The following is a 52,845-nucleotide window of genomic DNA, read 5'->3' as shown; positions in this document are numbered from 1 at the left end:
TAATGAACGAAACGGGTAAAGAGTGGGCAGATTGCCTGCGTAAGGCTTGGCAGCTGTACCGTATCAATAAAGAAATGCATCAGGGTGAAGTGACTTTTTATTTCGAGAAAAAAGACGGTGAAATAAGAAAGGCTACCGGCACGCTTAAGATCGATTATGAATTTAAGACCCAGAACCAGCCTAACCCGAAAGTATTCACTTACTTTGATATTGAAGCCGGCGCCTTCAGGTGTTTTAAGATCGAAAACTTTATAATGATCGAACCGGCCCGAACCCCAGAGAACAGAGCCGCTGCAGTTTTGAAGAAAACACCGGCCAAACTTATTAGAAAAAGATTTAAATTCGTAAAAACAAAATAATTATGATTACCATCGAAAAGAGAAAAATTGAAGTCTCTATACCCGAATTCAAAGAAGAGGTAAGAGAACTATGCAGGCTCATTAAAAGAAATAGTAAAAATACGATAGGTATTAATGAAAAGACGCTAAATAGTCATTTCAAAACAAAACTTACTACAACCGATTTTTATATTTTAACAGAGCAATTAGAATATAGATTATATTCAACAAGCAAAGGTAAATATTGGTCACTAGAATATATTCTTAAAGAAGATAAAGCATGAAAAACACCGCCCTACGCCGCCGTATGATCACTAAAGTAGTAAAACCCGCACAAATATACTCGATAGACGAAATAGAGCAAAAAAAGCCGCTTTACTTAGTCATGCAGTCGATCTGGTTTAATGCTATCGAAAACGGCTCGAAAACCGACGAATATCGCGACGGCACCGATTTCTATAAATCGAGGCTTTGCAACATCGACAAAAAGACCGGCCAGATCATCAGCTTTAAAAATTACCGCACCGTAATACTTCAAGAGGGTTATCACCCCGGCGCCCGGCGTATGGTGGTCGAAATAAAGGGCGTTACGCTGAAGCGTGACTTTACAATACATTTAGGCGAAATAATCGAAAGAATAAACTTTTAAAAACAAAAAAAAATTATGACCATTAAAATTAATGAATACGGCAAAAAGTATATTGATTATAAAAATGATTTATACTTTATCAGAATTGACCGAAATGATATTAAAATATTCGGTAATGAAGAAAATGACAAGCTTTTGATTTTAGACGATAAAAATATCTTAATATCAAAAGTAAAGGCCAAAAAAGGCTCATTAGACGAATATTTAAACAAGTCAAGAATTTAAAATACCGCTAAATATTATTGCGCATATAGCAAAATTTAACCACCCTATTTTATAGGGTGGTTTTTTCATGTAATAAAAACGGTTTTTAAAGCGTGAAATATTGAAATAGGCCAATGTGAGCAGGGTTTTATATTGCAATAAATCAGGTCGTTAAATATATTTGCCTTTGATGATTACCGATGAAATAAAGAACCGATATAAGGGCCGATCTATTTCGTGGCTAGAAGATCGGTTGCAAGACCTGATAAACGCCAAAATAAGACGGCGTGATAGCGTAAACGGGTATTTCATCTGTATTTCATGCCAAGAGCTGAAACCGGCAAAGCAGATGAATGCGGGGCATTACTACCCGAAAGAACCGCTTGCGTATCGGGCGGTGAAATTCGACCTCGATAACATTCACGGGCAATGTATCAGGTGCAACCGGCATTTAAGCGCGAATTTGATACCGTACCGGGCTAATTTACTGCAAAAGATTGGCGAGCGTCGGTTACTTCAGCTCGAGCAAAAAGCGGCATTATCTGGCTTTAAATACAGCCGTGATTTTTTAATTGAACAAATAGAAAAACTGAAATATGAACGAACGTAAAGAGCTGTATTTAATTCTTACTAAAGAGTGGTTTTTAAAAATTCTAAGCGGTGAAAAGAAAGAAGAATATCGTGATTTTACTGATCGTTACATTAAACGTCTTGCAGTCACAGACTCTAAAGGTGATTTAATTGATGTTCAAAAATATGATGTAATCAGATTTCAGTTAGGTTACTCAAAAAAGCAAATGATTGTAGAATGTAGAGGTATTCTAGTAGAAGCAGATAATAAAGACGATGAAGAGTTTACTACTGACAATTGCAATTTTGTAATAGAGCTGGGCGAAATCATCGAAAAAATAAATTGTGAAAGTCTCAATATATAAGTTTAACCAAAAAAAATGAAGCAATGAGAGAGCCTAAAAGTGGATCTAATCAGTCAAGAGCTGTAAGAGCTATCAATAATTCTGGTGGTTTTCCAATGAGAAGCCGCGTGAGAGTTGGAACCGTTAGAAGATAATGGATTTAGCAGCAACCCTAAACTGTATTAAAACTCTATCCGCAAAAGTGGATAGAGTTATTCTGTTTCATTCTGGTGCAGGAAAAGATAGCATTTGTCTTCTAAATATGTTGGCTCCACATTTCAAAGAAATTGTCTGTGTGTACATGTATATGGTTAAAGACCTGGAACATATCAACCGACATATCAATTGGGCTGAAAAGAAATATTCTAACTGTAGATTTATCCAGACACCACATTATGCATATTACAACAATAAGAAATTAGGAATGTACGGAACAGATTCTGTAAAGTATGCCGAATGGAACGTTGCTAAAATCAATGATAAAATAAAAGCAGAAACAGGAATTGAATGGGCGGTAATGGGATTTAAGAAAAACGATTCTTTAAACCGTAGATTGATGCTTAATACTTATCCTGATGAAATGACAAGTGATGCCGGGAAAAAGCTATACCCGCTTTCAAACTGGAACAATAAGCAGGTTTTAGCATACATTAGAAAGGAAAGGCTTATTGAACCAATCAATTACGGGCAGGCAAATAGAAGATCATCAGGAACAGACATTGAAGATATTGCTTTTCTGCTCTGGTGTAGGAAAAATTACCCAAATGATCTAAAAAAAGTAATTGCAGAATTTCCAGATTGCCAACGAATACTTTTCGAATACGATTATCAAACAAAACAATAAGCATGGATAATAAATTGAAGCAATCAGAAACGATCGTTCTGAAGCGTTCACAGATCAAACCTGCCGACTACAATCCCCGGAGCATCACCAACGAAGCAAGAAAAGCCCTGAAGAAAAACATAAAGGAAAATGGCATCATTGGGGGTATGGTTTGGAACAAGCAGACCGGCAACCTGGTATCAGGTCATCAGAAACTGAACATTGCCGATGAGGTGAACAAGTATGAAGCCGGGAATGACTACGAAATCAAAGTAGAGGTGATCGATGTGGGCCTGAAGAAAGAGAAGGAATTAAATGTTTTCTTCAACTCTAAAGCAGTTCAGGGCGAAATGGACTACAAGAAGCTCGCTCAGATTTTTCCGGATATTGATGCAGTACTTGCCGGGCTTGATGATGTGGATGTATCCATGATTGAAGTCGAGCTACCGCAGACAGATCATATCGAAATACCTTCATTCGAGCCTCAGGAAGAAAAGAAGATCAATGCAGAATACGAGAAGTCAATCTCACAAGAATTGAGCAACGCTAAGCATACCTCTGAAGCCAGCATACATCAAATGGAGCGTAAAGATGCCGAAGAATTGACGCCGGAGGAAAAAAAAGCAAAGATCAAAGAGATCAAGGAAAAGGTCAAGGAAAACGCCGTATTGCAAGGTGACCCATATTTTACCGTCAGCTTCTCAGATTATGATGCTAAAGCAATGTTTCTCGAATACCTGGGATTTGATCCGGAAGATAAATTCATCAAAGGCGAAGAACTTCAGGAAAAAATGGAAGAAGTGTATGCGGGTTGATAAGCAAGCAAGTACATGCAGCAAATTCATGTACACCACAGAGAGAGAAGCAAGCGACGTCATTCATAAATGCAAGCACGCAAGCAGCCGAAGCAAGATACCGAAACGGAAATATTACTGCAAAGAATGCGGTGGATGGCATGTAACAAGTCAAAAGAATAAATCAAAATTTCAATAGTTATGAACAATTTAAGCAAAGAACAGTTAAAAGAACTTTTAGAAACACAGGCACAAAAACACTGTAAAGAAGTGCTAGGAGAAGAGCAGTATAATGACGAGGAATTCGTATCAGCTAAAGATGCTATTGCCGACGACTTTAAAGCAGGAGCAATGTGGCTTTTCGATTACCTTAAGGAAAATTCACCAGAAGTATAAAATATGGCAACAAGAGGTAGAAAGACAAAATACGATCCGGATTTACATCCTAAACAAGCATTGAAGTATTCTTTGCTTGGATTGACAGATGTACAGATGGCAGGTGCCTTAGAAATAAATCCGGATACTCTCTACCAATGGCAGAAGAAATACCCAGATTTTTCCGAGTCCATAAAAAAGGGAAAAATCGAAGCTGACGCAAATGTGGTATCCACGCTCTACAAACGAGCACTAGGACATACCCAAAAACATAAGCAGGCATTTAAGCTAAAAAAGGTAGATGAGGAAAGCGGAAAGCTATACGATACAGTAGAAGTGCATGACGTTGAAGAATATTTCCCACCTGACATGATTGCAACAATATTCTGGCTTAAAAACCGTCAGCCGGAACATTGGAGAGACAAGAAGGAAGTGGAGATTGATGATAAGCGAAGTGTTAATCTGGATAGTCTTTCGGATTCCGCTCTTGATGAATTAGAAAATGCCTTAAAATCAAATGAGGAATGATAAAATTAAAGTTGCACAGATCACAACACAACTCTATGAAATTTACGTAGCTAAATTTAAAAGAGGAAATTTTGATTTTATAACTATTCATGAGGGCAAAAAGCACTTAAAGCAAGAGGAAGCGTTAAAAATTCTAACAGATAAGAATACCAGAGAATTTTTGTATGGTGGTGCAGCAGGCGGTGCTAAATCTTGGACAGGTGTTGCTTGGGTTTTGTTTTCATCTTTGGCTTATCCTGATACTAGGTGGTTTGTCGGACGGGAAAGCTTAAAAAGTCTTAGAGAATCGACATTAAAAACGTTTAGTAAAGTTTGTAAAGCGTACAATATTCCTAGAAGCGAACATAAGTACAACGGACAAGATAATTTTATTGAATTTAAGAACGGTTCTCGTATTGACTTATTGAAGTTACAATATTTACCAAGCGACGAACACTATGAGAGGTTCGGATCCCTTGAATACACAGGAGGATGGATTGAGGAAGGTGGAGAGGTAAATTTTGGGGCATTTGATACTTTAAAAACCAGGGTTGGGAGACAATTAAATGATGAGTTTAATCTGGTTCCAAAAATCTTTGTCACTTGTAACCCAAAGAAAAATTGGATGTACTCACATTTTTATAAGGCCTCAAATGAAAATCGGTTACTTCCTACACAGATATATTTACCAGCATTCGTGCAAGATAACCCGTTCATTGAAAGTTTTTACATAGAACAATTAAGAAGTACAACAGACAAGGCAAAAAAGGAAAGGCTTCTAAATGGAAATTGGGAATATGATGATAATCCGTATAAACTCTGCATCTATGATAAAATACTCGACCTGTTCCGGAATGACCACCTAGTAAATGAGAAGAAAAAGTATATCACAGCCGACGTTGCCCGGTTCGGATCCGATTTAGCGGTCATTGGTGTATGGGAAGATTGGGAATTGATCGAAGTACATGAGTTTGAAATCAGTAAGACAACGGAAATCCAGGCATGTATTAAAGCCCTGCAGCAAAAGCACGGGATTCCGAAAGATCAGTGTATCGCTGATGCCGATGGTGTAGGAGGTGGAGTAGTAGACAATCTGGATATCATAGGCTTTACAAACAATGGTAGGCCGTTCGATGAAGACCTGGGAGATGAGAAGGATACGCCGAAATATAAAAACGCGCAAACGCAGCTACTGGTTTATCTGGCAGAAAAGATAATCAATAAAAACAAAATGTACATATCTGCTGAACTTAGTACAAAACAGGAAGAAAGAATAAAAGAAGAACTCGACAGCATAGAGCAAGACCCTGAATATGACACAGTGACTTTGGTTACAAAAGCAGTAATAAAAGAAAATACAGGAAATTCGCCAGATTATCGAGATATGATCTTGTTACGAGGATATTTCGATTTTAATAAGCCAATAAGAAACAATTTGAACAGATTAGCATCAATGATATAATGGACGAAAAATTTAACAACCTCAACACCATCGGTGAAAAAATAGCATACCTTAAGGATAACGGTCTACAGCTTCCTAATATTGAGCAATTCAATAATGAATGGGATGAACACAAGCACCGTATAATGACCGATCTATATAATTATCCGGATAGGATTGTTGATTATGACTACATCGATGAATCAGGACAGAAAAAAGAGGGAAAGCGCATAGAGAAATTAAACCGTATCCCGCTTGCTTACCAAAAAGAGATCGTCACAATAGCAGTTACTTTTCTTTTCGGTAATCCGGTGAAGTATACTAACAATATTGAGGACTCAACCTTATATGACGCTTATCTGAAAATACTGGATAAGGAGAAAATTATATTTGTCGATAGAGAAATAGCAAAAAGCAACGGGAGATTCACTCAATGTGCAGAATTATGGTGGACAGATGAAGAGCCGAACAATTATTATGGTTTCCAATCACAATACCGTTTGAAAGTAACATTGCTTACACCAGATAAAAACAAGCTATACCCCTATTTTAATGATCAGGGTGACTTGATCGCGGTACTAAGGGAGTACGAAAAACGAATCAATGGCCAGAAAGTAAAATATTACGAAATCTACACCGCTGAACGTATTGCAATCCTTCGTGAGGCCAACGACGGGATCGAGCTTCTATCAGAGACAGCAAATCCAATCGGCAAAATTCCTATAGTTTGGTATTCATTTGATAATGTTGAGTGGTCAAGGGCGCAGAAAGCGATTGAAAGGCTTGAGGAAATCACAAGTGACACAGGAGAAGTTAATAAAAAATTCTCAGCACCTATTTTAGCTATTAGCGGTAAGGTTAATGGCAATTCATCAAAAAACACAGGAAAAGTTTTTGAGATGGAAAAAGATTCAAGCTTGGAATTTGTTCAGCCTCCAAATGCAAGTGAGAATTTAGCTGCAGAGAAAGAGAACCTAGAAACAATTCTCTACAAAATGACGAATTCCGTCAATATTTCACCTGAAGCACTCGAAGGCCTCGGAAATATGCTGGCCACTGAAAACGCTGCTTTTCTCTTCATGCTGCCACACCTGAAGGTGATGGATAAGATGAGCGTATATGTGCCGGCCCTGAAGCGCAGAATGTCGATAGTGAAATCATTTCTTCAATTAATGAATACGGGTTTCCGCAATAGTGATTTGGATGCTGAGCCGGTAATTACCCCATACATCATCAACAATGAAGCGAAATTCTATGAAATGCTGATGACCGTGAACGGAAATCAACCACTTTTCAGTCAGAAAACAACAATGGAACGGGCCGGGGTGAAGGACGTGGAACAGGAACTTGAAGAGATTAGCGCTGAAATGGAAAAGAAAGCAAGTAACGATTTAATATAAGCAAAATGAAAACAGATACAGTTATTGGTAAAGAGTACGACGGAGTATGACCCCAGACGAAAAGCACCTTCTACGGATAAACAAATACCTCAGCTCAGTAAATGGGCTGTATGACAATTTAGTGCGGGAAATAGCCTTACTGGTTGTAAACCTGAAGGTATCAGACAAGATGTTCCGGTGGAAGGATTATGGACGGATCACCAAGCAGGTGAATGAAGCTTTGATGACATATAATAATGGTCTGCTTTCCAGGATCAAAGTCTACACAGAATATGAATGGGATTTCGGAAATGCTAAAGTCAATGATCTGCTTGCCCAGAACCTCAACCAGGTAAAAAACAAGGTGCCGGCCGCTGCCTATGATGCACGTATGCGGAAAATCTCCACGCAGTCGGCTAATAAAAAAGCACTCGAAGCATTTCAAGAGCGAAAGAAGGGGAAATTCACCGTTTCCGAAAGAGTTTGGAATATCACAAAGCAGACTAAGGAAAACCTGGAAATTGCCGTGGGTGATGCGCTCAGTGAAGGTATGTCAGCGAAAGACCTTGCCCGAAAGATCAAACACAACCTCAACGAGCCCGATAAGCTGTTTCGCCGTGTGAGAGATAAGCACGGAAACCTGCAGCTCAGCAAAAACGCCCAGGCATACCATCCGGGCCAAGGCGTTTACCGGTCCGCTCATAAGAATGCCCTGCGATTAGCGGCCAATGAGATCAATACCGCATACAGAGAAGCCGAACAGATCCGCATCATGGGAAACAATGACATAGTAGGGCAGAAGATCAACCTAAGCCCTCAGCATACGGTTCCGGATATGTGCGACGAGCTGGCCGGATCCTACCCGAAGGATTTCAACTGGTCCAAATGGCATGTGTCATGTAAGTGTTTCCGGACTATGATCCTCAAATCACCGACTGAGCTAATCACCGAAATAAACAATGGGCAAAACCTATCCCCGGAAGCATCGGCAAACCATGTCGCTGAGGTGCCCCGGAATTTCTCTGCCTGGATTGCGGAAAACCGTGAAATGCTTGAAAGAAGGAAAAGTAAACCATATTTTATTCAAGAAAATACTAAATTTGTTAAATAAATAATCACAATAAAATATGGACAATTTAAATACAGAAAAGCGTGTAGAAAATTATGTTTATCTTATAAAGAAAAACTCAGAATTATTTGAAGGCAAAGATCATGTCAATACTTCTGAATTTAATGAAAAAGATGAACTGATTGCATTTATAATAATGTTTAAAATTCAAGGAGAAGAAGATAATTTTTATAATATTTACACAACTGAAAAAATCGCGCGATTACGCGATTTTTGTGGTAAGATTGTATTGATGTCTGAAATAGAAAACAATTCTGGTAAAATACCTATAATCTCTATTTAAAAGCATGATTTTTTAACTAAAGGAAATATGTAAAATAGTCTATATTTGCGCTGATCATTATGACGTCAGCAGAACACGCCGAATACGACCGCCTCACCGAAGGTATGGAAATGGACTTTATCGTCCTTACTGAATCTTTCATGGGGTACTGTGAAGAAATCATCTTCGGCCAAGACTATCCGGAAATAAAGTACTTCTGCTATCACCTGTACAATGATAATTATACATGCCGGATATTTCTCAGGCTTTCATGCCGAATTGAAAAGCTCTATAATAAAATAAATCCCGACCGATATCCGGAATTATCAAATGGTTTCGCAAACCTGCTTATTTATCTTAAAGAACCGATAGCCCGGGAAGCTGATCAGGACTACATAGCCGAAAATCACTCATACTGGCGCGGTGAAATCGTGAAGGATCCAGAGCTTGCTTATTCTGGAAGTTTTAGGAAGTATTTGTCTGCGTTATAAAAAAATCTTATTATTGTGAACTAACAAATAAAACTTTTAATTATGTTCATGACAGTTTTAACCGTTTTAGGAACTGCATATGTTAATATTAACAATATATGCACTATCGAAAAAGCAGGTAATGGTACTAGAATCAAAACAAATGATGGAAAAGAACTTCTTACTAAAGAAGAATTTGATGTAACAATTAGTAGATTAAAGAGAATTATTGACTAGTAAAAAAGCCTCAATTAAGAGGCTTTAACTTTTATAATTTCTGAGATTGTAATTGTTTTTCAATTTCCGTAGGTTCAAAAATTATGACGCTGTTTCGTAATAGTTTAGCTGGGAAAAACTTTAGAGATCCATCGTCACTCGTGGCGGTAAGAATGTCCCTTTCTTTTTTTAAACATTGTATTATTAAGTTTTTACAATTCTCAAAATCTGTCTCTGATACGCTTAGTATCTGCTCGCCAGTTACGTGTTTAATTTTAATAATTCTATCCATATATTAATTTTCCTTCAAAGTTAATTCTTTTCCGGTAAGCGCAAAATATAAATTTTGGAATTGGTGAACGTATTGTAATACTAATATTTCAGATCTCCCTGAAGATATAAGATACTCGTAATAGAAATGCTTATTATCATTATCGTATCTTATTTCTAAGATGCCATTCGACCAATAATTTTCAATCGTATTTATATAATCAAAATCCAGTAGCCATTCTTCTGTAAGGAGAATTCCGGCGATTTCGTCTAAATTGGGATTTTGACTTTCTGTATATGCAGAATGTTCTTTAATTACTGTTCCTAATTCAATAATCACGGATTTCTTTCCGATGGTTGTTATTATGCTGTGGCAGCCATTGTAATAAACATAGTTCCCTATTCTCAATTCTTTAGCGTCCATAATTCAAATTTAAGATTAAAAATCCCGACTTACTATTCTTCAGTCGGGAAAACACAATATATGAAAAAAAAGGTAAATCAGTTTTTTATGAAGTTTTCGATTTGCTCATAAAACCATTCTGTTAGGTACGCCTGGTGTTCATCATTGTAGAAGTCTGGTCGAAAACCTTTGTCAATGGATAGCAGGTTTACCAGATGAACCGATTCATGGGCTATTACTGAGCCATCAGGCGGACGATTGAAAGCTACAATATACTCTGTGCCCAAAGAGTCCGTTTCAGGCTTAAAAACGACGCCATCCATGTTCGGCAAGACTTCAATGCTGTACTTATCATTTACCGCTTTCCAGTCAGAGCAAAGGATCATCGTCAGCTCACCATGGTAGATCGGTATTTTAATCGTCTTCTCTTTCATCAGGTACCTCTTCAATAAGTTTCAATAAATTTGCTGCGTCTTCTGCAGATGCCGGCTGAGGTCGCTGCTTAAATACCAATCCGGATTTCGGAGACGCTCCGGTGATTGTCTTATCTGCGTGAACCGTAAGAGAATTCCAGATGTTTTCGTCCAGCTCTTTCTGATAGTTCGTGCAGAATGTCGTTCCATCGGCTTTACGAATGGTTTCTTTTTCGTAGCCTTGCTGTTCTAGGAAGTTGTAGAAATTAAAGTTGCTCATATTATAATTTAAAAAATTCTTTTTCAACACAAAATAGAACATGTTCTAAAGAATGTTCCATTTTGGTATTCATGCCTAAGATGGATTCTTTCTGTTTAATATAAAGCTCAGCATGATATTGTTTCAGTTCATCCAAAGAAGAAGTGTGCCAGCATTCATCACAAGTGGCAAAGCTCCCGCCGTTGCCACTTGTTTGAACAATTTTAGACTTAACCAAATTCCAAGGCTTACCACAGCATAGGCAATAAGAGTATTCGGGGTTTGCATCTCGTAGATGTTGGTTAGAATTGAATAGGACGCTTTTCATTTTAGTTAATTTTCGCTATTACTTTTGTTTTCGCAGCTTCCAGGGACTTAAATTTTATTTCCGGCGTACGGTAAATCAGTTCGTCGGTTCTGGTCCAGTTGGACTTTATTTCGTCTAAACTCATGACTATTATTGGGAATTAAGAATTAATTCTGTGTTGGTTAGGACATAAATGAAATTTTGTAATGAGTGAAGATCATAAATATCCGCAATTCCGTCAAACCTCAAAAAAGGCTTAGATATTATTTCGTCACCTACAAAAGATTTATAGACGATCCATCTACCTAACAATTTCAAATCTTTATATCTATATCCGTATGTTTTCTGAAAACCTAACCTTAAAAGTAAATCTTCGGTCAATTCGACGGGTTTGTATCTGTCAAAGAATTTTTTTTCAGCAATAAACAATTCTTTAAAATGCTTCGGTTCGATTTTAATGTTTTTATCTCTTACTGAATCATAAAGGGTAATTCCAACTCTTAAATCTTGAATATTCATCGTATTTTATTTTTAGGTTTAATAAATTTAGGTTTAAGGTTTTTCTTTCCGCTTGGGAGGATGCCGTATTTCTTCATGAATATGTATATTTCGTACATGCGTATTTATTTTGATGAATTAATAGTTTATTAATTTTTAACCTCTTCGAATTCGCCAGATGGCGCAAAATATTCTCTGCCGTCTGGAACTCTTATTACTGTCACTTCTCGAAAATAACCCATTCGCCTTTCAATAAATATTGCAGTAATTCCAGTTAAGATGTGTCTTAGCTTCATATCCTTTATTGTTTAAGCCCAAAGAGTCCGCCTTCGCAAGTAAGATGGATAATACTTTGATCCAAGTTTGAAATGTTAATTTCTCCATTTGAAACCATTTTCATTATGTCATAGTGAGATTTATTTAAAACCTTACCTAGGGTCATAACGATTGGAACTCCTATGTCGTGCCAATATTGTATATCGTAGGAATCCATAGTTTGACTTTTTACTATCCGATTATAAGCATCACTTAATTTCTCGATTGGAAAATTTGTTTCCTTTGAAAGGATTTGTAATCCATCTTCTACTTTTTTATTCATAAACTATAATTTTTATTAATCTTCTGAAACAAGCCATTTATAAGTCAATTCCCTTTTGAAAAGCGCAAGCTTAAAACCTTTCTTACGATATTCATAGCCTCCCCGGATCAGTTCTTCGGGGAACAGCTTGTTTGTGATCATTTTATTGATCTTACGTACATCTACCCGCATGAGTGAGGCAAGTTCATTTTTATCTATCAGCGGACGGCGCATTATGTCGTACAATTCCGCATATCTAAGGCTGTCTTTTCCAAGAAAATCAGCATGACGTTTATTAAAGATTTCATCCATATATCAAAAAACAGTTTATTAAACAGATACTTTAAGTAACAGTGCTAAATTACTTAAAACAATATTGTTATCCAATAGTAATTAAAATATTTTTGAGGTCAGTAAAATAATAATTAACAATCTAAGTAATGTTTGAAAAAATCCTAGCAGAGCTTAAAACCAAATACAAGAATTTGGGGTTAAGCGAAACAATTTTAAAAGCCAAAGCAAAACAGATTGAAAAGGCGGTTAAAACAGAAGGAGAAATTGCAGACGCAGTAGCAGGGGTAGAAGATGACCTGGCAATATTCCAGTCATTCGCTGACCAAAACAGAACGTTGGCAAAAAAGATTGAAGATTTGGAAAAGGCGAAAGGCACAGACCCGAAGTCGGCTGATCCAACGGACCCAAAACCAACAGATCCGCCAGCAAATCCGAATCCGGCACCAACGGGCGACGTTCCTGAATGGGCAAAGGCTATCATTGAAAGCAATAAAACGCTAGCGGAAAGCCTTACAGCCATGAAGACAAAGGAAGCACAGCAAACCAATGCTCAAAAACTGCAAGCAAAATTAACAGAACTGAAAGTGTCTCAAGCATATTTAGACCTTTTGCCGCAATCACCGACTGAAAGAACATTTCAAAATGATGAGGAAATTGAAGCTTTCGCAACAAGCCTAAAAGCCAAATCAGAAGCCTATGATCAATCGGTTGCAAACGGGGCACTGAAAAGCAATGCAACGCCATTATTCGGAGAGGCTAAAAAAGAGGGAGATGTTTCGCCTGATGTTCAATCTTACCTGGATTCTAAAAAACCAGCAAAAACCAATGAATAACATTAATACTGACTTCCAAGCGGGCCGGCAGATTGTTGTTTTCGATCAAATTGACGCTACCTACCCAGGCGGCGTGCATGTATCGAAGATAGATGCTGCAGCAAGGTTCACAAATGGAGTCATTCCAGCAGGAACCGTAGTAGTTCCTGATGCAGATGGAAGATACAAAGTGCTTAATGCAGCTTTGACAGCATCAAACCTTTCCGGGGCAATCGGGCTTGTAAGCCACGATATTAAAATTGATGATTACCCTTTAGCGGCGATTATCATGTCCGGAACCGCAAGAATTGACGCTTTGCCTGACCTTGAAAAGACGGGAATTGCCCTTTTGGCAAAAGCATTACCAAGAATCTCCTTCATCTAAAAAATAATAAGCAATGATTATTAACGCAAATAACATCGTACCGGAATTTTCGCAGCCAAATGCGCAAGCGATTATTAACGGTTATACATTGGGAGATTTAAAGTACAGAAACTATTTCCCTCTTCAATATAATACGGATCTATCATGGTCCAACCTGGAAGCCAATACCACCGCCAAAATTATGGCCGCGATGGTTTCTATCGGTTCAAAGGCACCAAGAGCGGGCCGTGAATTCGTAGAAGCTATCAAGGGAGAGTTGCCAAAGATTGAAAGAGCCAGAGACTTGGACGAGCATGACCTCATCAAGATTCAGCAATTGAGAAATGCAGTTCAATTAAATCCGAACAATCAGGCAATTAAAAACCAAATGATTGAAAAGATTTACGGCGACTCATCATATGTTCTGGATGCGGTAAACGCCCGTCTAGAATGGACAGCTAAGCAACTTTCTTCAACTGGAAAATTCAAAACCACTGTTGATAACAATGCCGGAGGTGTAGCGGATTTAACCATTGATTTTAAGGTTAAAATGCAAAATGCCATTAAAGACTGGTTTACAGCAGCAGACGCAAATCCTATTGCGGATATCAAAGCCATTCAAAAACTTGCCACTGATAAGAGCTACAGGTTTGTAACCATGACTATGGACCAAATGACAGCAAATCAGTTGGTGGAACTTAAAGCAGTGCAAGAGTTTGTATATGGTGTAGCTAACAACGGAGGTACTACGCAGTTCTTCACGCCAACGCTAGAGCAGGTAAATACTAGACTAACATTATACGGTTTGCCAACAATCAGAGTGTGGGACAGTGCTATTGCCCACGAAAACAAAGCCGGCCTGGTAACGTCAATCAATGGATGGGAGCCTGGAAATGTGCTGTTTTCCGTATCTACTCAGTTGGGTAACACTCAGTATACTACAACGCCGGAATTCAGTATGAGTTTCGGAGATACAACGGCACAGACAGTAGCTGAAGGTTTTACCTTGGTAAAAACATTCGGCGTTCAGGATCCTATCCTGGTTTCAACGAAAGCTACTGCTTTTGCACTTCCGGTGCTGAATGACACGAAGAAAAACGTAATTCTTAAAACGAAATTAGCATAAAATGAATATCGGGGAGTACATACAGGAAAAAATGTCTCTATGGTCGGTCGAATATTCCGATAGTATGATAGCCATCGAACTTTCTCGTATAGGTCTGTCTGCATCCGAAAGCATGTCCGGTGAAATAAACCTTGATCTTTTCTGGTACAATGTAATCCCCGAAATCATTTTAATGCCAAATTCTGTTTCTGAAGGTGGTTATTCCGTGAGCTACGATAAAGAAGCTTTACTGAAATACTATTCACTGATAGCCGGAAATCTCGGGAAGCCTGACAGATTTGCATCTAATACCATTACAGATATCACAGCAAAATGGGGGTAAAGCAATTTCCTTACATGATGAAAGTCTTCAAAAAGACTGAATCTACATATAATCCGGAAGACGGCAGCTGGTCCAATGGATCCGAAGGCTGGGAAACGGTGAGTAAGTGCCGGGACGAAGGAAATGGAGGCGGAAGCAAGATCGTAACAGAAGACAGTGAGGTCTATGTATACGGTGCTGTAGTTTACCTACCAAAAAGCTGTCCAAAAGTAGCAACAGGCGAAAAGATCCAGGTGATTGACAAAGATGGCAGTGTCCGACTAGAGGGAAACACCAAGCTCTTCAAAAAAGAACAGATGCACGCAAGATTATGGCTCTAAAGTTTAAAGGTGATCCAAGCGCAATCAATAAAAAGTTTCTCGATGCACAAAAGGAAATCAATGAGAAATTTATCCGGGTTCTACGGTATTGTGCAGAAGCAGCAATCAATGAAGCAAGAACGAATGGGTCCTACCGTGATGTTACCGGAAATCTCCGAGCCTCGAAAGGGTACGCAATTATTCTGGACGGGAAAATAGTAGAGGAAAACTTTACAGGTGCATCAGAAGGTGTTTCAAAGGGAAAATCTTTAGCACGTGAACTGGTAAGCCAGCAGCCTGAAATAGCCCTTGTAATTGTTGCCGGAATGAAATACGCCGCTGAGGTAGAAAGCCGCGGGAAAAATGTGCTCACCAGCGCAGAACAATTAGCAAAGACCATGGTGCCTAATCTACTAAAGCAGCTAAAATGAAAAAGACAGTATTCGATGGGAAGCAATGGATTTTTGAACTAATCTCACAGAGCCAGGTAAAAGCAATGGTTTCCGGATCCATCTATAAGGACAAGCGGCCGACCGGTAGTACCAAAGAAGATGTCGTTATCAATTCGATTTCAATGGACAATTCGTTTCTTCAGGATGGAGTTTTCAATGTTAATTTTTACGTGCCGATGCTTTCGGTATCAATTGCAGGAAGCACTCAGTACATGCCGAATAATAATCGGATGGCAGAGATTAGCAAAGCCGCAAGCCAGGCACTGGACAATGTTTTCAAGCCAGAATACAATCTTACAATTGTGAATCATAACACCTTCGAGGTGGAAGCAGAGAATGCAATATATATCAATTTCAGAATCAATTTAAAAGCATATAACTAAAAAATACATACAATGGCAGGACTTATTAACATTGGGGTAGCGTCCATCGCAATTGGAGCAATTGCTACTGATGGCGGTATGGGAACCACATTAGCCCCATTAGGTTTCACCGAAGAAGGATCCGCACAGATCAATATGGATGATCCTACGGAAACCGAATTCAATGTAGAAGAATTGGATACGCCAATCTGGATCGAATCAAAAGCCGGGAAAATTGCGGTTGCCTTCAAAGTAGCCAATCCTGACGAAGACACTTTAGTAAAGGTTTTCGGAGGAACTAAAACCGGTACCGGCGCGACAGCTGTCTACACATGGCCGCTGATTTCACAGGTTATCGAAAGATCAATCAAAATCACACCTAAACAGGGAATGGGTATTAACATTCCGAGAGCAAAGATCACCGCAAAATTCTCTTCTGAGATCGGAAGGGGTGCATTGTTAGGTGTTGAGGTTACCGGAACGGTACTACAGCCGACCAAAGCCGACGAACCGGCCCTTTCTACATTCAGAGTTTAATCAAAACCTAAAGCCTACCTCATGTAGGTAGGCTTTTCTCTTTAAAAAGCATGGAAAACTTAGAAAAGCAGGAATTAAACCTGCTGACCGGCGAAGGATACTATTTTGAAACCAAATTATTTGGCAAAAAAAAGAAATGGACGATCGGGAAAATTTCAATCGGGAAAATGCTGAGGTTATCAAAGATTTTCATCCGGATTAAAGTCGATGAAGAGGCTATTTCAAACGAAGATCTTTCTATACAAATACCCGCACAGTATGAAGCCGTAAGAAATAACGCTGAATTATGTGCCCAGGTAATTGCAACAGCGGTCGAAAGTAGGTATCCGAAATGGTTTTTGAAATGGCATTTCATGAACCATCTAAACAGTCAGGAAGTAAAAGACCTGGCATTTGAATTACTGAAATTTTCAGATTATCAAAATTTTATGATCTCTATGGCATTGATGAACGGAAACCGACCGACCAAAGCGAAGCCGATAGAGAAAACGGTCTAAAAACCATCTACGGGGTAATGGGGCAAATCTGTCACCACTTCGGATGGACCTTAGACTATTTGCTTTGGGAAGTGGACTGGCGGATAGTGCAGCGTATGCTGATCGATTCACCAACCTACGAAAGTGAAGAGGACAAAAAGAAGAAAAAAGACAAAAAACAAGTCATAAACCTTTCTGAACAAACATCAGAAGATTTCCTAGAAAACCTATTTAAGAAGAAATGAATACCAGTCAAGGAGCTTTATATTTCGGCGCAGGAATAGACCTAAATCAATTTAACCGAGATCTCGCGTCAATGCGAGCCGGAATTGCAGGTCTAACCCAAACCGCTGCAATAGAAACGCGTAGCATTGATGGGTATTTTAAAAATCTATCGGTGGGAATTGCCGGGTATTTCTCTGTTGGCGCGCTGAAAAGTTTCGCCATGGAACTTATAAATGTTCGTGGTGAATTCCAGAAGACAGAGATTGCCTTCTCTACTATGCTCGGAAGCGCGGACAAGGCAAAAGCCCTGATGGGGCAGATGGTCGATTTGGCCGCTAAAACCCCGTTTGGTCTTGATGAAGTATCTGCAGGGGCTAAACAGTTGCTCGCATTTCAGGTTCCTGCCAATGAAGTGGTAGACGTTCTCACCCGTATGGGTAACATTGCGGCTGGATTAGGCGTGCCGCTATCCAGAATTAACCTTGTTTACGGGCAGGTTAAGGCGAAAGGCAAACTGATGGGCGATGACCTTCGTCAATTTACGGAAGCCGGTATCCCGATGGTTGCCGAACTTGCCAAAAAATTCAATAAGACCACCGGTGAAATCACAAACATGGTTTCAGCTGGGAAAATTGGATTTAAAGACGTTCAGGATGTTCTCTTTTCAATGACGAATGAGGGAGGAATGTTCTTTAATCTAATGGAAAAACAATCAGCATCCCTTTCCGGTAAAATTGCCAACCTTGGCGATTCATGGGATCAGATGCTCAATAAAATAGGAGAAAGCAACGAAGGGGTAATATACGGCGGAATTGAAGCCCTGAATTACTTGGTTGAAAATTATAAAGACGTTTTGGATATCATCGAAACGTTGATCGTGCTTTACGGAAGTTATAAGGCAGCCGTTATCGTCACTTCTGCAGCTCAGACTTTTGCGAACAAAACAATTCAATCGGAGATTGCCCTTTTGAGCATTTCGGAAAAAATGAAGCTGGGCCGGGCAATGGTCACTCAAAGGCAAGCAGAGGCAACAGCCCGGGAAGCCGCCGCTGAGGTAGTAAGCACGCAGGAAAAGTATCGTGCCCTTCAAATAGAAGTTTCAAGTTTAGCGGCAAAAAAACAGACTTTAAGGCAATCCGGATTAAATGCGCTTGCAAAATTACAGGAAGCTAAAGTACAATTGTCTTTGGCGCAGCTTGAGCTTTCATCTATGCAGGCAGTTGGATCAGCCCGGGAAATTGAGATTGCACAGAAAAGAGTTTTAACGGCTCAAAATGCAGTTATTGCAGCACAGGAGACGGCTACCATTGCTAAAAATGCATCGGTCGCAAATTCTATTGCCTTCAGAACTCAAAAACAACTATTGGAAAACACTGCCAGAGCTATTGGCACAGCACAAGGGACCGCAGCGGTAGCAGCAGAGGCAGCCCAAACAGCTGCAAAGAACGCTAACGCAATTGCAACCACAAGGCTAACATTGGTTACTACTTTCCGAACTGCAGCTACTCAATTGGCCACACAGGCGCAAGCGTTGTTAAATGCTACGATGCTTAATAACCCAATCGTTATCGTTATTGCAGCGGTTGCCGCTTTGACTTATGCGTATTTCAAATTAAGAGATACGTCGACAGCTCTTACTATTGCGGAAAAAATCCTTAACGATGAGAGGGAAAGATCGACCAAAAGTATTGAGGAATTAAGATCGAAAACACAGGAACTGACATCTGTTATCAGTTCTGATACTTCAACCAAACTTCAGCAAATTGAAGCGTATAAAAGCCTTACTGATATTTATCCAGCGATCTTAAAAAACATGGACCTTGAGACGTTTAAAAAACTGAGTTCTACAGAAGCTCAGAAAAAATTAAACGCGGAAATCGATAAATACAGCACTCAAAATCTCCGTGATCAGGTTGCAAGGGCTAAAAGCAACATCGAAGATATTACAAAACGAATTGATGCCCTAAATGAAAGGCTGAAAAAAAGAGACGGTGATGCCGGAATATATCTTAGCCAACTTGAAAATGCTAAGAAGAATCTGGAAGCTCAGCAGATCGTATTAAGCAAATATAACGGCGAACTTGACGAAAGGTTGCATAATGAGAAGTTAGCATCAATGAGCCTGATTGAGCAGAAGAAATACTGGGAACAGCAGATTGACGCTATAAGCAGACAAATTTCAGCTCAGGAAAAAAGCAATAAAAAGAAATCTGAAGCTTTAGATAAATTGAGCAATATAAATTCTATGGTTAAAACAACCTCTTTAGAATTTATCAATTGGAATATTACTCCGCTTTTATCTCAGCTTAATAAAGCTCAGCAGGAAATCAACAAAATTAACAATGCTCAAAGCGGAAACGATGTCACCAAGAATAAAGCTTTCTGGGAAGAACAAAAGAAACAGGCATCAGAAGCTAATGATGCAATGTCCGGCAAGCAGATAGGCAGTGCTGCATGGAATGAAAATATCAAGAAGATCCGCGAAGCTACTGAGCAGCTGAAAAAATATGACTATTCGGATCGTGATTTATTAAAAGCACAGAAGGAAAGGGACCGGGAAAGAAAAAGACTTGAAAAAGGTGCAGAAAAATCATTTATCGAGGGATCAATAAAAAGATATGACCAGCAAATAAACTTGCTTGAAGAAGCAAAAGCAAGATCAGATGGCAAATCTGTTCGTCTTCGTTATGTTGACAAATACGGTAAAGAAAGGTATAGTGCAGAAGTCATTTCCGTTGAAGAAGCAAATAAAAGAATTGTAAAGCTGAACGAAGAGCGTGCTGCACGCGAAAAAGCGATCCGTGCTTATTCTTTTGAAGAGCAGATTACCGAATCTGAGCGTCAATGGAATAACTATTACAAAATGGCCGAATTCTATGGCAAGCAGTCGGCCGATGCACAGTATAAAGACCTTTTTAAAGGTTCTCAAAGTTATTTAGATTACTTGGAGAAACAAGCGCAGGCTTTAAAAGATTTGTCTGATCAAGGAATTCTTTCTGACAAACAAAAACAGGACTTAGTACTCCTTCAAGCAAAAATTCGTGAGCTTGATGGAACAGAAACCCCGCTAGAAAACTTCAAACGAGGTCTTGATAACGCTTTGAAGTCAATGCCTTCTTTAGTGGATCAGCTTGATTATCTGAATACAAAAGAATTTGAATTAGATAAGAAGGGCCCTAACACGAGTTTATCACTGGAAAGCAGAAAGGCTATTGAAGAAAACAGAAAAGCTATTATTCAGCAGCAAAAAGACACCTATCAGGAATTCATAACCGAACAAAGATCTTTTGAGGAAAAGAAATTAAGTATTGAGCAGAAGTATAATGATATCCGGAAAAAGATCGGCGAGGACCAAACATTAACGGATGAGCAAAGATTTAAGAAACTTGCTCAGACTACCAAAAAAGAAAATGAGGAAATAGGTTCTGCATCTTTAGAATCGATCAAGAAAACCGATCTATGGGTTAAAGCTTTTGGAGATCTGGAAAGAACCGGACCTAAAACCCTTGTTAAGCTGAAAAAAGGGCTTGAAGATTATTTGAAAACTACGGAAGGCAAAGGATTGCTACCTACCGAAATGAAGGAAGTTCAGGATCAAATAAAAAAACTGAACGATCTTATAAATTCTAACAATCCATATAAAGCTATAGGTGTCGCTGTAGATGTTTACAGAAAAAAGCGTGAGGAATTAAATGCAGTTGAAGCTAAATCCGGTAAAAGTAGCGATGCTTATGGGATTAAGCTAGAAGAAACAAAGCAGGCTTTTGTAGGTATTGTCGACGCTTCGGGTAATGCTGCAAAAGCAACCCTAGAAACCATTGGATCTATGAGTGATGCATTTGGTGGTATGACTGACGAATTAAAGCAAACGCTAAATGACGTTGAGCAGCTTACCGCAGGTGTAATTAATGCTGTAGCTGGATATTATTCCGGTAATACAGGTCAGATGATTTCAGGTATCATATCTGCAATTGGAGCCGTTGTGAAATTAACAAATGGTGATTCTGAAAGAGAAAGAAAAATCAAACAATGGAGCAATGCGATAGAAGATCTTAAATATCAGTACTCTGAACTACAAAAAGCAATTGAAAAGACGGCTGGTGAGTCACAGTTGAAAATGCAGGAAAAGCTTATTGATAATTTGAGAGAGCAGCAAAAAATCCTCGCTGATATTAGATCAAAAGAAGCCCAGAAGAAAAAGGCTGATCAAGACAAGATAGCATCCTATACACGGCAGATTGAAGAAATAAATTCGGCTGTCCAGAAAATTATTGATGACTTTAGAACCAGTATTACTACTGTAGAAGTTGAAGATTTGGCATCCAATATAGGTGATGCGATTATTGATGCATTCAGTAAAGGGGAAGATGCTGCCAATTCATTCGACAAAGTAGTTGATGATGTCATGCGGAATGCAGTGGCTAATGCTTTAAAAATGAAATTCCTGCAACCAGCCGTTGAAAAAATGGTCGATCAGCTTTACTCGTCCATGGGGTTTGGCAATACAGGAGGAGCTACACCTGAGCAGATTAATACGCTTAAGACGTACGAACAAGCGATTGCTAATATTAACGAAAAATTAAAGACTGCAAGCCCTATAAGTGCATCATCGTTAGAAAGTCAGAAGAAGTACTATCAGGAACTCATTGCCCAGTTGAAAAGTCAGATTTCGACAGCAGAAATTACCGGTTCATTTGATGGCTTAACGGAAGAAGAACGTAAGAAGATTAAAGAACTGGGAACAACGGCGATGCAACAGTATACAGATGCATTGGAACAATACAAGGATCTTTTCGGTGAATCTGCGGAAACAGCTCAGGGACTTAAAGGAGATATCAAAGGAATAACAGAAAAAACAGGCGGAGCATTAGAAGGTCAGTTTAACGCTGTACGGATTAATATCGGTGAAGTATTAAAGATTATGCAGGGTAACAAGATCCTGGATAATGCTAAAATCAATCTTCTAACACAGATTGAAGTGAACACAAGAAGACTGCATAATATCGACAAGAACATGCAAGAATTAAACTCTAAAGTAAAATACGGCGCTGCCGGAATACCATAATGAAAGAACAGATATTAACAATGGCTAGAGAGGCGGGCTTATGTCAGCCATGGCAGGAAAAGATAGTGCAGGATTCTTCTATTGAAAATCTTTGCAAGATGTATTTCGCCGGTGATGATTGGGCAATGGAGAAAGATTTTCCCTCGCTTGAGGTCCTGAGACATTTCCGGGGACAGACAGAAGTTTACGGGCTGTTCACAGATTATACCGGAATGCCGAACAATCTATCAAAGGCGGCTTTTTTCGGGTCTTCTAATGTTCAGTTGACATATACCGCCTTTTCGGTTTCGCAGCTGATTTTAAGACACCAGACAGAAGCGAAGATCCGGGTTTGTGATAATGCGGTTTTGATCATTAATATTCTGGATGCGGCAAAGCTGAATATTGAGTGTATTGACAATGCCAGGGTAGAGGTTTTTGCATACGGAAATGAAAATATAAAAATGCTGGGTGATGTGAGAATTCACAAATCAAAGTTTTAAAAATGAGTGAAGTAAAATATTCTTTAAACGGTAAGCAATTCAAGGATTTCGGAGTCTATGTTTCGGAGTCGTCAAACCTTGCGGGCATGCTGGAAAGGAAACAAATCACTCAATATGACTGGGCAGAGTATCACGGTATCTCACCGGATCTTTCCCGTCCGCGATATAAGGAAAGGGAAATTGAATTGAAATGCTTTATCCGGGGCGAGAACTGGGAAGATTTATTTGCAAACTTCCGAGATCTGGTTATTTCAGACTTTTCAAAGGCCGGAACACAAAGACTGCAGGTTCAGCCTATGGGCTTTAAAACACTGGCTTATGAGGTATTCATGAAGGATGAAGTGCAGATTGAAAAGCAGTTTTCACAAGGCGAAATGTTCGCTACGTTCACCCTGAAGATGATCGAGCCAAATCCGATTAAAAAGATCTTTAAAACCTCGCTGGATTCTTTTCGGTTAAAGTACGATTCACCTTCTGAAACAGAAATCTTCATTGGCGATGGAACAAAGCTGATAGGCCGTGGAAATGTGAACTTTCTTTTTGACTACTCAGAACCAACTTATCAGCCATCCGGGATTTCTCTTGTTCAAGGCAGTGCATTTAACAATACGTATTATGAGATGTACACGATACCATCCGGAGAATTGGTCTATCAGTTTTCGGTAAATGTAACGTTATCGACGGCAAAAAACATCATTCTATACGTGATCGGACGGAAACCGGATAATACCTACGGTTTGGTGAAAGCAAGCGCAATCATGAACGGCAACACCGGCCTGAATACAATCAGTACAACCTCGGAAATAAATCTGGACGATTATGCTAAATTCTTCTTCAAAGTTCTGGACAGCCAAGGTGCAGAAATACCCGGAATCGTTTACTCAAACCCGTGGATTGAAACCGCTGAGGTCGTCGGAGAATGGCAAAACATGCTCGGGAAAGAAAAAATCATCATTATAGCAGGTGATATTGATGATGTCAAAAACGTAGAGACGCCTGCAGAAATCATTTGGGATAAAATTTAAAATATATACAATGTCAGGAACAGTAAACGGGAACAATAATCAGGTTACCATTAATATAACCGACACGATACCGCCAGATAATATGGCCACGATTGATAAAAATGGTCTTGTTGGTAATACTTACACCAAAACTCAATTTGATCAATCTTTTTCAGCGAAAGCTAATGAAATCGATACCAAAATTGAGAACATTCAACAAATGGTGGAGTCTGACTTTAAAGGCACTTTGAAGCCTACAGATACAGCTCCAACAGAGGATGGTTCATATAAGCCGGAAGTATCATCCAACGATGATAAACCGGCTGATCCAAACAGTACGGCCGATTGGGGAAAGGTCTATGCAAACGCCGGGAACCTGCGGGCCAAAGAAGGATATGATACTATGTTCTATAAAAAAGGTATTACTTGGAAAAAATCAGAATCAAAAATGCCGAATACCGCAGCAAAGATTTTTAATACCAATGATAATGAAAATCCATCAACGATGAAGGCTGCAGCGGATCGATACGATCCCGCTATCACTGCGCTTGGTAATTTTGCGATTGCCCCTGGTTCTAACACGATCAAAAATTATGCTTGGGCAGATTCTGAACAAATACTTTTTGGAATTGCTCCACAATCAGGGCTTCTAAAAAGTAACAATACTATTGAATCCTACTCATCTCCTGATTATGGTTTTAAGATCTGGTTAAATATCCCGGTTGTAACATTTGACTTTTTGACTTTAAATTTTACCCGAATCGGTGGTAGTGTTTCTAATCCAAGTTATGTTAATTTAATAGGCAAAAAGCCTAATGGCTCATTGGATTTTATTGTTAAGCCAGATCACGATCCCGCGACGGGTCAATTAGAAAATGTAAGCGTAGATGTTACGGGCTATTCATCAATTTCCATTATGCTTACAGCGAAAAATACTGATACGGTAAAACCGTCTTTGACTTTTATTAAAAAAAATGGAGCACTAGAATTTGACGCGGTAAAAAAGTATATTGATTCAAAGACTGCCACCAGCTCACATACGGCAAATTACATTGACCTTATAGACTATGGCTGTAAGGGTGATGGTGTTACAGATGATACGCTTAAATTTAATGAGGCTATTGTAGAAGCTTTGTCTTCCGGCCGTGCCCTATATGGTAGGTCTAATACTTTTAAAGTGAGTACGCTAAATGTGCCTGCTGTAAACACTTGGAAAAAATTGGAGATATTTGGCGACTTTATGCCTATACCTACTTATGGTACTATTGGTAATATACCCGATTATGCGCAGATACAAAAAGGAATGCGTATTATTTCCGGATGGGCAGGCACCACGCAAAACATGGGCGTTTTGCTTGTGCAAAACAATCCTAACCTATTTGATAACTTTAACTTCATAACCCTTGTTTTACGTAATTTGGTTATTTCAACTTACGATAATCCCAAATTAAGCGGGGTTCAGGCTTATAATGCTCAACAATTGATTATGCATAATGTGTTAATTGACACAGGTGTATATAATGTGGCTAGTTTAGAGCCAACGTACGAAACAGCTGCTGTAGTTACGCCGCATAACTCTAATGGAGCAAAAAATACACTACGTAACGTAATGGCATCGGGATATTTCACAGGGATTTCTATTCATGAACACACTGACGGGGATGATATAGCAATTCATAGTTGCAAGCACGCACTACGATTTAGAAATGCAGATCATGCCAGCTATTTTGGCCGGGTATTGTCTCAGCGGAATACTAATGTCGTAACTGTGGAAGGTCAACATCTCTTTACTATAGCTCAGCTTAATATGGAATATGTTGGGTCAAATCAATCTGATAGCACTAATGCGTGGCAAAAGGTGCAATACGAACTCAACGATCCGAGTAATTTAGCAATGGGAAGCATTACGTATGCCAATGTACGCGGAGGAGTTGGGAAGGTTCCTTATTTTCGAATTAACGGCGGATCTGGGGTTATTGTAAAACGCGTGGGTAGTGATACAAGATTAACAGGAGCCGGCATTGCTGATCCTAACCCTGTTACTTAACGGTCACGTAAACGCATAAAAGGCTGTTCTACGTATTTGTACATCAATATTGAAGCTGTAATCGTCGCGACCCAAAATAATATAAACTTAATCCATATATTCAGAGTAAGAGGTTGCAATATCAAAATAGAGATTACGGTTAAATTGAGAAGATACATAGAATAGGAAATAAGACTTCCTTTTGTAATAATGCTATTTAAAAAAGGAAGTTTTGTTTCTCCCATATAATAAAATTTTGGAACCATTAATAAAATAGAAAAAGGGCAAAGAATAAAATATAGAACGCAGGTATAAAAGTTATATGAAAAAAAGTAGTCGCAATATATTTTGTTAGCAAAAAATGTTATCACGCCAATTACGAATAAAAATGATCTGTTTTCAGTGAAAAAATCTTTCTTATAATGGTAAAACCATGCGCCCAAAACACCAACGAATATACTGTCTAATCTGGTAATAACAGGAGATCGTAATAATGTATCCCACTGTTGTATAGAGGCGATATTGTTACAATGAAAGATGTACGATCTAATGAGCAAGGAGAAAATTAATATTATAAAAAAAGAAATCAATACGATTTGTTTAATGTTTTTACTTAATGAAACTGAAAGCAAAAAAATCAGAAGCGGCATTAATAGATAAAACCATTCTTCGATGGCGAGAGACCATGATTCAGCGAAAAAATTATATTTGTGTATAACAAGATTCTGAGCGAAAAATAATGATTTAGTAAGGTATTCTCTGTTAATGTAATTATGACTAATCAACGATATAAATATGATTAGTAAAATAGTAAAATAATATGCGGGTAAAGTTCTAAACCAGCGTCGTTTCCAGAAGGAGAGAATATTAGAAAAGTTTAAGGTATGTTCAAAATCTCTGATTAATATTCTTCCAATAAGAAAACCTGAAAGGACAAAAAATATTAGAACACCATCGGTGATGAATTTGTGAACAAAATAATAACGTTCAGGCAATACTGTTATAGAGTGACTAACAAGAACGGTAAATATTGCAATAAATCGAAGCAAATCAAGTCCGAAATTACGCTTTTCTGGAATTTCGAGTTTAAATAAATTCTTCATGATCATTATTTGAGCCTCAAAAATAAATAAAAATGAACAACATAACACTATACAGAAACGGAAATCCTATTTTCAATTTGATTGAGAACGGAAAAAGGACGGTAGACAGCGCATCCATTAACCGGGTGCTGCTGTCTGACGATTCACTTTCTATAAAGCTGAATTCCGTTTCTGTATTGGATATACGGATCAATGATTACTTTGTTGTGTTCGGGTCGCTGTACAGGATCAACGTGCTGCCATCTGTGGATAAAAAAAGTAATTCACAGTACGAGTATAACATCACGGCGCAGGGCCTCATGTTTGACCTGCTGAGGTGTAAGTACTTCAACGCTGATGCAACCGGCTTTGGGTCTAATTTGGAATTTCCGCTGATCGGGACGATTGAGACTTTCCTTGTTGCCCTTCGCAATAACATGAAGCGTTTCGCATCAAACTGGGAAATCGGCACCTTTACCAATGGTGAGACCAAAACTATCACCTTTGGGGATGATACATGCCTTTCCGCCCTGCAGAAGATCTGCTCGGAATTCAAAACAGACTTTTGGATCAAGGTGGAAGGCGACAAGTTTGTGATCCATACGGGTAACTTCGGTAAAACGGTGCCTATTCAGTTCGAGTACGGAAAAGGCAAGGGCTTGTACTCGCTTTCCCGGACCAATGTTGATGACAACAACATAGTGAACCGGCTGTATGTTTTCGGCGGTTCTGAGAATATTCCGAACGAATACAGCAATTTCAGCACAAAATTAAAACTGCCAAATTCTGATTTCATCGAAGATCAGGCTTCTGTACTGTCATTCGGATTGAAAGAAGGATCGATTAATTTTGATGAGGTATACCCGCACAGAACTGGCAAGGTAACGGCATTGGGTGGTAGCAAATTTAAGTTTGTTGATAACACCATGGATTTTGACCTGAACGCCAAAAATACGGATGGCTCAACGAAATATCTGGTTGCCGGCACGTCCGCTAAAGTTCACTTTAATACTGGTAATCTGGCAGGTTATGAATTCGAGATCAAAAAGGGCGGGTATGATCATGCATCTAAAACCTTCGAGATCATTCCTTTCAAAAACGATCAGGGCCAGAGTTTTCCGGATGAGGCGGCCGCGGCATTTCAATTTGAAGTAGGCGACGAATACGTCATCCTGGATATTGTAATGCCTGAAAGCTACATCACGGCCGCCGAAAATGAGCTTCTGCAGAAGGGTTTAGAACAGTTTGAACTGAACAAAACCGCTAAGGTCTCTTATTCAATGGAAGTAGATCCGGAATACATGAAGAAAATCGGCGTCGGTAAATTCGACATTGGCGATTATATCCGGATCGTTGACGAGCCGCTAAAGATTGATAAGATTTTGAGGGTAAATCAGGAAACGGTAAACTTTATTGAGGGAGGAGAATGGAATCTGTACCGAACAAAGATAGTGATTGCCGATTCATACGAGATAAATTACGCATCGCAGCTGATTCTGGATATTAAGGAAATTAAGAACGTAATGTCAATCACCAACCTTGGACAGATTAATTACTCTAAACTGGGCCTGAAAACCACGCAGGAACTTCAGAACCTGGTTTTTGATACTGATGACTATTTCAACCCAGAAAATATCCGTCCGAATTCGATTGAAACCAATATGCTTTCCGTGGGGGCAAAATCGCAGCAGATCAGCTGCTCGGTGGTTTTCTTCGTCATGTACGAGAATAATCCGAATAAAATAAAAGCAAATGCCGGCAAGATCTACAGCCAGACGATGGATAAAGAATGGGATATAGCCGAAAAAATCGAGACCATCCCGGACAATGACTACCGATACGTCTACGGAGCATGCAGTAAGACCGGCACGACCGGCACCATAGTTTTCACGAAAGAGCAAATCAAATTCGATTCAGACCCGAATGATTATTATTTCCTGATTGGGATACTGCATACTGTTGTGGATAACGTCCGGGTGCTTTCTATCACAGTCGGGACTACTACCATCAACGGCGGGCTGATCCGGACCGGGATAATTTCCTCGCTGGACGGGCAGATGACAATAAACCTGGATACACAAGAAATCAAGGCTAAAATCAAATTCCTTGGCGGCTCCGATGGATTTACGTCGATTGATGGCGGCGTGCTAATGTCTGAAGTGATAGAAGTTGGTAACGGAGCAGTACAGAATGCATTTATATCCGGTAAAACCGATGCGGGTGATACTACAGGCACGAGTGTTCGATTCGGAGCCGGCGCAGATTACGACGCCAGGAACACCGCGCCTTTCCGCGTCCAACATAATGGTAAAATGTATGCTACAGATGCACATATTGAAGGTTATGTGAAAGCGGTAGACGGCGAGTTTACCGGAACAATAACAGCTCTTTCAGGCTGGTTTGGAACAGGCGACAAAGGCTTTACGGTTTACAGCGATGGGATCAAAACAAGAAATGGCTTTATCTGGATTGGGGATCAAGCAGGTTTTGGACAAGACAATGGGCAGGCTTTGCTTCTAACAGATGGAAATGGGCAACCATCAATAAATCTCCAAAATGAACGAATATCATCTTTAGGTAAAACCGGAATATCTATATCTGTAGATCGTGGCGCAACCAATGTTGCACTTCAAATCAAATATGGCGGTGTAAGAGTGTATAGTAATTCAACTGGTTGGCGCGACGGATTTACAGGAACCAAAAATGTCAACGGTGTATCAATGCAATTCATTAACGGGTTCTACGTAGGATAACAAAAGAATAATTATATAAAATGAACAAATATAATGAGGGCGCTAAACTGATTGAAGGGCGAATGACGTTTGTCCAGGAATTCCTGCAGAAGAAATACGGGTTCGGCATTCTCTTTTTCTTTCTGTTGACAGGTGCCGGATTGGGATTTTGGTGGTTTAATGAGCAAGGAAAGAAAGAAGGGGCAAAATCATCTCAGATTGAAATTGCAGCGCGGAAAGCTATTAGAAAAAACGATTCATTGACCATCGAGAAATTGAGATCTGACATAACTGAAAAAGAAGTTGAATTGGTAACATGCCGATCCGAACTAGAAAAGAAACAGGATTTTTCGCAACTAAAAAAATCACTGCAGCAGAAGATCGAAGAGGCCGACGAAATTAACCGGATGTTCCGGAGGGAAACCATCCCACAAACTAAGAAATTGAACAAAAATTTAAAACAAATAGTAAATCAATAAGCTATGAAGAATTTACTTTTTTTATTGATAAGTTTTTTCTGTCTAGCCGGAAACGCGCAGGAAAAAACAGATTCGCTGAAGGTTGTGGAGCTTGCAAAAGTTCTTCAGGAAAAAACAGAACAGAATAAAAAACTGATGGAGGAAAATAAAAAAATTCAAAAGGAAAACGAAAACCTTTTGGAGATTGTATTCCTGAAGTTTAAAAAGCTAATCAGCAGAACAAAAGTTGAAACGCCGGATCGGACGGACTACTCCCGAAACAAGGTCGGAACTAAAGCGGAAAACCGCACGGAACCTGTCGAAGAGATTGAAGTGTACGACGGGGCGGATACTGTGCGGGCAGGGTGGATTTACCGGCTTTTCCACAAAAATGACTACTATTTGAAACGCTATAAAATCGTAAATAATGAAAAAGTGTATCTGGATTAGCCTGGTTGTGTTTCTAATGGCCGGTTGTGGCTCCCGAACAAGAAACTTACAGCAGGAAACTTCTCGAACGGAAACCGAAAGTGTTGCTTCCGGATCTGCAAATGTATCAGTGAAGAACAGTACGACCGGGGAAATGACGCTTGCGGACTTCCTAGAGAACCGGAACTTGAAGATCACGTCTAATGGATCGCCTTATTCGCTGCAGTACAGCGGATTAATCCTGACCGGGGCTGCCGATCTGGAATTTTCGGAAAGCAAGCAGGAACGGAAATTACTGTATAAATATATCGTTCAGACGATCTACCAGAGCCAAACGACTTATTACCGGCATACCGACTACGTAACACAGACCACGTTCCGGACGGTAGACGTCCAGCGGGCGGGGCTGTCCTTTGGTAACATGATCTGGATCATTGTTGCGGCATTCATTGCGGGCTCGGTTGCCTGGCCGCTTTTAAAACAATACGTCCCGATTTGGTTCAGGAAAATCTTTAAACGAAAATGACAGCACTCTTAATGCTCACCACCTACTCAATTGGGGCGGTAACGGGGGCGACAGCTTTTTACATAATTAAAAATTACATCGACAAATGACAGCTTTAGAATTATCAAAAAACTACAGGACGTTACTCGGAAAGTACGGGATCAATACGCCGTTACGTTTAGCGCATTTCTTCGCACAGCTGGCGCATGAAAGCGCGAATTTTACCCGGCTCAAAGAAATAGGCAGAGATTCCTACTTTGCAAGATATGAGTTCCGGAAAGATCTAGGAAATACTCAGAAGGGTGACGGACTGAAATACAAGGGTCGCGGCCTTATCCAGATCACCGGACGGTACAACTACACGGCACTATCAAAAGCAACCGGCATTGATTACGTGAATAACCCGGATTGGCTGGAAAGAGAAGCCGATGCCATGACTTCTGCTCTTTGGTTCTGGAATAAATCCGGCTTGAATAAATACGCTGATCAGGACAATGTAGACGCAATATCAGATCTGATCAACAAAGGCAAACTTACAAAAGCAATCGGCGACGCCAACGGTTTTTCAGATCGGGCGGCCAAATTGAAGCAGTACAAAATCCTTTTCATAGCGGAATAATCTTTGCAATTGAAATTACAATCAAATCTTTACGCAAAAAATATCCCCGCTTTTTAGTGGGGATTTTGCTTTACTCAATTGTCAAATCGGAAATACTTCCATAAAGGGTTTTTAACGCCCCTAATGCCTTTTCGGCATCCTTCTTTGTGAAGGATCGTTTCGCAGTGCCGTTTAGCTTATTCGTAAGGTATAAGGCAGCTGTCTTATTGTTTGGAAACATCAACTTTGCCACCTCTGAAACGCTCACCGCTTTATTTGTCTTCAAGTATTCCTCTACTGTCATACAGCAAAGATAAAATAATTTTTAAATAAGTACATAAAAATATGTATATATACATAAAATTATGTACATTTGTGTTTATAAAATATACTTATGGAAATTTTAAACTGGATAAAAGTAACAGATAGGCTCCCGGAGGAATGCGAAGAATTATTAATTCAGCCAGAGGATGATGACTTCCCGTTAATGACAAAGAAAATACTCATCTATACTGATACGGACGATGTTTATGATAACTCAAGACTTAAAATGATGGTAGGAGAAAAAGAATGGACATGGTTTATGGGTGTTGAAGGACACATTACGCATTGGGCAATCTTTAATAAACCAAATCCTTAACCCATGACACCAAAAGAAAAAGCTAGAGAGATTTATGAGAAGATGTTTTCTGCACATTACAAAATGGATCATTACCCCACTGTTGCATGTGCCGTTCAGGCCGTTGAATTGATTATTACTGAATCTATCTTTAACGAAATGTCGGAAAGTGTAAAATTTTGGGAATCAGTAAAAGCAGAACTTAAAAAAATATAACCCATGAAGCTTATCCCCCTATCGGAGTACGTAGAAAAAGAATATAGTAGATCGGTACCGACTGAAACTGCTATCGATGAACTCGCTGCATCAATGCGCCGTGTTATCAATTACACCAAATTCCTCAGGCAGCCTTTGACGCTCGGAATGTTTGTGCCGGTGTGCGGAGACGGCAAACCTTATGATTTAAACGAAGTTGAAGCATGGAAAAACCATAAGCATTATTCAAGATTATATAAAGAGGAATTAGCCTTTTTTGAAGACGCCAAAGAAAGGGTTTTGTTTGAAGGGTTTGATCTTGAATGGCAGAGCAAAATAATCATAGGCGTAAAAAACGACTTTGAAGTAAGTATTGCATTCGATAAAAAGACAGGTCTGCATGGTGTTAAGCAGAATGTTGAATGGCTGTGTAGTTACGGATTACCCCTCACGGCCTCGGCCTTAAAGCTAATAGGGGTTAAAGAATAGGATATGGAAGACAAACCAAAAGTAATAGTTATTGGACATCCGGGAGTTGACATTTCGCTTGAATTAATGATGCTAGAACAAAAAGTACATCTTGTAACGCCTGAAAAGTTTGAAATTAAACCCAACCCGCCTTTGCCGCCGTTGGACTTGGCGAAACTGATTCGGCCGATTTATGATGCTGAACGCTATACCCCCGGTAAGCATCGGGCCGGTAACAACTCCAAACGCCCGAAGAAACGAAAGAAAAAGAGATAATTAAACAATAGAGATATGTACAAATTTTCATTTATTGACATAGGTCAAAGAGATTTTTTAAGATCAGATGATGGCGACGTTATTGAAATCGAATGCAATGATTTTTATGAAGCAGAAGAATGGCTTTTAATGCACGGAGATGATTTCGGATGGATCAATAAGGGGACCAAAACATTGTGTTGGGAAGTTGAGAACGGCGACGTGGATATTGATGATATATAATATTTTTTTTCATGGTTAATATTTTATCCCTGGATTATTCCGGGGATTTTTTGAGCCCTGAAACGCCCTCTAAGAGCGTAAAACTGCATTTTGTTACAATTTTGAACGCGATTTATTTTTCCGTTGTTGCAAAATGTAACAATTTTACAGCATGGAAATATTAGGAAGAGTTATTGAAGTTACTGATCACTATATTAGATTGAAAACTAGCCGCAAAAAACAGTTGATTGATGTGTTCTTTCCCGAAATTAAAAGAAAGTCTATAAACCGCCTTTATGAGCGTCATATGTTGGCTTTGATAGAAGTCGAAGCCGAAAGTTTTGAGATGTGTGGATGTAAGTTTGCAAAGATGTGGTTTAAGTTTGTTATCTGGCCAGAATATAGCGAACCAGATAGGATCGATACGGAAGCAAAGAAACTTCTTTTTGAGGAGCGGAAAAAGCTGTACCGAAATATTCCGGGATAATCATGGTTTCTTCGGCATCGTGATACGCATGTTATTAAGGCTCTGGAATATCCGGATCTTGCCCTCTTTGGCCATGCGCTCAATGAATTCGTTGCGTTCATCCCTCGGGAGCTGCAGAATGTGATCGAACGAATTGAAGGTAACACCGTTATTTCCGCCGTCGCGCTTGAATTTTTCCCGAACGATTTCCATTATTGCTTCTTCTTGCTCTTCTTTTGTCATACGCAAAGTTAATGTTTTCGCAAAGAAAAAAGCCCCTATGTGTAAGGGCTTTCGTTTAAATGATTTTTCCGTGTTTGATTACAAAATAAATTTTTCCAGGCTCAGCACCCCATTCGGGATTACCTTCTCTGATTTCGATGCCTCTGTGTTCGAGGGATAGTGTTCGTTCCGGATCGCCTTTCTTTGGATAGCCTAAAGTCATTGTGTTTGTAGTATATGATCTAAATTTCAAATACCAATTGTCTAAATGATATTCCAAATGTTCTGTAAAATCTGATGATGATTGACACGCCGAACGAATATCGGAGCATGCTTCTTCCCATTCACTATTTGTTAAAGTAAAACTACCATGAGAAGAATAAAACATCAATCGCTTTAACCAATAAGGAGTGATCTCTCTATAATCTTCGGGTTTAACTCTAGCTTTAGTCATGTCAAACCATTTCTTTTTTAATGAAAGCTGTAGATTCATCCTTCTTGTTTTACGGTTAATTCCTCGCCTGTGAGCGAGTGTACAAGGTTCTGCAGCTGGTGGACGGATTTGACTTTAGGATACCCGAACGAGTAACCACTCTTATTGCCTAATTCGATTTCTACTTCAGGCTTATTGGTATAGGCATGAATGATCCCTCTTTCAAAAATAAACTTACGAAAATTATGTTCCGCCTTTTTCTCAAAGCCTATTTTCAGCAGCCACTCCTCAGAGAGAGGGATAGGCTCGTAAACAACACTGCCATTATTTATTTTCGCTAAAACACCCAAGTCGACAGTTACTGTTTTGCCGTACTTTTGAACTTTGTTGCCCAATCGTAATTCTTTTGCTTTAATCATTGCTTTTTTTTAGTGGTTATTAAAATAGTCATTGAGGGACTCCAAAAGCTCTTTAAAACCATGCAGGTTGCCGTATGTCTCGTCAACTTCACCCTGTTCTCCCGCGCATATTTCCTCAATATCGTCGTCGGTCAGCCTTTCCGGATTTGCATCAAAAAAAGCTTTCGCAAGTGGTCCGATCTTGTTTATCCACTTGGCATCATATCTTTCCAGTTCCCATCGGTTAATGAAACCGTTATCATATGCAATCTCTTTCATTAATGAGACTGCTAACTCTTGTTCTTCCTGAGAAACTGTTATTGTGCCTTTAATCATTGCTTTCTGTTTTAATTGTTGCTTTGTCTATGAAGTCCCCGGCAGGGATGCCGAAGACGTTGAAGTGCCAGGATATTAACCGCTGTACGACCTCAAAAGGCAGAAACTGAATATCATAATATGAGCTGCTTTCTGAGATGGCTTTCAGTCCTCTAATGAGCTTAATATTCCCATGATCATATTCTACTGAGTAAGAGTCATGATCGTCGGTGATTTCGAATACGTCGATCGGAGTGAAAACCCGCCCTTCGTGTTCTATCTCTTTTGTGAGGTGTGAGAGGTCGTAGAGGATGGGTTTAATGTGGGTCAAAGGCACAATATGAATTTCAATAGTATTAACACCATCGCACTGTACTTCGCAAATATTTAAATGTGTAATTTCATAAGTACCTACTTCATCTTTTAATTCGCAATGTAATTGATACGGCAAGTAGGCCGCGTATATATTTAGTTGTTCTTGTGTGGTCATACTACGTAATTAAGAGATTTTGCTTTATTAATAATTTCTTGCATGTCTTGTTCACTGTATCCCCAATGTGGACTATACAAGCCTCCGTAACCGTTTTTACCATTGGATATTTCGCCTGTCTGGATATAAGCAATAAAATCCTTTGTCAAACCCCAAAGAGTTCCGCCATGGGTCCATTTCTTAGGTGGGTAGCCGTATTTTGTATGTAAAAACATATCCACCCCTGAGTATTCATTAAACATATACAGCCTATTGTTGCGTGATAAGATTTTTGCAACACCGTGTTTACCGGAGAAGAATTTCCGGCCTCTACCAGCTATTTCTTGAATGATTTCATTCACTACTTCAATTCTTTGTTCTTTTGTCATCGTTTTCTTTTTTAATCTCCCCCGGCATTACCGGGGAAGAGGGGTTAAATGTATCCTAATTCAGTTGCTGCGATTTCTCCAATGTCGACTAAATCGCCTTCGGCATCATCAAAGTAGAATTCTCCAATTTTTTCATCAAGCTTATCCCATTTATCCGCCTTTATCTTATTCAGTGCCGATTGCTTTGCGATTGTTCTAAGTAGATCAATAGATGACTGAGAAAGCGTATTTGCCGGATTGTTGATTATAATTTCTATTGAATTTGTTTCGGTATTTTCCATTGTTATTTAATTAGATTGTTTTAATTTTTAGAATGTTGTATTTTACTTGCTGAGAACTCAATCCATTCACCGAAATACTCAGCGCCAAATCTGGAGATATAACCTAATTTATCAGCTGTATCTTTAAGTAGCTGCATATTCTCTATTCTTACGGGAAAACCATTATTTGTCACATAATCTTCACCGCGTTGCATTCGGTCATAAAGGCGTCCGTATTCTACTCCTGACGTAAAGCTTTGGCTTTGATCAGGAAACTTTATTAAAAGCTCCATAATGGTTTAAAAGAGGGCCGAAGCCCTAGGTCAAGGTTTGTTTTGTAATTCGTTAAGTAGCTCGTTGATTTCTTCAGGAATGATAGATCTGAATATTTCAGAATTTTCGTCAATATCTCTGAGCTCTGTTAAAGCACTGTGCATTCTTTGCAGCATCTCCCTCATCTCTTCCTCTTTGTCGGGTACTTCTAAAAAGCATTCATCAGCAAGTCTTATTTTTCCTCGTAAATTATAGAATAACTCTGTTTCTTCATTGTAATTCAACAGTCCTAATTCAGTGTAGTATTTTCCATCTTCCTCCGGCGGCCGGTCTGCCGTATTTACTTTAATGTATTTAGTCTTCATTTTCTTCGCTTTTTATTTCGTTTAGAATTATTACCTTTTCTATATTTTTTATAGGTCTTCTCCCACGGTTCAGAAAATAGCTTGTTACCATTTCTTTTATAATCTTTTATAATTTCTTTTGTTGTGATCATATTTTTATTCTTTAAAGAGCCGGCCTTAACCGGCTCTGGTGTTACTTTTTGATTTTAATCCATCCGTATTCTTCGAGCCGCTTCACTGATAATCCCATCCAAGGTAATGCGTATCCTTTGGAGCGCAGGTAATCAGCAAAATGAAATATATACTGAGGATGAATTTCATTTCTAGCGACTTCCGAATTAATATTATCGACAATTTGAATTATCTCTCTGCCAATTTGTAAAGAACCCAATTCTGTAAATTCATTATTTGAATCCAAAATTTGAATTGCTGTTAGAAGTAATTCATCTGTAATTGATGAAAGAGGTTTGAGTTCTAAATATTCCTGATCGATGTCTTCAGGCTCCGAGTAATCGAAAATATAAGTGTTATCTACTGGGCTAGGAGATAAGACTGGATTAATAAAAACTTTTTGCCCCCAATATTGGGCAAAGAATTTTACTTTGTTGATTTCTGTATTTTCCATTTGATTAATTTTCAAGATTTTTAAAACGTCACACTCTCGTAGTGACCAACGCCCTTGCGGAATTTATGCGGTGATTCTAAAGTAACAACCATAAATTATCCAGGTTTTGGTCAAACATACCTTGTTGCCAGTTTGGGCATCGGCCATCTTTGTCTATGTTCAATACTTTTGTCTCACCATTGACGGTAAATTCTGCATAATAACCTTCTACTTGAGCATCTTTTATCTGTACTCGGAAATCAGTGAATTCTAAATCGTTTGCTACGCCTATAAAAGTTACTAAATCATCATTTTTATGATAGATTTTACAAACCTGAGGTTCAATTTTTTTTAATTTCATAATATTATTTTAAGATTTAAAAAGGGCACTCGGGGCCACCGCTGCAAAACCGCTGTGTTTTAGCCAGCCCTTGGGGAATGTTTAAGACCAAAGTCTTTTTGCAAGGTCTAAGTTTTTCTGAGCTTCGTTAACGTCTTTTTTGGCGTACTGCAAGCTCATTGAGTGGCCGCGTTCGATCGTGCCGGCTTTCATACCTTCATGCTTCATTTTTGCCGCTTCTAACTTGTATTCGTAGAACTCAATACTTTCAGGCATTGATAGATTGATGGTGTTGGCCTTACTTTCCCAATATTCTGCTTTAGTAACATGCGCAACGGCCTTATCAGAGAATTCTACACTCTTGCCCACTCTTGCCCAATTTCTATCAATCAATGCTCTATGTCTTTTCTCGCTATGGTGGCCGATTTTAATAGGTTCTGCAAGTGCTAAGAAGTCTTTACCTTCTTGTGACGCTTCATAATACTGGTTGCTTTTGTTTTCGGCGGCTGCAGCCCATGTATTATATCTTGCGGCTTTTGCTTCGGCCCTGGTCTGAGCGTTGGTGCCGTCAGCTCTGATCACAGAGTAAAAGAAGAAACCATCTTTCTCGTAAATCAGGTTGAAGACCTCACTTTCATTTTCTTTACCGTATTTTGTTGATACATTAATAATGTCGCCTTTAGCGTGTCTCTCTGTACATTTCGCTAAAAAAACGTTAGGGCAAAATTTTGAATATGTGTTCATGATTTAAATGTTGTTATAATTTCTGTTTTCAAATGTACGTACTTTTGTACGTACTTGCAAATTATTTTGAAAGTTTTTTGTACATTTGTACGGACAATAAGATTTTATGAAAGAAAAAAATAAGACAGAACGCTTTGAAATGCGCGTCTCTCCGATATTCAAGCAGCTGATAAAAAAATTAGCAGATGCTCATAAAATGTCTGCACCTCAGTACCTGGAGTACATTGTGCGGGTTGAGGCTGAAAAAAATCAGATCAAGGTCGGGGAGTAATCACTTCAGGATTGACCCTCAGTCGGTACAAAAACCTGCTTGGCAGCCGGAGCCAGTCCCGAAATTAAAATCCAATTGAATTCCGAGTTTAGAAATTGACAGCATGCTGTTATTTTCTTTAAAAGTGTGGCCAAATAGATCCTCCTGGATAGCTGACCAAAACATTATCTCGGGATTTTTATCAAAATTCTTCCGCAGCTGCTGCTCTGATTTCCAAAAACAGTTTTGGCAATTAGAATCCTCCGGAAATTCCAGATCAAATCCTTTCCAAAATTCTACTACATGTCGGTGAGAGACTTTATTATCAATTAAAATAAACTCGCCTATCCTCCAGATAATCTCTTTCCATCGGTGGATCCATGTGTCTGATTTTGGCCTGTATTCGCAATGGGTAGCATATTTCCACATATCTGAAAATCTGTACATCCTTTCCATTTCGTCGTATCGGTAACCAACCCGCATTTTGACAGGTAGTGAGTGGTACAGGAACAAAAATTCAAAGATTGGCCACATTTTCATGATCGTAGTACAGAATCGTTTATTCATGTTTGGAATTGCCTTTTTCAACATCATCATCTGTTCCCAGCCCATTCCTCGCAGCCAGATGATCTCCCGGCCTATCAGCTGTTCTAAATCAAACATAGTCTTCAATATGATCGGGTCTTCGGATGTTGCAACGAATTCATTTTGGTGACCGCAGTATTTTTGCAGCTTATCATTAGCCATCTGAACCAGCTTTTTATCCAGGGAACGTCCGGCGTTGTGGCTATCTATGCAGACCAGACTGAATATTTCCAGATCCGCCGGATAATGATATGCCAGATAACTGCTGGTTTTACCTCCGGAAAGAGAATTGACGGTTTTCATCCCTCCACAATTTCAAAGATTAAAACCCTCTCCGGATGAAAGGTGCGGGACTCGGCGTTCAAAAATTTACATTCTTCTTTACTCATGAATCTAACCCATTTATTTTTATCTGCAATCTCTTCTGCGGGTGTCTTGACATACGTCAATGGGTTCTCTCCCCAATACCAGCCCTGAGCTTCAATGACTGAGATGAAAGAGTCGAGGGCAGTGTAAGTCCATTGACCGTTCTTGTAATTCTTGAACACAGTAATCCTCTGTCCTTTTATCTTTGTGATAATCTCTCCTAAGACGGTTCCGGATAATTTTGAATCCACCATCCCGGCCGCTATCTCTTCGTTGAGATCAGAGCCCCGGCAGATGGTGTGTAGATGTTTTCCTATTGTGAAATCTATAACATCATCATAAGGATTTGCTTTGTCCAAATTAACAAATCCTAAACGGGTGTCTCCATACTTGAAGTGAACTAATGAATAATTCTTTGGCGGCTCCACAATGAGCAGCCTTTTGTTTGTTGTTATTTCTAAACTTTTCATTTTTGATTTTTAAAATTAATTTGTGATCTCTCTTTGTATTCTCGCCTTTCTAAATCCCGGTTCTTCTGGTAAATCTCTTTGAGACTTTCAAGGGCGTCGGGATTACTGCTCTTTTTTGTCTTTTCTGAATAGCCGGGTCCAGTGCTGCATCCAGACATCTTCTGAGGTTTCATGTAATTTCATGTAGATTATATAATTTCCGATCATTTCATTCTGGAATTCCACATATGCATCTTTCTTAACAATCTTCGGCAGAGAGGTGCCGGCAGCAGAAAGTTTACCTTCGGCGACTTCCGGAACAAAGTTTTTCAGAAAGTTCTCTACAAAAATCAGTTTGACTTTCTCAACACCTGTCTTTTTCAGCAGATCATAAAAGATCGGGGTTGCCATAACTTTTCCATCTGCTTTAAACCGATGATAATCTTTCCGAACGTTCTCGAAAGTCATCGCTTCATACTCTTCAGCGGTTAATTTCTTTTCAGGCGGCGCAATTGCTTTCCTGATTTGCTCTTTCGCATTCTGGTATTTCTGATCCCGGGTTTTAAATTCTGTGTAACCCATTTCATACTGGGCAAAGTGCGCCTGGTTAATTTCCCGGAAGAACCGGACTTTTTCGCCATCAACCTGCAGAAGTCCTTTTTGCGCCTTGCTGATTGCAAGCATAAATTCGTTTTCGGTTAGATCTGATCTTTTGGCGTAATCCACAACACGGTTTAAAGCAATGTTTGTTGGATTAAAAGGGTCATTTGGATCGTCATTTTCGCTTTCTTCAACCTTTGCATCGATTGTGAAAACAACCTTATTTGCAAAGCGCATCAGCGAATCCTGATCGGAATATTTAAGTTTCGCCTGTGAAATTTCCGCTGTAACCGTTTCCGGCAGCCTGGTTACGAGCTCGCTCGGCAAGTATGGCAGCAGTGGACTTTTTCCCACCTTGGCCCATTGAGGTATTTCCTGTACGGTTGCCAAATCCGTTGCCTGAGTTGTTGTTATTTGATTTTCCATAAATCGGTTTAAAGTAGGGTATTAAGGTTCTGAGTTTGTTTTTCCAGTTTTCAATTGGTTTTTTATGACCATCCTTCCATCCGGCATCGATCCAGCTTTGATATTTTGCCCGCACAGCGAATTCGTATAGGGAAAAATCGAGTTTTAATTCATTCTGATATATTTCCTTGCCGAACTCTACGAAAGCGTCTAAATCGGGCGGCTGTGCCTTTTCTTTTTTTGGCGCAACTTTTTTTCTTTTTTCTGCATCAGGTTTTACCGGTTCAGAATCAGAAAACAATTCTTCAGAATTTTCTTTTATTAATTTTTCTTCTTTTGTTTCTTTTTCTAAAAGAATATCATTAACAATTACATTAACATTTACAGCTTCGTTTTGCTTCAAAAACGAAGCAATTGCTTCGTTTTGCTTCATGTTGCTTTCGTTTGCTTCGTTTTGATCGGATTTGCTTCGTGATTCTCCGCTCTTAACGCCTCCATTACGTCCTGCTTCTGATCTCTTTTGGCGAACTTCTTTATACTTTTCCAGATCTCGTTCTAGTTGGTTTTTAATAGGCTCAAAAAGAAGCTCAGTTATTCTGTCTGGTGCTTCCGGATTCAAATCACTGACAAACGAAAACATCATTTTTGCTAGTTTGCCGGCTTCCTCGTCGGATAACTTTTCAAAAGTTGAATTCCAATCTGAGTAAGCCACAAATGATTTTTTATCTTTTGCCATATCTTAATTATAATTTCGTTCAAAGCTTTACCAGGTCTCTATACCTGTATGTGTTACCCCTTTTAGGTTTATTTTCATTATGACTCAATGAAGTCAAATAATGTTGGCATATTCATTTGGTAATTAATTGCATTAATATAGCTTACTCCGTCATTGAAATATTCAGGGTTTAGCTCTACAGCTTTCGCTTTTCTCTTTAATTCCAGTGCAACGTACGGTGTAGAGAAAAGACCTCCGAAACAATCGTTTACAGTATCACCTTCGTTCGTGAATCTGTAAATCAATCGTTCGATAATATCTAATTGAAGCGGGCAAATATGCTTTTCTTTTTTGGAAGAAACCTGTTTTGCATTCAGGGTTTTCATCCGGTTTATATCGGACCACACACATTCCTGATTGCTATGAGGAGGCAAAGTCATAAAAAGCTTTGAAAGCTTATCTTCTTCTTCCAGCATGTTGCAGGCTTCTAGGTGTTTTTTATAGTCATAAACCTCACCTGTATTGTGTTTTTTCCAAGCGCGGTAAATCTTATCCATATCGAATTTCTTTATTTCAGAAGATGATAAAAAACGGTTCCCGGATGATCTCCAATAAGAATGAGCATCCAGCTGCCACATGGATAAAAGATATTCATCAATTCTTTTTACCACCGGATCATCGGCATAAGCATTCTTTGTGTGGGACGGTGGTTTTCGGAAAAGCAGAATATATTCCGGGATTCCCACACCCATTTTTGAGGCATCTTTTCGCTGCTCTCCCCATCCTAGGCGGTAAGTTTGATTGTTTTCACGTACAACGTCGGTAGTAATGGTAATACGGCCGATAAAGTGAAACCTTTCCGCATAATCTGCTTTAAGTTCTTCCAGCCTTTTCTTTCTCACTTCAGGTAGTACACCGTCATCATCGGTAAGATTTTCCCAGATCTCAATTTGATCTTTTACCTTCTGCTTTGTGAAATGCCTTACAGTAGCATCGGAAAAAGGCTCTATGGTGAAAAACTGAACATCTGTTTGGTGGGAATAACGCGGGCGGTCTTTTACGTGAATAGCGGCAACCCTGCCAGGTTTAAGCGTTCGGTATAGTTCCGGTGTCAGGAATTCCATCTGATTAAAGAATGCCCCGTTTCCGTCGTTGTGCCCGAAATCGTTGTAATTGTCTGAATATTCATAATGATCACCGAAAGGGATGGAAGTAAGATGCAATCCGATTGAATCATCCGGATATTCTGAATGATCAGAATGAACAGTTACTGTATCGTTATTGTAAAGGGTTGCATCCCCGATGATCATTTTTTTACCGTTGTTAAAAACTTGTCTTTCCATTTGAGATTTTATTAATTCTGAGTTAAGTCCATATTCCCGGACAAGGGCAATCATTTCAGATTGCAGTTCTTTATGTTTGGTCCATTTATCAAAGAGGGTTTTTAGTACTTCCCTTTCGTTTTGAGTGAAAATAATGTAGATATCCACTTCCTGATCCTGCATAAATCTATAAACACGGTGGATAGCCTGGATGAAGTCGTTAAATTTAAAATCGATCCCCACGAATATCATCTTGTGGCAAGCGTGCTGGAAATTACATCCGGATCCTGCAATCTTTGGTTTTGTGGAAAGGATCGGAAATTTACCCTCTGAGAAATCAATCAATAACTTTTCCTTTACTTCGTTAGGCTGTGATCCGTAAACGGAATGCACTTCGATTTCTTCCAGCTTCAGCTTTTTTTCAATTGCCATTCTTTCGGCTTCCAAGTGATGCCAAAAGATCCATCTGTCATCTGTTGTTCCTTTGTCCCAGATTAGCTCAAAAGCTTTATTTACCCGCAGGTCCACGGTTTGCGATTTTTCCCGGGAAGTGTCGATGAGGGATTTCGTATTGTCTTTAAACAGGATCGGCTTCCCGTACTTATCTGTTATCACCTCATCTGTGAGGTTTTCCACTTCAACCTCGTGAATGTTCAATTTTGGCAGATCGTACTTTGAATCATCGTAACCCAGATCAGAAGGTTTATTGATGAAAACCGCCCAGGTCGCAACCCATTTCCAGAACTCACTTTTTTTATTTTCCAGAAGTAACAGGTTTCCGGCCTTTGTGGAGTCTCTTTTGAAAAATCGGGTTAACAGGTGCCCCCGGTCAGCTACTCCCAGGTATTCCGCATAATTCAGGATCTCAATAAAATCATTCGGCGTGGGTGTAGCTGTGGCAACAAATCGATATGGAACCTTTTTAAAGTGGTTTAAAACGTAGTTCGTTGTTTCCGTTTTCAGGTTTCGTAGGATTGACGCCTCGTCAAATGATACCCCGGAAAACCTGGAAGGATCAATATCTCCTTTACGGACGCGCTCATAATTGGTAATGTAAATTGCATTTTTGCATTCCGGAACCTGATCAGAATCAGTAATGTAAATTACTTCAAATCCGGTTTCCAGCTTTTCATTGTCCCGGCGAAATTCTCCGATTACTCCCAGCGGGCAAACAATCAGGAAAGGCTTATTTTCTTTTAAAATACATTGCTTCGCAATTTCCAGCTGCATCATGGATTTACCCAGTCCAAAGGAAGCGAATATAGCCCGGCGGCCGCCTCTCAGAGACCAGCGTACAATATCCGGTTGGTGAAGGTGAAGTTTTGGTGAGATGTCATCTACCTCAAATCCAAATTCTTCGCTAATTATTATTTTTTTCTTTAGAAATTCTTGATAATTCATCGTTTATAATATCTTGAGCTTTATTATGTGCTGAATCTATTGTTTTAACTTCAAGTACTTTGAAGTAGTCTTTTATTGCCGGAATCGAAATTGTCAGTTTCCCGGAACATGATCCTATGTGGTAATCAATACCATTGTAATTAAATGCCATATCACAGCCTATTAAGTGAGTAACCCATTTCTTTAGCCCAGCTTGGATTCTCTTCGATCTGCCGGTGGCCTTCTCTGGAAACCGCCAACCAAAACCGGGTATCGAGTAAGAGAGTTACGTTATTGATACGTGCCCAACTATCTGCGAAACCGACGCGACCCATTTTATGATGGATATCTGTTGTCGGCTGCCCAGTTACCGGGCATACTTTATTTTCCGGCTTGCCAATGAACTGAATTTTGGACACGGTATACTTTGCGCTCTCAACAGCTCTCTTTTTGGATATCTGCGAAATAGGTTTGCGAGGCTTAAATTCTTTGGGCTTTTTTTCAGCATTAACGCTTGCCCGGTATGCTTTATAGTGTGTCTGGCATCTTTTCGCAATCAATGGCCTATAAGGAGCATCAGCCGGACAATCCACACATTTACCTGTTTTGATTTTAATCGTGCTGTTTATCATTTTTGATTCGGTGACAGATTATTTTATTTCTCTTGGATATATCTTCTTTTAATTGTCGAAGATTTTCTTTTTGCTCTTCTATTATTGCATAGACAATATTGAAGTTGTTGGTATTGCCGCTATTCTTGTGCTTAATGGCTGTAACCTGCAGTTGATCTATATAAGAGATTAACTCTTTTTTTCTCAAGTATAAATTCATACACTTCAGGATTAGCAGTTAAAAAACCGTTCTTTGTTATTGTCCAGATCAGAAATCCTGTAAAATTTATCACCGATCTTGTTTTTAAAAGATGGGATACCCAGCTTTGTAATTCTTCTGCAAAAAGCACTATATGCAATACCAATGTGCCTAGCCGCTGACCTACTGCCGATCATGTCAGAGGTAATTCCGGCTTTTAATTCTCTCGAAAATTCGTCGTCGCCAGACTTTGTATAGACCACTTTTCTATTAAGCAGTTTAGCTTTTTCTAAGGCTTGCTGAGCTTTTGCAAGGTCCGCTTTAACAGCAGATCTGGATCCGATTGCATTCTGTTCTTGACTTACAGATAAATCTATTTTTCTCATGATATTTCTATATTTTTACTAGGGTTTGGAAGTTGGAAGTAATAATCCATGTCGTATGTAAAATTCTTTCGTGTAAGATCCATTTCGGAATTCGTGAGCTGTTTGTGTAGCTTCTCTAAATACCACTTTTGGAAATTGTGATGATCTTCTATGTCGTAGACTTTTGGAATCATATTTTCTCGGTGAAATTGAATGGCTGTTCTCTGAAAGTCCATCGTTAGTGATTGGTTTAAGGTCATTGTTTCGCATCTAATTTGTTAAGTATAGAATACTTGTACTCTTTGCCATGGTTGGCTTTTTCCAGTAGTTTTTTGATGTATGCTTCATCTCGTGGAATTTCAACAGTATGATAATGGTTCAGCGGATTGTAATACCGGTCATCAAAACTTACAAAAAGGCATTTGTCTGTTTCTGTCAAAAACATATTCAGCTGCATCTGACCATAATACTTTTTCAAGGAATCTTTCGACGATGGAGACTCGGATTTGCTGACAGAGAAGAAATCATCCAGTGATTTAATCATCAAGTATTTCAGGTGGGTTTTTGACTTCGGGCATTTTACTTCACATATCATATTGTTAAGAATAATTACGTCCGGGGTACTGCCTAAATCGTATTCATCATTGTAGAAGAAAATTCTTTCACCTACAGATGTGTAAATAAAATCATCGTCATTTACTGTTTTACCTAATTCTTTTGCAATCCTTTCAGCCACACGCGGCTCAACTTCATTACCACGTTCCATGGCAGAGTTATAAAATTGAGGCTCACTGGGTGCAAGCATTTCAGCGACACACTCTAAAACATAGGATTTAGCTCCAACAGATAAAGATTCTGTCTTGTCTTTAGGATCTGATAGAAGTTTGTAAATTTCGCTAGCAGTAAAGTAGTTTGCACGGAAAGAAAGCCAATCTTCATCATTTTGAAAGCCTTTATAGTTTGCCATGTGCTGCCATTTTTTCGGTGTTAGACTTACCTGATGGTATATTTTCGTCAATCTTATATGGTAATACATCTTTTCGATTCAGGTTTGCACCGAAGAGGCTGCCAAAATGATCACATGCGTCTTTCACCGCTAAAGATTTAGCTATTGGAAAAGCCATTGACAATGCACCGTTGTTAATATTAATAAGATCACTTGGGCTAGTACCAGCCTTTGTTTGAAGTTGGCAGGCGCCAATACCATCATAAAAGAGCCAATCGCCGGACGTTGGAGATTTAAACTCAACCCTAACGGTTATCCATACACCATTGAATGCAGAACCCTGATTAGTGATAGATATCTTATACTCTTTAAATATCTTTCGCAAAAGGTGTTCGACCTTATCAATTGGCAAGTATTTATGACCCTTTATATAAGGGTGTTCTTTGACCCATTTTGCAGGGGGTTCTTGATTAAGAAGCAGATTTAACTGGTCATTTTTCCATGCTAATGATAGGTCAGTAGTTAAATCTGCTAATGTTGGCAATGTGTTTTCAGCCATTGTTTTAGTTTTGAGATTCTAATTCGGCGATTTTATCCTTTAAAAGCTGGATGGACTTTTCTTTAAAATCTTGATTGAGGTATTGAAGAGATTGAATAATACTTGACTTTTGCTCACTGGTAAAAGCAATAATAGAATCAAATGGTATCATTGCATTGTCTTTGACGCCAAACCTGAAACGATTATCGTCAATGATTAACTCTGCTATTAACCAGCCGTCAACTTGAATTTCTGAATTTAACAGGGTGTATTCTTTGTTCTGGATTTTCTGAACGAAGTAATTTTGTACTTCTAAAATTTGCTGTTTCATATATTGTGAATTAAAAATTATTTAAGAGTTTTCTTTTAAAAGTTTGAGAGCTAAATCAGCATTGATAATTAGCTTTTTGCCGTTTTGAATGATAGCGTCATTTAAAATGCCTGAGTTCTTAATCTCTTGTGCCTTTGTTTTACCGCAACCTAAAAGCCTAGCCAAACCATCAAGCCCATATACGTGCTTTTCGTTGGTGAAATCATTGATGACCGGCTTTTGTTCTACTGGCATAATTGAAGAGAAAAGCTCAATTATTTCGGCCCCGGTCATAGCAAAGAATTGCTTTTCTAGTATTGAACTATTCATTGTATTTTCATTAAGTAGGTTATAAATTCTTTGTAGTAAATTCTGAAGAACCCAAAAACGATAAGACAGAAGATAGAACATATCGAATCGGTGTAGTCTAGGGTAGTTCGGCCCGCATTAGCCTCGCAGTCTGACATTAACATTAACAATGACGCTGCAATAAGAAGGTTTAAAGAGATTTTCATATTAGTATTCTTTATTCATTTTAATTTTTAAGTCTGCAAAATCATAATCAGCCTCAGTATCAACAGTAGAGTAGTTGTCGCGTAGGTAACTTTCAATAGCTTTTTCAAGATCTGGGCTCAAATCAGCTATTTTTTCACCTTCATCAGCCAGGCAAAATCTTGAATCTGTAAAATCAATACAGATATTAGAAGTAATCTGCAGATAGCCTGTATACGCCCCATAAGTCGGGTTATAATCTACTTCACCGGTGATGAAGTTGTCATTAGCCAGCCTTTGAAAGGCCAATGTTTCAATCTGTGGTATTGAGGAGATTGTTTGCATGATAATTTTTATTTGAAGATTTTACGATCTGAAAGTCCCTTTTCTCTTAAGTAGTCAGCGATAATAGAAGAGGTTCTAACTACTTCGCTTTTTCTCTCTAGTCTTCTGATCAAAGTAGACGGCTGAACGCTGATCTCTTTGTTAGAATTCATTCTTTTCAGTACCTCAGCAAATTCAAGCGGGTTTGATCTAATGCTTTCTAAGTGTGTATCTCGTATCATTTTGTTATATTTGTTTCGTATTGTTCAACAACTATAAAGCAAATATACAACCTTTTGGGTTGTTTACAAATTAATTAACAACTATTTTAGTTGTTAAAGTGTAAAAGCCTGAAAGTCAATTATAAAAATTTAAATAGCTTTTTATAGTAAATTATTTTCGATTAAAAAACCGTATAAATACTATTTTAAGCGAGATTGATTGAAGGTACATTTGCGAAATATTTTATAAGGGAAAAGTATTTTTAAAATGAATTGCATGAATATGGAAGGCGAAAACAACCAAAATAGTAGTTATCTTAAGCTAGAATTAGAAAGAAAAAATATCAGCCAAAAGCAGTTACAATCTGATTTGGGTGTATCTCAGCAGTATGTATCTTCAATAATTAGTGGAAAAAAAGCGGTAGGAAAAAAAATGGCAAAAAAGCTGAGTGAATTGTATGATCTTGATGAAAGCCGAATTATATTAGGAGACTTGGGTGATCATTTTCTCAGCGGGTCTTTCAGTATGCAAACATCTGTGAAAATAATTAAAAACAAGCCACATGACGAACAAATGCAGCTGCTATACAATAAAATCGACGATTTGGAAGAAAAACTTTTGATGTATCAAGAGAGAGACCGACAATATTTTGAAGCAATAACGGCTAAACTAAATATAATTACAGAGAGTACAATTTCAGAACCTGGTAAAAAAGAAAAAAGCAATTCTTAATTAGGAATTGCTTTTAATACTGATACACTTAACTTAAATTTAGGAAAACTAAATTCGTCATTTATAAAATTCCGGATTGTTATTCGGTCACTTTCTTGTAAAATGACATCTATCTTACTGGCAAATAATAAGCAATTTTCAGCATATTCATATTTTTCAAGCATTCCATTTTTATGGAAGTATTCATTTTTACTTATGAGCGCTTTGATCGCTTTAAAATCCTTTCTCATATTACTGATTAATTACTCCTGTAACGGATTCAATTAATAATTTTTCACGTTCTTTCATCATCTGCAAATATAAAGAAGTATAGTACATGACAGATAAGATCACTAGAACTATGCTTATCAATGCAATAAAAAACCATACATTTTCATTTGGTACATACCCAAGAAGGGGTAAGAAATAGAAAGAAGACGAATATAATGAAGCAAATAATGCAGGAGCATAGCTTATTAAATAGGGCTTAAGATAATTAGCAATTATCAACAACGTAGCTTGAAAGCATATAGCTAGCGACCAAAGAACAGCGGCTAGATTATTATTTGCAGCACTAACATGAATAGTATTTATTTTAGGGAATGGTAATGCTATAAAGTTATTTATAAAGGGAAACGTTGCAGAAAACAACACCAGGGCAGAGCCTAGTGTTGATAATGTTGAATATTTAACTTTATTTTCCTTTTGGAGGTTTAACATCTCCTGGAGGAATGATCTCTGGGTCATTTGGATCGGATGGGTCTGTGGGTTCTAAGCCTGTTCCTATGGTATTTGATCCTTTAGGACCAATAATAGTATCTCCTATTTTGGCAGTTCCCTGGTTATTAATTTCTTCTACTTTTAGGGGTTTCAATTCCAGCACAGCAGCCGGTTCTGTTTTTACCTCTTCATCTCTATCACTAGAGCAGGAATACACTGTTAATGCTACAATGGCAGCGCTTAGAATAAATTTAACTGTTTTCATAAGAATTTATATTTAATAATTCTCCGTAAAAATACCTAATTTCTAGCACATTGCACTTTAAAAGCCATTCAGTTTTCAAATATATTAAAATATTTCATACCACAGGAGAAATAATAAAAATGTGGTATATTTTTATTTTACGGTTTTCCGTAAAATTGAATATGATCATTTCTTATATTTGGGAAAAATAAATTTTAATCATGAAAAAGTCATTTTTTTTATTTTCAATTCTATTGTCATCTGTTCTGTTTTCTCAGGAATTAAAATATGAAGAGGTCGTAAATGTAGATTCTTTGACAACCAGAGATGAGCTTTTTAATAGAGCTAGAAGCTGGATAGGTAAAACATACAATGATGAAAGATATGTCATAGCTACTGAAGATCGATCGACGGGCGAATTATCCGGAAATGGGTCATTTTTATATGATACAAAAAAATTATACTTTGGAGTATGGACTGTTATCGGCCATATTGACTATAAGGTTAACATATTTGTAAAGGATGGAAGATATAAATATATAATACATTCCTTTAGGCACACTGGAACCAGTATTGACGGCAATTCGCCTACAAATTACGGTTTGATAACAGAAGGTTCTGATGTACCACGTCCAAGCAGGGGCGGTCCCAATAAAAAAGCATGGAACGATATTAAAGAGATGGCTAAAATAAAAGCAGAAAGACTTATAAACTCTCTAAAAGAAGCAATGAATAAAAAATACGCAGCAACAGATAACTGGTAACAATTAAACCCCAATACAATATATGTTAAAATACTCGGCATCATTTTCTGTAAAGAATAATGCCAATGATTCAGCAAGCCCGGTAAGGCTCCGGGTATCATTCAACAGCAATCGGCCGGAGCTATATACCGGCGTGCTGGTTAAGCCTTCAGAGTGGGACAAAGATTCCCAGCGACTGATCAATAGAAAAGATCCCCGGAATAAGGATATCAATCACAATGAATCAATCATTGAAGAGATATTCCGGGAATTTGATGTAATCGAAAAGAGATTTCCAACAGTAGAAGAGTTAAAAAGGATTTATGCGGAAAAGAGTGGGAGAGTAAAGCCCGGAACTAAAAAGGACGAATTTACTCTGGTAGAACTAATCGATTTATATGGCGAAGAAAAAAGCCAGTCAAAACAATGGACACCCGGAACCGAAAAGAAGTACTGCAAGCTTCGGAACCATGTGATTGCATTTAATAAAAATTTGCTGGCCAATGATGTCGACGAAAAAATGATCCGCCAGATGATGGATTACTTCGGAACTGCTCCTAAGGACTACAGGACAGGCGAGGTAAAAGAGCCGCATAGGAACACTACGATCCGACGTAATATAGAAGATTATATCCGGATCTTAAAATGGGCGTCAAGAAAGGGAATGTATTCCGGACATGTTTTTGACGAGTTTGAGCAAAGATTTAAAGGGACTCAGCAAAAGCTTTCTGAGCTCGTGTACCTGGAATGGGACGAACTAATGGAATTAATGGAAAAGGATTTCGGAACCAAACGATATCTGAACCGATGCCGTGATGTTTTCTGTTTCTGCTGTTTTACATCGTTGAGGTTTTCAGACGTGAAAAAACTTAAGAAGACTGATATCCGCGGTGATTATTTTTCAGTAGTGACAAAAAAGACTGACGATCCCTTAACTATTGACCTCAATAAATTTTCGCAGTCAATATTAGATAAGTATAAAGATGAAGATTTTCCTGATGGATTGGCCTTGCCGGTAATTTCCATGACAAAAACAAATTCTCATCTAAAAGAAATCGGTGAGATCATGGGCTACAATACCCCCATAAAAGATGTGTACTTTGTTGGAACAACAAAAATGGAAGATGTCTATCTAAAAAAGGATGTACTTTCCACGCATGCCGCCAGAAGAACTTTCGTTATAAACTCTCTACGATTAGGAATTTCCACGGAAGTGATCATAAAATGGACCGGACATAAAGACTTTGAAGCTCTGAAGCCTTATGTGAAAATTGTGGATAGTTTGAAGCGTAGCGAAATGGATAAATTCAATACTGCCCCCACATTTGCCCCCGATAATAAATAGATCAGTAGAAATCATCACGATTTGTTTAAAATCATAATGTGCTGAAAATAAATGAAATGAACTAAATAGAAACGAAGCGAAATATTGTTAGTAGTCCCTCCGGGGTCAC

The 52,845-nt window shown here is 38.7% G+C and carries 81 protein-coding genes (1 of these 81 only partly in view); 45 read left to right on the top strand and 36 right to left on the bottom strand.

Going from position 1 to position 52,845, the window contains the following annotated elements; all coding sequences use genetic code 11:
* The 16 genes from FY557_RS17640 to FY557_RS20185 all read left to right on the top strand — a co-directional run.
* On the top strand, nt 1–359 hold the 3' portion of the coding sequence (locus FY557_RS17640; protein WP_149248564.1) for an SH3 beta-barrel fold-containing protein. 55 nt of this gene lie to the left of the window's left edge; 359 of the gene's 414 nt are visible here — the last part of the coding sequence; its start codon lies beyond the left edge, outside the window; the stop codon is at nt 357–359.
* Nucleotides 360–361: 2 nt separating this feature from the next.
* Nucleotides 362–622, top strand: a complete 261-nt coding sequence (locus tag FY557_RS17635) for a hypothetical protein (RefSeq protein WP_149248563.1) — start codon at nt 362–364, stop codon at nt 620–622.
* On the top strand, nt 619–987 hold the full coding sequence (locus tag FY557_RS17630) for a hypothetical protein (RefSeq protein WP_149248562.1): 369 nt from the start codon (nt 619–621) through the stop codon (nt 985–987). The genes FY557_RS17635 and FY557_RS17630 overlap by 4 nt, the downstream gene beginning before the upstream one ends.
* Nucleotides 988–1,002: 15 nt before the next feature.
* Nucleotides 1,003–1,212: a hypothetical protein gene (locus FY557_RS17625; protein ID WP_149248561.1), complete on the top strand. Its 210-nt coding sequence runs from the start codon at nt 1,003–1,005 to the stop codon at nt 1,210–1,212.
* Between the two features lie 169 nt (nt 1,213–1,381).
* Entirely contained in the window at nt 1,382–1,801 is a 420-nt protein-coding gene (locus FY557_RS17620; RefSeq protein WP_149248560.1) for a recombination protein NinG, read from the top strand.
* Complete coding sequence (locus FY557_RS17615) at nt 1,788–2,126, top strand: ASCH domain-containing protein (protein WP_149248559.1); 339 nt, start codon at nt 1,788–1,790, stop codon at nt 2,124–2,126. The genes FY557_RS17620 and FY557_RS17615 overlap by 14 nt, the downstream gene beginning before the upstream one ends.
* 133 nt (nt 2,127–2,259) lie before the next feature.
* Nucleotides 2,260–2,949 (top strand): phosphoadenosine phosphosulfate reductase family protein, encoded by a 690-nt coding sequence (locus tag FY557_RS17610; protein WP_149248558.1) that lies wholly within the window; start codon nt 2,260–2,262, stop codon nt 2,947–2,949.
* Between the two features lie 2 nt (nt 2,950–2,951).
* Nucleotides 2,952–3,743, top strand: coding sequence for a DNA methylase (locus FY557_RS17605; RefSeq protein ID WP_149248557.1), 792 nt, complete (start codon nt 2,952–2,954; stop codon nt 3,741–3,743).
* Nucleotides 3,744–3,923: 180 nt separating this feature from the next.
* Nucleotides 3,924–4,118 carry a hypothetical protein gene (locus FY557_RS17600; RefSeq protein ID WP_149248556.1) on the top strand — a complete coding sequence of 65 codons (195 nt, stop codon included), beginning with the start codon at nt 3,924–3,926 and terminating at the stop codon, nt 4,116–4,118.
* Nucleotides 4,119–4,121: 3 nt separating this feature from the next.
* Nucleotides 4,122–4,625, top strand: a complete 504-nt coding sequence (locus FY557_RS17595) for a terminase (protein WP_149248555.1) — start codon at nt 4,122–4,124, stop codon at nt 4,623–4,625.
* Nucleotides 4,615–6,066 carry a terminase large subunit domain-containing protein gene (locus FY557_RS17590; RefSeq protein ID WP_149248554.1) on the top strand — a complete coding sequence of 484 codons (1,452 nt, stop codon included), beginning with the start codon at nt 4,615–4,617 and terminating at the stop codon, nt 6,064–6,066. Before FY557_RS17595 ends, FY557_RS17590 begins: the two co-directional genes overlap by 11 nt.
* Complete coding sequence (locus FY557_RS17585; protein ID WP_149248553.1) at nt 6,066–7,445, top strand: phage portal protein; 1,380 nt, start codon at nt 6,066–6,068, stop codon at nt 7,443–7,445. Before FY557_RS17590 ends, FY557_RS17585 begins: the two co-directional genes overlap by 1 nt.
* 46 nt (nt 7,446–7,491) lie before the next feature.
* A complete protein-coding gene (locus tag FY557_RS17580; protein ID WP_149248552.1) occupies nt 7,492–8,535 on the top strand; it encodes a hypothetical protein in 1,044 nt (347 codons plus the stop codon).
* Between the two features lie 16 nt (nt 8,536–8,551).
* Nucleotides 8,552–8,836 carry a hypothetical protein gene (locus FY557_RS17575; RefSeq protein WP_149248551.1) on the top strand — a complete coding sequence of 95 codons (285 nt, stop codon included), beginning with the start codon at nt 8,552–8,554 and terminating at the stop codon, nt 8,834–8,836.
* Nucleotides 8,837–8,895: 59 nt separating this feature from the next.
* Nucleotides 8,896–9,306, top strand: coding sequence for a hypothetical protein (locus FY557_RS17570; RefSeq protein ID WP_149248550.1), 411 nt, complete (start codon nt 8,896–8,898; stop codon nt 9,304–9,306).
* Between the two features lie 42 nt (nt 9,307–9,348).
* Nucleotides 9,349–9,522: a hypothetical protein gene (locus FY557_RS20185; RefSeq protein WP_228451827.1), complete on the top strand. Its 174-nt coding sequence runs from the start codon at nt 9,349–9,351 to the stop codon at nt 9,520–9,522.
* 274 nt (nt 9,523–9,796) lie between these two features.
* On the opposite strand, the gene FY557_RS17565 is transcribed toward FY557_RS20185, so the two are convergent.
* The 8 genes from FY557_RS17565 to FY557_RS17535 all read right to left on the bottom strand — a co-directional run bounded on the left by FY557_RS17565 (nt 9,797) and on the right by FY557_RS17535 (nt 12,540).
* Nucleotides 9,797–10,195, bottom strand: coding sequence for a hypothetical protein (locus FY557_RS17565; protein WP_149248549.1), 399 nt, complete (start codon nt 10,193–10,195; stop codon nt 9,797–9,799).
* A 77-nt stretch (nt 10,196–10,272) separates the two neighbouring features.
* Nucleotides 10,273–10,608 (bottom strand): hypothetical protein, encoded by a 336-nt coding sequence (locus tag FY557_RS17560; protein WP_149248548.1) that lies wholly within the window; start codon nt 10,606–10,608, stop codon nt 10,273–10,275.
* Complete coding sequence (locus FY557_RS17555; RefSeq protein ID WP_149248547.1) at nt 10,589–10,867, bottom strand: hypothetical protein; 279 nt, start codon at nt 10,865–10,867, stop codon at nt 10,589–10,591. Before FY557_RS17555 ends, FY557_RS17560 begins: the two co-directional genes overlap by 20 nt.
* Nucleotide 10,868: 1 nt before the next feature.
* A complete protein-coding gene (locus tag FY557_RS17550; protein ID WP_149248546.1) occupies nt 10,869–11,174 on the bottom strand; it encodes a hypothetical protein in 306 nt (101 codons plus the stop codon).
* 1 nt (nt 11,175) lies between these two features.
* On the bottom strand, nt 11,176–11,298 hold the full coding sequence (locus FY557_RS20495) for a hypothetical protein (RefSeq protein ID WP_262713557.1): 123 nt from the start codon (nt 11,296–11,298) through the stop codon (nt 11,176–11,178).
* A 5-nt stretch (nt 11,299–11,303) separates the two neighbouring features.
* Nucleotides 11,304–11,672, bottom strand: coding sequence for a hypothetical protein (locus FY557_RS17545; protein WP_149248545.1), 369 nt, complete (start codon nt 11,670–11,672; stop codon nt 11,304–11,306).
* 280 nt (nt 11,673–11,952) lie between these two features.
* A complete protein-coding gene (locus FY557_RS17540) occupies nt 11,953–12,249 on the bottom strand; it encodes a hypothetical protein (RefSeq protein WP_149248544.1) in 297 nt (98 codons plus the stop codon).
* Between the two features lie 15 nt (nt 12,250–12,264).
* The gene (locus tag FY557_RS17535) at nt 12,265–12,540 is read right to left on the bottom strand and encodes a hypothetical protein (protein ID WP_149248543.1); all 276 of its coding nucleotides are present in this window, start codon (nt 12,538–12,540) and stop codon (nt 12,265–12,267) included.
* 128 nt (nt 12,541–12,668) lie between these two features.
* Here FY557_RS17535 and FY557_RS17530 point away from each other — a divergent pair, with 128 nt between their 5' ends.
* Genes FY557_RS17530 through FY557_RS17465 form a run of 14 tightly spaced genes read left to right on the top strand, consistent with a single transcriptional unit; the run spans nt 12,669 to nt 26,095 of the window.
* The gene (locus FY557_RS17530) at nt 12,669–13,355 is read left to right on the top strand and encodes a hypothetical protein (protein ID WP_149248542.1); all 687 of its coding nucleotides are present in this window, start codon (nt 12,669–12,671) and stop codon (nt 13,353–13,355) included.
* Nucleotides 13,348–13,719, top strand: coding sequence for a hypothetical protein (locus tag FY557_RS17525; protein ID WP_149248541.1), 372 nt, complete (start codon nt 13,348–13,350; stop codon nt 13,717–13,719). The genes FY557_RS17530 and FY557_RS17525 overlap by 8 nt, the downstream gene beginning before the upstream one ends.
* Nucleotides 13,720–13,732: 13 nt before the next feature.
* On the top strand, nt 13,733–14,824 hold the full coding sequence (locus FY557_RS17520) for a major capsid protein (RefSeq protein WP_228451826.1): 1,092 nt from the start codon (nt 13,733–13,735) through the stop codon (nt 14,822–14,824).
* 1 nt (nt 14,825) lies between these two features.
* On the top strand, nt 14,826–15,146 hold the full coding sequence (locus FY557_RS17515) for a DUF6706 family protein (RefSeq protein ID WP_149248540.1): 321 nt from the start codon (nt 14,826–14,828) through the stop codon (nt 15,144–15,146).
* Between the two features lie 14 nt (nt 15,147–15,160).
* Nucleotides 15,161–15,466: a hypothetical protein gene (locus FY557_RS17510; RefSeq protein WP_228451825.1), complete on the top strand. Its 306-nt coding sequence runs from the start codon at nt 15,161–15,163 to the stop codon at nt 15,464–15,466.
* Nucleotides 15,457–15,876 (top strand): hypothetical protein, encoded by a 420-nt coding sequence (locus FY557_RS17505; RefSeq protein ID WP_149248538.1) that lies wholly within the window; start codon nt 15,457–15,459, stop codon nt 15,874–15,876. Before FY557_RS17510 ends, FY557_RS17505 begins: the two co-directional genes overlap by 10 nt.
* Entirely contained in the window at nt 15,873–16,280 is a 408-nt protein-coding gene (locus tag FY557_RS17500; RefSeq protein WP_149248537.1) for a hypothetical protein, read from the top strand. Before FY557_RS17505 ends, FY557_RS17500 begins: the two co-directional genes overlap by 4 nt.
* A gap of 12 nt (nt 16,281–16,292) precedes the next feature.
* Nucleotides 16,293–16,796 (top strand): hypothetical protein, encoded by a 504-nt coding sequence (locus tag FY557_RS17495; RefSeq protein WP_149248536.1) that lies wholly within the window; start codon nt 16,293–16,295, stop codon nt 16,794–16,796.
* Nucleotides 16,797–16,846: 50 nt separating this feature from the next.
* Nucleotides 16,847–17,293 (top strand): hypothetical protein, encoded by a 447-nt coding sequence (locus FY557_RS17490; protein ID WP_149248535.1) that lies wholly within the window; start codon nt 16,847–16,849, stop codon nt 17,291–17,293.
* A 17-nt stretch (nt 17,294–17,310) separates the two neighbouring features.
* Nucleotides 17,311–17,517, top strand: coding sequence for a hypothetical protein (locus FY557_RS17485; RefSeq protein ID WP_149248534.1), 207 nt, complete (start codon nt 17,311–17,313; stop codon nt 17,515–17,517).
* Nucleotides 17,514–22,562: a tape measure protein gene (locus FY557_RS17480; protein WP_149248533.1), complete on the top strand. Its 5,049-nt coding sequence runs from the start codon at nt 17,514–17,516 to the stop codon at nt 22,560–22,562. The genes FY557_RS17485 and FY557_RS17480 overlap by 4 nt, the downstream gene beginning before the upstream one ends.
* Nucleotides 22,562–23,044, top strand: a complete 483-nt coding sequence (locus FY557_RS17475; RefSeq protein ID WP_149248532.1) for a hypothetical protein — start codon at nt 22,562–22,564, stop codon at nt 23,042–23,044. The genes FY557_RS17480 and FY557_RS17475 overlap by 1 nt, the downstream gene beginning before the upstream one ends.
* A gap of 2 nt (nt 23,045–23,046) precedes the next feature.
* Nucleotides 23,047–24,069 (top strand): hypothetical protein, encoded by a 1,023-nt coding sequence (locus FY557_RS17470; RefSeq protein ID WP_149248531.1) that lies wholly within the window; start codon nt 23,047–23,049, stop codon nt 24,067–24,069.
* Between the two features lie 10 nt (nt 24,070–24,079).
* Nucleotides 24,080–26,095, top strand: a complete 2,016-nt coding sequence (locus FY557_RS17465; protein WP_149248530.1) for a glycosyl hydrolase family 28-related protein — start codon at nt 24,080–24,082, stop codon at nt 26,093–26,095.
* Here FY557_RS17465 and FY557_RS20650 read toward each other — a convergent pair.
* The gene (locus FY557_RS20650) at nt 26,092–27,177 is read right to left on the bottom strand and encodes an acyltransferase family protein (RefSeq protein ID WP_185151762.1); all 1,086 of its coding nucleotides are present in this window, start codon (nt 27,175–27,177) and stop codon (nt 26,092–26,094) included. The two genes, FY557_RS17465 and FY557_RS20650, sit on opposite strands and share 4 nt — an antisense overlap.
* 32 nt (nt 27,178–27,209) lie before the next feature.
* Here FY557_RS20650 and FY557_RS17455 point away from each other — a divergent pair, with 32 nt between their 5' ends.
* The 5 genes from FY557_RS17455 to FY557_RS17435 all read left to right on the top strand — a co-directional run bounded on the left by FY557_RS17455 (nt 27,210) and on the right by FY557_RS17435 (nt 31,899).
* A complete protein-coding gene (locus FY557_RS17455) occupies nt 27,210–29,909 on the top strand; it encodes a phage tail protein (RefSeq protein WP_149248528.1) in 2,700 nt (899 codons plus the stop codon).
* Nucleotides 29,910–29,929: 20 nt separating this feature from the next.
* Complete coding sequence (locus FY557_RS17450) at nt 29,930–30,367, top strand: hypothetical protein (RefSeq protein ID WP_149248527.1); 438 nt, start codon at nt 29,930–29,932, stop codon at nt 30,365–30,367.
* Between the two features lie 3 nt (nt 30,368–30,370).
* Nucleotides 30,371–30,796, top strand: a complete 426-nt coding sequence (locus FY557_RS17445) for a DUF2113 family protein (RefSeq protein ID WP_149248526.1) — start codon at nt 30,371–30,373, stop codon at nt 30,794–30,796.
* Nucleotides 30,774–31,301, top strand: a complete 528-nt coding sequence (locus tag FY557_RS17440; protein WP_149248525.1) for a hypothetical protein — start codon at nt 30,774–30,776, stop codon at nt 31,299–31,301. The genes FY557_RS17445 and FY557_RS17440 overlap by 23 nt, the downstream gene beginning before the upstream one ends.
* A gap of 85 nt (nt 31,302–31,386) precedes the next feature.
* Nucleotides 31,387–31,899 carry a glycoside hydrolase family 19 protein gene (locus FY557_RS17435; protein ID WP_149248524.1) on the top strand — a complete coding sequence of 171 codons (513 nt, stop codon included), beginning with the start codon at nt 31,387–31,389 and terminating at the stop codon, nt 31,897–31,899.
* A gap of 70 nt (nt 31,900–31,969) precedes the next feature.
* Here FY557_RS17435 and FY557_RS17430 read toward each other — a convergent pair whose 3' ends face one another.
* Entirely contained in the window at nt 31,970–32,182 is a 213-nt protein-coding gene (locus FY557_RS17430) for a hypothetical protein (RefSeq protein ID WP_149248523.1), read from the bottom strand.
* 90 nt (nt 32,183–32,272) lie between these two features.
* On the opposite strand from FY557_RS17430, the gene FY557_RS17425 reads away from it, so the two are divergent.
* From FY557_RS17425 to FY557_RS17400, 6 genes are all read left to right on the top strand, one after another.
* Nucleotides 32,273–32,518 (top strand): DUF551 domain-containing protein, encoded by a 246-nt coding sequence (locus FY557_RS17425; RefSeq protein ID WP_149248522.1) that lies wholly within the window; start codon nt 32,273–32,275, stop codon nt 32,516–32,518.
* Between the two features lie 3 nt (nt 32,519–32,521).
* Nucleotides 32,522–32,713 carry a hypothetical protein gene (locus tag FY557_RS17420; protein ID WP_149248521.1) on the top strand — a complete coding sequence of 64 codons (192 nt, stop codon included), beginning with the start codon at nt 32,522–32,524 and terminating at the stop codon, nt 32,711–32,713.
* Between the two features lie 3 nt (nt 32,714–32,716).
* Nucleotides 32,717–33,181, top strand: coding sequence for a hypothetical protein (locus FY557_RS17415; protein ID WP_149248520.1), 465 nt, complete (start codon nt 32,717–32,719; stop codon nt 33,179–33,181).
* Nucleotides 33,182–33,184: 3 nt separating this feature from the next.
* A complete protein-coding gene (locus tag FY557_RS17410; protein ID WP_149248519.1) occupies nt 33,185–33,436 on the top strand; it encodes a hypothetical protein in 252 nt (83 codons plus the stop codon).
* Nucleotides 33,437–33,451: 15 nt separating this feature from the next.
* On the top strand, nt 33,452–33,658 hold the full coding sequence (locus FY557_RS17405; protein ID WP_149248518.1) for a hypothetical protein: 207 nt from the start codon (nt 33,452–33,454) through the stop codon (nt 33,656–33,658).
* A 151-nt stretch (nt 33,659–33,809) separates the two neighbouring features.
* Entirely contained in the window at nt 33,810–34,124 is a 315-nt protein-coding gene (locus tag FY557_RS17400; RefSeq protein ID WP_149248517.1) for a hypothetical protein, read from the top strand.
* Here the strand turns inward: FY557_RS17400 and FY557_RS17395 are convergent, their stop codons facing one another.
* The 12 genes from FY557_RS17395 to FY557_RS17340 form a co-directional block, all read right to left on the bottom strand.
* A complete protein-coding gene (locus FY557_RS17395) occupies nt 34,125–34,346 on the bottom strand; it encodes a hypothetical protein (protein WP_149248516.1) in 222 nt (73 codons plus the stop codon).
* Between the two features lie 55 nt (nt 34,347–34,401).
* A complete protein-coding gene (locus tag FY557_RS17390; protein ID WP_149248515.1) occupies nt 34,402–34,818 on the bottom strand; it encodes a hypothetical protein in 417 nt (138 codons plus the stop codon).
* Complete coding sequence (locus FY557_RS17385) at nt 34,815–35,177, bottom strand: hypothetical protein (protein WP_149248514.1); 363 nt, start codon at nt 35,175–35,177, stop codon at nt 34,815–34,817. Before FY557_RS17385 ends, FY557_RS17390 begins: the two co-directional genes overlap by 4 nt.
* Nucleotides 35,178–35,186: 9 nt before the next feature.
* Nucleotides 35,187–35,435: a hypothetical protein gene (locus tag FY557_RS17380; RefSeq protein WP_149248513.1), complete on the bottom strand. Its 249-nt coding sequence runs from the start codon at nt 35,433–35,435 to the stop codon at nt 35,187–35,189.
* A 49-nt stretch (nt 35,436–35,484) separates the two neighbouring features.
* Nucleotides 35,485–35,961, bottom strand: a complete 477-nt coding sequence (locus FY557_RS17375; RefSeq protein WP_149248512.1) for a hypothetical protein — start codon at nt 35,959–35,961, stop codon at nt 35,485–35,487.
* Entirely contained in the window at nt 35,958–36,329 is a 372-nt protein-coding gene (locus tag FY557_RS20425) for a hypothetical protein (RefSeq protein WP_228451824.1), read from the bottom strand. Before FY557_RS20425 ends, FY557_RS17375 begins: the two co-directional genes overlap by 4 nt.
* A 44-nt stretch (nt 36,330–36,373) precedes the next feature.
* Complete coding sequence (locus FY557_RS17365; RefSeq protein ID WP_149248511.1) at nt 36,374–36,610, bottom strand: hypothetical protein; 237 nt, start codon at nt 36,608–36,610, stop codon at nt 36,374–36,376.
* Nucleotides 36,611–36,630: 20 nt separating this feature from the next.
* Entirely contained in the window at nt 36,631–36,882 is a 252-nt protein-coding gene (locus FY557_RS17360; RefSeq protein ID WP_149248510.1) for a hypothetical protein, read from the bottom strand.
* A 30-nt stretch (nt 36,883–36,912) separates the two neighbouring features.
* Complete coding sequence (locus FY557_RS17355; RefSeq protein WP_149248509.1) at nt 36,913–37,227, bottom strand: hypothetical protein; 315 nt, start codon at nt 37,225–37,227, stop codon at nt 36,913–36,915.
* A 172-nt stretch (nt 37,228–37,399) separates the two neighbouring features.
* A complete protein-coding gene (locus tag FY557_RS17350) occupies nt 37,400–37,831 on the bottom strand; it encodes a hypothetical protein (RefSeq protein WP_149248508.1) in 432 nt (143 codons plus the stop codon).
* 76 nt (nt 37,832–37,907) lie between these two features.
* On the bottom strand, nt 37,908–38,171 hold the full coding sequence (locus tag FY557_RS17345; RefSeq protein WP_149248507.1) for a DUF3696 domain-containing protein: 264 nt from the start codon (nt 38,169–38,171) through the stop codon (nt 37,908–37,910).
* A gap of 81 nt (nt 38,172–38,252) precedes the next feature.
* Entirely contained in the window at nt 38,253–38,894 is a 642-nt protein-coding gene (locus FY557_RS17340) for a DUF3560 domain-containing protein (protein WP_149248506.1), read from the bottom strand.
* 106 nt (nt 38,895–39,000) lie between these two features.
* Here FY557_RS17340 and FY557_RS20180 point away from each other — a divergent pair, with 106 nt between their 5' ends.
* Complete coding sequence (locus FY557_RS20180) at nt 39,001–39,165, top strand: hypothetical protein (protein WP_185151761.1); 165 nt, start codon at nt 39,001–39,003, stop codon at nt 39,163–39,165.
* 18 nt (nt 39,166–39,183) lie between these two features.
* On the opposite strand, the gene FY557_RS17335 is transcribed toward FY557_RS20180, so the two are convergent.
* The 11 genes from FY557_RS17335 to FY557_RS17285 form a co-directional block, all read right to left on the bottom strand.
* Nucleotides 39,184–40,032, bottom strand: a complete 849-nt coding sequence (locus FY557_RS17335; protein WP_149248505.1) for a hypothetical protein — start codon at nt 40,030–40,032, stop codon at nt 39,184–39,186.
* Nucleotides 40,029–40,565 (bottom strand): hypothetical protein, encoded by a 537-nt coding sequence (locus tag FY557_RS17330; RefSeq protein WP_149248504.1) that lies wholly within the window; start codon nt 40,563–40,565, stop codon nt 40,029–40,031. Before FY557_RS17330 ends, FY557_RS17335 begins: the two co-directional genes overlap by 4 nt.
* An 838-nt stretch (nt 40,566–41,403) precedes the next feature.
* On the bottom strand, nt 41,404–42,285 hold the full coding sequence (locus FY557_RS20420; RefSeq protein WP_228451823.1) for a DUF6291 domain-containing protein: 882 nt from the start codon (nt 42,283–42,285) through the stop codon (nt 41,404–41,406).
* A gap of 77 nt (nt 42,286–42,362) precedes the next feature.
* Entirely contained in the window at nt 42,363–44,987 is a 2,625-nt protein-coding gene (locus FY557_RS17320) for a DNA methyltransferase (RefSeq protein ID WP_149248502.1), read from the bottom strand.
* Nucleotides 44,988–45,139: 152 nt separating this feature from the next.
* Complete coding sequence (locus FY557_RS17315) at nt 45,140–45,598, bottom strand: hypothetical protein (protein WP_149248501.1); 459 nt, start codon at nt 45,596–45,598, stop codon at nt 45,140–45,142.
* A gap of 210 nt (nt 45,599–45,808) precedes the next feature.
* Entirely contained in the window at nt 45,809–46,162 is a 354-nt protein-coding gene (locus tag FY557_RS17310; RefSeq protein ID WP_149248500.1) for a hypothetical protein, read from the bottom strand.
* A 235-nt stretch (nt 46,163–46,397) separates the two neighbouring features.
* Nucleotides 46,398–47,108 carry a YqaJ viral recombinase family protein gene (locus FY557_RS17305; protein ID WP_185151759.1) on the bottom strand — a complete coding sequence of 237 codons (711 nt, stop codon included), beginning with the start codon at nt 47,106–47,108 and terminating at the stop codon, nt 46,398–46,400.
* Nucleotides 47,095–47,646, bottom strand: a complete 552-nt coding sequence (locus FY557_RS17300) for a hypothetical protein (protein ID WP_149248498.1) — start codon at nt 47,644–47,646, stop codon at nt 47,095–47,097. Before FY557_RS17300 ends, FY557_RS17305 begins: the two co-directional genes overlap by 14 nt.
* A 4-nt stretch (nt 47,647–47,650) precedes the next feature.
* Entirely contained in the window at nt 47,651–47,956 is a 306-nt protein-coding gene (locus FY557_RS17295) for a hypothetical protein (protein ID WP_149248497.1), read from the bottom strand.
* Nucleotides 47,957–47,977: 21 nt separating this feature from the next.
* Nucleotides 47,978–48,265, bottom strand: a complete 288-nt coding sequence (locus FY557_RS17290; protein ID WP_149248496.1) for a DUF3853 family protein — start codon at nt 48,263–48,265, stop codon at nt 47,978–47,980.
* 186 nt (nt 48,266–48,451) lie between these two features.
* Nucleotides 48,452–48,772, bottom strand: a complete 321-nt coding sequence (locus FY557_RS17285; RefSeq protein WP_149248495.1) for a hypothetical protein — start codon at nt 48,770–48,772, stop codon at nt 48,452–48,454.
* A gap of 477 nt (nt 48,773–49,249) precedes the next feature.
* Here FY557_RS17285 and FY557_RS17280 point away from each other — a divergent pair, with 477 nt between their 5' ends.
* Nucleotides 49,250–49,705: a helix-turn-helix domain-containing protein gene (locus tag FY557_RS17280; protein WP_185151758.1), complete on the top strand. Its 456-nt coding sequence runs from the start codon at nt 49,250–49,252 to the stop codon at nt 49,703–49,705.
* Here FY557_RS17280 and FY557_RS17275 read toward each other — a convergent pair.
* From FY557_RS17275 to FY557_RS17265, 3 genes are read right to left on the bottom strand one after another with little or no spacing between them, the layout of a single operon-like run.
* Nucleotides 49,702–49,935: a hypothetical protein gene (locus FY557_RS17275; protein ID WP_149248493.1), complete on the bottom strand. Its 234-nt coding sequence runs from the start codon at nt 49,933–49,935 to the stop codon at nt 49,702–49,704. The genes FY557_RS17280 and FY557_RS17275 overlap by 4 nt on opposite strands.
* Before the next feature lies 1 nt (nt 49,936).
* Nucleotides 49,937–50,404 (bottom strand): hypothetical protein, encoded by a 468-nt coding sequence (locus FY557_RS17270; RefSeq protein ID WP_149248492.1) that lies wholly within the window; start codon nt 50,402–50,404, stop codon nt 49,937–49,939.
* A complete protein-coding gene (locus tag FY557_RS17265) occupies nt 50,379–50,669 on the bottom strand; it encodes a hypothetical protein (RefSeq protein ID WP_149248491.1) in 291 nt (96 codons plus the stop codon). The genes FY557_RS17270 and FY557_RS17265 overlap by 26 nt, the downstream gene beginning before the upstream one ends.
* A gap of 200 nt (nt 50,670–50,869) precedes the next feature.
* Between FY557_RS17265 and FY557_RS17260 the strand changes: the two genes are divergently transcribed.
* Nucleotides 50,870–51,412, top strand: coding sequence for a DUF4468 domain-containing protein (locus tag FY557_RS17260; protein ID WP_149248490.1), 543 nt, complete (start codon nt 50,870–50,872; stop codon nt 51,410–51,412).
* A gap of 22 nt (nt 51,413–51,434) precedes the next feature.
* Nucleotides 51,435–52,736 (top strand): site-specific integrase, encoded by a 1,302-nt coding sequence (locus tag FY557_RS17255; RefSeq protein WP_149248489.1) that lies wholly within the window; start codon nt 51,435–51,437, stop codon nt 52,734–52,736.
* Nucleotides 52,737–52,845 lie beyond the last annotated feature (109 nt).

The organism is Chryseobacterium sp. SN22, from assembly GCF_008329705.1.
Lineage (GTDB): Bacteria > Bacteroidota > Bacteroidia > Flavobacteriales > Weeksellaceae > Chryseobacterium.
The sequence above is the reverse complement of the archived record's forward strand: the minus strand, read 5'-3'. Positions and strand labels throughout refer to the sequence as shown.

Bases quoted from the DNA above. Each gene is read 5' to 3' on its own strand.
- FY557_RS17635 (WP_149248563.1), top strand. From the start codon at position 362: ATGATTACCATCGAAAAGAGAAAAATTGAAGTCTCTATACCCGAATTC.
- FY557_RS17630 (WP_149248562.1), top strand. From the start codon at position 619: ATGAAAAACACCGCCCTACGCCGCCGTATGATCACTAAAGTAGTAAAA.
- FY557_RS17625 (WP_149248561.1), top strand. From the start codon at position 1,003: ATGACCATTAAAATTAATGAATACGGCAAAAAGTATATTGATTATAAA.
- FY557_RS17620 (WP_149248560.1), top strand. From the start codon at position 1,382: ATGATTACCGATGAAATAAAGAACCGATATAAGGGCCGATCTATTTCG.
- FY557_RS17615 (WP_149248559.1), top strand. From the start codon at position 1,788: ATGAACGAACGTAAAGAGCTGTATTTAATTCTTACTAAAGAGTGGTTT.
- FY557_RS17610 (WP_149248558.1), top strand. From the start codon at position 2,260: ATGGATTTAGCAGCAACCCTAAACTGTATTAAAACTCTATCCGCAAAA.
- FY557_RS17605 (WP_149248557.1), top strand. From the start codon at position 2,952: ATGGATAATAAATTGAAGCAATCAGAAACGATCGTTCTGAAGCGTTCA.
- FY557_RS17600 (WP_149248556.1), top strand. From the start codon at position 3,924: ATGAACAATTTAAGCAAAGAACAGTTAAAAGAACTTTTAGAAACACAG.
- FY557_RS17595 (WP_149248555.1), top strand. From the start codon at position 4,122: ATGGCAACAAGAGGTAGAAAGACAAAATACGATCCGGATTTACATCCT.
- FY557_RS17590 (WP_149248554.1), top strand. From the start codon at position 4,615: ATGAGGAATGATAAAATTAAAGTTGCACAGATCACAACACAACTCTAT.
- FY557_RS17585 (WP_149248553.1), top strand. From the start codon at position 6,066: ATGGACGAAAAATTTAACAACCTCAACACCATCGGTGAAAAAATAGCA.
- FY557_RS17580 (WP_149248552.1), top strand. From the start codon at position 7,492: ATGACCCCAGACGAAAAGCACCTTCTACGGATAAACAAATACCTCAGC.
- FY557_RS17575 (WP_149248551.1), top strand. From the start codon at position 8,552: ATGGACAATTTAAATACAGAAAAGCGTGTAGAAAATTATGTTTATCTT.
- FY557_RS17570 (WP_149248550.1), top strand. From the start codon at position 8,896: ATGACGTCAGCAGAACACGCCGAATACGACCGCCTCACCGAAGGTATG.
- FY557_RS20185 (WP_228451827.1), top strand. From the start codon at position 9,349: ATGTTCATGACAGTTTTAACCGTTTTAGGAACTGCATATGTTAATATT.
- FY557_RS17565 (WP_149248549.1), bottom strand. From the start codon at position 10,195: ATGGACGCTAAAGAATTGAGAATAGGGAACTATGTTTATTACAATGGC.
- FY557_RS17560 (WP_149248548.1), bottom strand. From the start codon at position 10,608: ATGAAAGAGAAGACGATTAAAATACCGATCTACCATGGTGAGCTGACG.
- FY557_RS17555 (WP_149248547.1), bottom strand. From the start codon at position 10,867: ATGAGCAACTTTAATTTCTACAACTTCCTAGAACAGCAAGGCTACGAA.
- FY557_RS17550 (WP_149248546.1), bottom strand. From the start codon at position 11,174: ATGAAAAGCGTCCTATTCAATTCTAACCAACATCTACGAGATGCAAAC.
- FY557_RS20495 (WP_262713557.1), bottom strand. From the start codon at position 11,298: ATGAGTTTAGACGAAATAAAGTCCAACTGGACCAGAACCGACGAACTG.
- FY557_RS17545 (WP_149248545.1), bottom strand. From the start codon at position 11,672: ATGAATATTCAAGATTTAAGAGTTGGAATTACCCTTTATGATTCAGTA.
- FY557_RS17540 (WP_149248544.1), bottom strand. From the start codon at position 12,249: ATGAATAAAAAAGTAGAAGATGGATTACAAATCCTTTCAAAGGAAACA.
- FY557_RS17535 (WP_149248543.1), bottom strand. From the start codon at position 12,540: ATGGATGAAATCTTTAATAAACGTCATGCTGATTTTCTTGGAAAAGAC.
- FY557_RS17530 (WP_149248542.1), top strand. From the start codon at position 12,669: ATGTTTGAAAAAATCCTAGCAGAGCTTAAAACCAAATACAAGAATTTG.
- FY557_RS17525 (WP_149248541.1), top strand. From the start codon at position 13,348: ATGAATAACATTAATACTGACTTCCAAGCGGGCCGGCAGATTGTTGTT.
- FY557_RS17520 (WP_228451826.1), top strand. From the start codon at position 13,733: ATGATTATTAACGCAAATAACATCGTACCGGAATTTTCGCAGCCAAAT.
- FY557_RS17515 (WP_149248540.1), top strand. From the start codon at position 14,826: ATGAATATCGGGGAGTACATACAGGAAAAAATGTCTCTATGGTCGGTC.
- FY557_RS17510 (WP_228451825.1), top strand. From the start codon at position 15,161: ATGATGAAAGTCTTCAAAAAGACTGAATCTACATATAATCCGGAAGAC.
- FY557_RS17505 (WP_149248538.1), top strand. From the start codon at position 15,457: ATGGCTCTAAAGTTTAAAGGTGATCCAAGCGCAATCAATAAAAAGTTT.
- FY557_RS17500 (WP_149248537.1), top strand. From the start codon at position 15,873: ATGAAAAAGACAGTATTCGATGGGAAGCAATGGATTTTTGAACTAATC.
- FY557_RS17495 (WP_149248536.1), top strand. From the start codon at position 16,293: ATGGCAGGACTTATTAACATTGGGGTAGCGTCCATCGCAATTGGAGCA.
- FY557_RS17490 (WP_149248535.1), top strand. From the start codon at position 16,847: ATGGAAAACTTAGAAAAGCAGGAATTAAACCTGCTGACCGGCGAAGGA.
- FY557_RS17485 (WP_149248534.1), top strand. From the start codon at position 17,311: ATGGGGCAAATCTGTCACCACTTCGGATGGACCTTAGACTATTTGCTT.
- FY557_RS17480 (WP_149248533.1), top strand. From the start codon at position 17,514: ATGAATACCAGTCAAGGAGCTTTATATTTCGGCGCAGGAATAGACCTA.
- FY557_RS17475 (WP_149248532.1), top strand. From the start codon at position 22,562: ATGAAAGAACAGATATTAACAATGGCTAGAGAGGCGGGCTTATGTCAG.
- FY557_RS17470 (WP_149248531.1), top strand. From the start codon at position 23,047: ATGAGTGAAGTAAAATATTCTTTAAACGGTAAGCAATTCAAGGATTTC.
- FY557_RS17465 (WP_149248530.1), top strand. From the start codon at position 24,080: ATGTCAGGAACAGTAAACGGGAACAATAATCAGGTTACCATTAATATA.
- FY557_RS20650 (WP_185151762.1), bottom strand. From the start codon at position 27,177: ATGAAGAATTTATTTAAACTCGAAATTCCAGAAAAGCGTAATTTCGGA.
- FY557_RS17455 (WP_149248528.1), top strand. From the start codon at position 27,210: ATGAACAACATAACACTATACAGAAACGGAAATCCTATTTTCAATTTG.
- FY557_RS17450 (WP_149248527.1), top strand. From the start codon at position 29,930: ATGAACAAATATAATGAGGGCGCTAAACTGATTGAAGGGCGAATGACG.
- FY557_RS17445 (WP_149248526.1), top strand. From the start codon at position 30,371: ATGAAGAATTTACTTTTTTTATTGATAAGTTTTTTCTGTCTAGCCGGA.
- FY557_RS17440 (WP_149248525.1), top strand. From the start codon at position 30,774: ATGAAAAAGTGTATCTGGATTAGCCTGGTTGTGTTTCTAATGGCCGGT.
- FY557_RS17435 (WP_149248524.1), top strand. From the start codon at position 31,387: ATGACAGCTTTAGAATTATCAAAAAACTACAGGACGTTACTCGGAAAG.
- FY557_RS17430 (WP_149248523.1), bottom strand. From the start codon at position 32,182: ATGACAGTAGAGGAATACTTGAAGACAAATAAAGCGGTGAGCGTTTCA.
- FY557_RS17425 (WP_149248522.1), top strand. From the start codon at position 32,273: ATGGAAATTTTAAACTGGATAAAAGTAACAGATAGGCTCCCGGAGGAA.
- FY557_RS17420 (WP_149248521.1), top strand. From the start codon at position 32,522: ATGACACCAAAAGAAAAAGCTAGAGAGATTTATGAGAAGATGTTTTCT.
- FY557_RS17415 (WP_149248520.1), top strand. From the start codon at position 32,717: ATGAAGCTTATCCCCCTATCGGAGTACGTAGAAAAAGAATATAGTAGA.
- FY557_RS17410 (WP_149248519.1), top strand. From the start codon at position 33,185: ATGGAAGACAAACCAAAAGTAATAGTTATTGGACATCCGGGAGTTGAC.
- FY557_RS17405 (WP_149248518.1), top strand. From the start codon at position 33,452: ATGTACAAATTTTCATTTATTGACATAGGTCAAAGAGATTTTTTAAGA.
- FY557_RS17400 (WP_149248517.1), top strand. From the start codon at position 33,810: ATGGAAATATTAGGAAGAGTTATTGAAGTTACTGATCACTATATTAGA.
- FY557_RS17395 (WP_149248516.1), bottom strand. From the start codon at position 34,346: ATGACAAAAGAAGAGCAAGAAGAAGCAATAATGGAAATCGTTCGGGAA.
- FY557_RS17390 (WP_149248515.1), bottom strand. From the start codon at position 34,818: ATGAATCTACAGCTTTCATTAAAAAAGAAATGGTTTGACATGACTAAA.
- FY557_RS17385 (WP_149248514.1), bottom strand. From the start codon at position 35,177: ATGATTAAAGCAAAAGAATTACGATTGGGCAACAAAGTTCAAAAGTAC.
- FY557_RS17380 (WP_149248513.1), bottom strand. From the start codon at position 35,435: ATGAAAGAGATTGCATATGATAACGGTTTCATTAACCGATGGGAACTG.
- FY557_RS17375 (WP_149248512.1), bottom strand. From the start codon at position 35,961: ATGACCACACAAGAACAACTAAATATATACGCGGCCTACTTGCCGTAT.
- FY557_RS20425 (WP_228451824.1), bottom strand. From the start codon at position 36,329: ATGACAAAAGAACAAAGAATTGAAGTAGTGAATGAAATCATTCAAGAA.
- FY557_RS17365 (WP_149248511.1), bottom strand. From the start codon at position 36,610: ATGGAAAATACCGAAACAAATTCAATAGAAATTATAATCAACAATCCG.
- FY557_RS17360 (WP_149248510.1), bottom strand. From the start codon at position 36,882: ATGGAGCTTTTAATAAAGTTTCCTGATCAAAGCCAAAGCTTTACGTCA.
- FY557_RS17355 (WP_149248509.1), bottom strand. From the start codon at position 37,227: ATGAAGACTAAATACATTAAAGTAAATACGGCAGACCGGCCGCCGGAG.
- FY557_RS17350 (WP_149248508.1), bottom strand. From the start codon at position 37,831: ATGGAAAATACAGAAATCAACAAAGTAAAATTCTTTGCCCAATATTGG.
- FY557_RS17345 (WP_149248507.1), bottom strand. From the start codon at position 38,171: ATGAAATTAAAAAAAATTGAACCTCAGGTTTGTAAAATCTATCATAAA.
- FY557_RS17340 (WP_149248506.1), bottom strand. From the start codon at position 38,894: ATGAACACATATTCAAAATTTTGCCCTAACGTTTTTTTAGCGAAATGT.
- FY557_RS20180 (WP_185151761.1), top strand. From the start codon at position 39,001: ATGAAAGAAAAAAATAAGACAGAACGCTTTGAAATGCGCGTCTCTCCG.
- FY557_RS17335 (WP_149248505.1), bottom strand. From the start codon at position 40,032: ATGAAAACCGTCAATTCTCTTTCCGGAGGTAAAACCAGCAGTTATCTG.
- FY557_RS17330 (WP_149248504.1), bottom strand. From the start codon at position 40,565: ATGAAAAGTTTAGAAATAACAACAAACAAAAGGCTGCTCATTGTGGAG.
- FY557_RS20420 (WP_228451823.1), bottom strand. From the start codon at position 42,285: ATGGCAAAAGATAAAAAATCATTTGTGGCTTACTCAGATTGGAATTCA.
- FY557_RS17320 (WP_149248502.1), bottom strand. From the start codon at position 44,987: ATGAATTATCAAGAATTTCTAAAGAAAAAAATAATAATTAGCGAAGAA.
- FY557_RS17315 (WP_149248501.1), bottom strand. From the start codon at position 45,598: ATGATAAACAGCACGATTAAAATCAAAACAGGTAAATGTGTGGATTGT.
- FY557_RS17310 (WP_149248500.1), bottom strand. From the start codon at position 46,162: ATGAGAAAAATAGATTTATCTGTAAGTCAAGAACAGAATGCAATCGGA.
- FY557_RS17305 (WP_185151759.1), bottom strand. From the start codon at position 47,108: ATGGCAAACTATAAAGGCTTTCAAAATGATGAAGATTGGCTTTCTTTC.
- FY557_RS17300 (WP_149248498.1), bottom strand. From the start codon at position 47,646: ATGGCTGAAAACACATTGCCAACATTAGCAGATTTAACTACTGACCTA.
- FY557_RS17295 (WP_149248497.1), bottom strand. From the start codon at position 47,956: ATGAAACAGCAAATTTTAGAAGTACAAAATTACTTCGTTCAGAAAATC.
- FY557_RS17290 (WP_149248496.1), bottom strand. From the start codon at position 48,265: ATGAATAGTTCAATACTAGAAAAGCAATTCTTTGCTATGACCGGGGCC.
- FY557_RS17285 (WP_149248495.1), bottom strand. From the start codon at position 48,772: ATGCAAACAATCTCCTCAATACCACAGATTGAAACATTGGCCTTTCAA.
- FY557_RS17280 (WP_185151758.1), top strand. From the start codon at position 49,250: ATGAATATGGAAGGCGAAAACAACCAAAATAGTAGTTATCTTAAGCTA.
- FY557_RS17275 (WP_149248493.1), bottom strand. From the start codon at position 49,935: ATGAGAAAGGATTTTAAAGCGATCAAAGCGCTCATAAGTAAAAATGAA.
- FY557_RS17270 (WP_149248492.1), bottom strand. From the start codon at position 50,404: ATGTTAAACCTCCAAAAGGAAAATAAAGTTAAATATTCAACATTATCA.
- FY557_RS17265 (WP_149248491.1), bottom strand. From the start codon at position 50,669: ATGAAAACAGTTAAATTTATTCTAAGCGCTGCCATTGTAGCATTAACA.
- FY557_RS17260 (WP_149248490.1), top strand. From the start codon at position 50,870: ATGAAAAAGTCATTTTTTTTATTTTCAATTCTATTGTCATCTGTTCTG.
- FY557_RS17255 (WP_149248489.1), top strand. From the start codon at position 51,435: ATGTTAAAATACTCGGCATCATTTTCTGTAAAGAATAATGCCAATGAT.